Below are 51905 nucleotides of genomic sequence, written 5' to 3'. Positions count from 1 at the left end.
GTGCTGCGAGTAGCCATCGCGCTGGGCCATTCGTTCGCTGCGGTGTCCGAGGTCGTCACCTCGGGTCGCGCTGGAATGTCCGTTCGCTGCGGTGTGGCTGGCAGTGTGCTGCGTTGGTGGCACGTGGGGGGTTCCTATCTCTCAGCCCAATGAATCAATCGGTTCTCAACGCCATACGGCGCTGCTCTCTACTGCGTGACGGGTGGGGCCTCCTTCGTCTGGATCTGCTGCAACTGGCCACGGAAGCCCACGACCACGTGCACGGGGGTGCGCGGGTCGATGTCGCGCCCGAGGGCGTCATGCACCCACTGGTGCAGGTCCGCGAGAGTCATGCCGGTCTTCTTGTCGGAGGCCTTGGCGATTACCTGTGTCTTCACGCTGCTTCCTTCTTCCTGTGCACAAGCACGTAAGTGTCCTTCGGGACCGTGATCGAGCTGGTGCGCCCATCACGACGTCGCACGGTCAGCACCTGCCAGCCCTTCGGGTCCGGTGCCCTCTCGACCAAGCGGCCACGCACAGCCCAGGGCTGCCCGCCCACGGTCACGTCCCTGCCAATGTGCTGCTCAGTGAGCTCATCGACGCGGTGCAACTTCTTCTCCGGCCTCGGCTCCATCAATCGGCGCATCACAGTGACCTCTTCTCCGCCAGACGCTTCATCAGGGCCGGGGCGTACTCCCACGCCGCGGGCCGCTCGATCAGCGTGTTGAGGATCTGGTAGAAGCGGATATCCGGCGAGTGGTCCCGGTAACCGTGCTCCACCATCAACTTGGTGATCGCGTCACGCTTGATACCCGCGTACTTGAACCGCTGCCCCTCAAGATCGAGCATCGCCCGCTCGAACTCATCCAGAACGTCCGGAGCGTCCCCGGCGAGCGCGGTGGGGTGTTCTTCGGTGGTGGTGGTCATTGGTCGTCCTCGTCGTCGTTGGGGACGACCGTGGTGAAGATCCCGTCCGTGGGGAGGTCGTCACGGTCGAGGCCGTACGTGTCACAAGGACAGGTGTCGCCGTCCCACATTGGGCACATCTCCTGATCGCAGTCACGCATCAGTTACCGTCCTTGAGTTCGCCGGTGTCGGGGTCGATGACGTCGGAGAGCAGCTGCTTGAGCTCGTCCTCGGTTTCGATCGGGAGCTCGACCATGCCGGTGCGGCGTTCGATCGCTCGGCGCACGAGTTGGTCCGCGGTGGTGAGGTCCTGACCGGTGACGACCTCGAGGCGGTGGAAGGACGCTGTCGCTTCCGCGTCACCGGTTTCCAGGTTCGTGGTGATCTTCGTGGGCTTGAGGATCCCCACCACCAGGTAGGTCTTCTCCGTGTTGTTGATCATCAGCGCGTTCAAGTCGCTGAGACCGTTGTCCTTCGGCAGAGCATTGCTGAGCTTCGTCATAGCTGGTCCTCCGAGTACGTCTTGTGTGGGTCGGTCTTGGCTTGGCCAATGACCCTGATGGTGATGACCCCTCCGGGATCCGTGGGGTGGCCGGTAAACGGGTCCTTCTGGATCGAGACGACGCCGCCCGCGAGCGCGTCCGCCGCGTCCGTGATGAACGCATTCAACTCACTCAGTGGGATCTCGCCTCGGAATCTGGTCTCAAACGTGATCGTCTGCCCCAACATCGTCATGACTGGTCCTCCTGGTGGTGAGTGCCTCACGTAGTCGGCTGGCTGCGTCTTCTGGGGTGTGTCCGTCCCACGCTGGGGGTAGGTCCACATCAGGGATGTCGAACATGTCCCAGTGCTTTGCCTCGTAGTGGTTGGACACCTGCCCAGTGGGGAGCTGGGCGGTGACTACGAACCAGCTACCGCCGAAGCAGGGCACGCCGTCAGCGTGGTTCCAGGACTTCACCACCTCGATGCCCGCCTCGTACCAGCCACGGGCTGCGTGGGCGTTGTAAAGCATTCGGTACTCATACAGCTCATCGAACGTGTGGTAACCGTCAGAGATCTGGCCCGTGGCGCTCATGACTGGTCCTCCTGGTCGTAGGTGGAGACGGCTTCTGTGAGCTGGATACCCAGTTGCTGTGCTTGCTCCCATGTGAGCTGGGTGCCGTAGTACTGGTCCGATCCGTGGCCGAACTCTGCTGGTACTGCGGTGATGAACAGGCCGTGCTCGTTGGCGTAGATGTGGAACTTCGCGGGTTCCACGGTGGAGTCGAACGTTCCGAGATCCAGCTCTTCGGGGGTTTGCTTCTGGTCAGACATGGGATTAGTTCCTTTCGGTTATTTCGGATAGATCAAACCTGTGCGCCGTGGCCGGCTCCCTGGGGAGCACAGCGAGCGCGATGGTGGTGAGTAGGACCAGGACCGCGGTGTCTGTCGTGAGGGCGAGCATTGCGGTGGCGAGGTAGGTGATGATGATGAGGGTCATTGGGTGGTGTCTGGGGTCGTCTGTAGTTCTTCGTCGACGCTGTCCCAAATGAGGCTCCACGCTCGGTGCTGTGGTGGAGTGCCCAGCATGGTCAGTGCCTTTTCTGTGGCTTCATCCTTTGTCCTGGCCAGCACCGAGAGCTTTCTAGCTTTATCCCAGCGCGGGTAGTAATAGCCGGATGGGTCGGCGTCGATGCTTCTGCCTTTGAATCGGTAGGTCGGCTCAGTCATTGGATTCATCCAGTTCAGCGAGAGTCATCCCGTGACGGCTGGCGTCCAGCTCGTCAAGGGTGATGACCCGTTCGTAGGTGGACTCGAAGATCTCCGGCTTACACGGGTAGAACTCGCCAGCCACGCCACGAATCACGTAGTCACCGACGTTCACCCAGTGCAGCCCCTCCAACGTGGAGATGACCATGCGCCCGTCAGATGGGTCGATGCTTACCCCGCTGGCTGGGCGTGGTTTCCCTTCTTCGGTCACCGCGAGGAAATCAAACGAGCCGAGTGTGTTCTTCTCGATCCACTGGTAGACGGCGTGTGTCTCAGCGTTCGTTCCCGCGAATTGCATCGCTTCGATCACGACGAGCTTCTTGCGGTACATCAACGGTTCCAGCATCAGTCAGTTCCTTTCGGTTATTTCGGATAGATCAAACCTGTGCGCCGTGGCTGGCTCCCTGGGGAGCACAGCGAGCGCGATGGTGGTGAGTAGGACCAGGACCGCGGTGCCTGCCTTGAGGGCGATGGGGGCGGTGGCGAGGTAGGCGAGGACGATGAGGGTCATGTCTTCGCTGGTTCTTTGATGGGCTCGGGGGCGCTGAGCGCTTCGTGGAGCTGTTGCTCGTCTCCTTCTTGGAAGCACCAGCTCTTGCCTTGGATCTCGCGGAACATCCATTTGGCTCCGGGTTCGCCGCAGCACTCACCGATCTGGTGGTAGTCCAACGCATCATTGATCGCGAGGGGCGCGTGAGTGTCGCACGCGATGTACTGCTCAAAGTTGTCCAGGTCGCCGTGTATTACGTGCCATGCCGCCGGGAGATTACACAGTGGCGCGGTGTGGTCACCGCCGTCGTAGGTGCAACCTCGATAACCCGTTGTTGGCCGCGGCTCTCCGTTTGGCATTACCGTGGTTTTCACTTGGAACCACCGCCAAAGGCGGCGGTGAGGGCCGCGCGCATGCCGCACCGGTATACCTCAGCAACGGGATGGTCCATTTCGGCGAGTCGATCCCATGAGAGATGCAGTGACTCGTCGATGTGCGGATTCTGGGCTTCGTAGAATCCCTTGCACGCGGCTTCGACCGCGGCATCAGTAACCGGGGTCCCGTCGATCACCTGCTGTTCAAGAGTCCTCGCAGCATTAGCGAACGGGCCCCACACCTGGGCGGACCCAGGCACCGCGCCTAACGCCTCCGACACCCCACGGGCTGCCCGCGTGAGTAGCTGCCGCTCCTGGCCAGACAGAAGGACGTACCGGCTGGCATCGTTGGTGGTCATGTGGTCATCTCCTCAATCCAGGGGCGAAGGTGGCGCGCGGCGCGGTCCTCGTCCTCCCGTTTCTGCTGTGCTGCGAGCTCCTCGGCGGGAACCGGTTCCCACTGGCCAACGGGGCGGCGTTCGATGCGCACGTTCCCCCGGCCCTCGTAGTGGCACTTGTCGTGGTAGCGGTACGACCGGTATTCGGAGTAGGCCGAGGCCAGTGTGTTCTGCGCGGGGTAGAACACCTCCGTGTCGCCCTTGGCCAGGTCACGGACGATGCCGTACTGGTACCCGTCGTTGATGTAGTTCTCAGTGCGAACGCTCATCGGGTTACCTCCTGCCCGTTGGCCGGAGCTGTGGCGCATGCTTCGGGGACTTCTCGCCAGGTGCCGTTACCTCCGTTGTTGAAGCCCACGGACACCTGGAACGTGCCGCTAGTCCTGTCGTCAGCGGTCGCCGTGACATTCACGCTGACGTCGTTTGACAGCAGATGCCGGCGAGCGCGTTTGCAGATCTCTTCTGCCAGAAGGTTCAAGCGGTTCAGTGGGTGGCAGGGGCCGACCTCGATCGTCCAGGTTTCGTCCTTCACGGAACGGCCCACGCGCTCCACATGAACCTCGTGCATGTACAGGTGCTCGGTCATGACACCCTCCGCAACGGGTTACGCACACTCCGGACCCCGTTGGCCGGCACACCGCGAGCGCGTCGGGCGGCGATGTGGGGGTCTATTTCGGCGAGGTCGGGTTCTGGCCAGCGTGCGTAAATGTCGGTGAGGCCGTCATCGCGTTTGCGTGAGGTTGCTTCGCAGCCGCGGTTCTTCCAGTTCGATATCGCTGAGCTGTTCTTCGCTGCTTCTTGGACGAGTGCCCACTTGCCGGGGTTGTCTTTGAGTTGGGCGACGATCTCGGCGCGTTCACGTGAGGCGGCGCGTCCGGTGCCGGCCTTGTTCTCTGGTGGTTCCTTCCACTTGATGCTCATGGTTGTTCTCCTGCTCGGGATGGGTGATGGGTGTTCGGGTGGTGCTTGTCTTAGAACGGGGGTTCCTCGTCGTCGGGGTTATCGGGCATGCCCGCGAACGAGTCCTGCGCGCCGCCTCCGGCCTGGTTCCAGGGGTCGTTGCCCTGCTGGGGTTGCTGCTGGCCGTGGCCACCCTGGCCGCCGAAGCCACCCGTGTTGCCGTAGGACTGGCCTCCGCCGAAACCTTGCTGGCTGTTGCCCTGCCCGCGTGAGTTCCGGGTGACTCGTGCGGTCGCGTACCGCAGCGACGGGCCGATCTCGTCTACGTCCAGCTCGTGGACGGTGCGGCGGTCGCCTTCCTTCGTCTCGTACGAACGGGCCTTCAACCGGCCCTGCACGATCACGCGGGTTCCTTTGCTGATGGACTCCGCCATGTTCTCTGCCATCTCCCGCCAGGCAGTGCAACGCAGGAACAGCGTCTCGCCGTCCTTCCACTCGTTCGACTGCTTGTCGAAGAACCGCGGGGTGGACGCGACCGTCACGTTGCCGACCGCGGCACCCGAGGGCGTGAATCTGAGTTCCGCATCGGCGGTAGCGTTACCGCATATCGTGATTACTGTCTCGCCGGCCATCAGGCGACCTCGATTCCTTTGCTCGTGATGTACACATCGGGTTCGTCGTACTGGGCGCAACCAGGGCACAACCACTCGCCGTTGGTCCGCTGCTTCCAGCCCTCACGCTCCGCGAGGTTTCTCAGGCCGGCGGCGCCGGCTTCCTCTCCGTACTGGCCATAGGTTTGGGTGTCCACGCACATGGCGCACACAATCGTGATGGTCACTTACGCCACCTCGCTCTCGGGCTGCTCGAAGTCGATACCCCACAGGCGCGCGAGGCGCTGCGCCTCAAAGACTTGGAGCTGCTTCCGCGTCAACAACGCGTGAGCCTCATCCAGCAGGGAGTACGCGCCGATAGCCTCACCACGTGCCATGTCCCGCTCACGCGTACGATCCGCGGTGATCTGCTGCTGATCCGCTAACGCACCCTGAAGCTGGGCGACACGGTTCTCGGTCACGACCTCGTGACGCTGCGCCAGGCGGGCGCGCAGCTCCCCGATCGTTTCCTCAAGACCAGCCACGGTCTCCTGCAAGCCCACGACGGTCTGACGGTGCGTTGTCCGCTCTCGATCCAATTCCGTTCGGACCTTGTCCGTGCGCTGCTCCGACCGAGACAACGCCTGCTCCGCGTGCTGACGACGCGACCGCTCCCCCGCCAACACCTGACGCTCACTACGCAGCGTGGCCAGCAGGTTCAGCACGCGGCCGTGGTTCACGCCCACACGGCCGGCGACCTTCTTCACCGCCTGCACACGCTCCTGGCCCAGCTCCCGGCCGCGCTTCTTGTAGTAGTCCAGTTCTTGCGCCAGCTTCTCCACCTGACGGCGAGCCTGGAACCGCTGCTGCCTTAGCTGCGCGTTCTCCTGCTCCAACTCGTGCATCCGCTTATCCGTCTCGGTGAACAACGGCTGCCCGATACGGTTTGGGTCGCGGTACTTGTACCCCATCACCGATCACCGTCCCGTGACTGCACAGACGCCGCGTACTCATCCAGCGGCACAGCCTGGAAGAACGAACGATTCAACAAGGCACGCTGATGACGGGCCCGCTGCGCCGATGAGATGCGGATACCGATCACACCGCCAGCCACCACAGCCACACCCAGCAGCAACACCAGGTGCAGAGCTTCGATAAGAGTCAGCATGGGACCTCACCCACCGACGCGTACTCGTCCTCGATATCGGCGCCCTCGTCACCGATGGTCCGCAGCACATGGGCTACGTAAGCCACGGCCTCGTCGTACTCATCAAAGGACTCAAGCAAGAACGGACGGTCATCCTCGATCAGCTGCACATGCCAATCACCGAAATGACGGTGAGCCTGACGGCCCAGCAGGTTCTCCGGCGCAGACGCCGGCAACCTCAGCAAAAACGACTCGTCAGCCTTGGCGATCTGCAGGAACCTCCGACGCCCTTGAGCAGACCGAGGCGGAGTGCCCGTCACGAACGTCGCAGCGGGCTTGAACACACGCGGGTCCAGCGGGTGATACGCCGCAGCAGCCTTCATGTCCGCCGAAACCTGCGGCGGCATCAGCAAAAACTCGTCCTGCGTTGCATTGGTCGCACGGTTGAGGGTCTCGCCGATCCCCGCCAACGCGGCCATGAACTTTGCCATGTCAGCCATGACTGACTCCTTCTGTCTTGAACAGCTGCCACACGCCGAGCACGATCAGCAGCACGAAAATGAATGTGATGTTTCCGCCGCCGGCCAACCAGGCCTCGAGCGGATCCGGGATCACCGCGCACACCCCGGCGAACAACCAAGCCAGGACATCGAGAACAGCGCTCATCGCTGACCACCCCCGTAAAAGGCCGGCATCGCCTCACCGAAGGGCACGCCCTCGGCCACGAGCTCCGGCTCCGGGGCTTCGTCGGGTTCATCCGCCGGCTGTCGCTCTCCCGCCAGGACACGGCCTAGCTGGCCGAAGTCCTCTGCCGAGACCTCGCGGATCTCAAGATCAGCGGCGAACTGGCCCCCGATGAAGATCTGCGCGGGCGCCCACTCCGAATCGCCCCAATGGACCTCGAACGCCGGGCCCGCTGACATCTGCGTACGGAACGCACCCGACGCCGCACCAGCGATACCGCAACGACGCTCACGCGCATCACGCCACCGGGCCAACCCCTGGAACTCCTTCGGCGGGTCCGTACGATGATCCGTCACCGTCACCACCGCATACATGCGCTCACTCATGCCGCCCTCCGATCTGATTCCTTATGAGCCGCCTTCGACCGCGGCGTAGTACGAAATGGGCTAGGAGTCTCAGGCGTGAGAACTTCCGTGGCCGTGGGCTGGGGCTTCTTCACCGGGGTCCGGCGGAACTGCTTGAGCAGCGCGTCGATGTCTTCCTGGAAGAAGAGGATCTTCCGCCGCCCACCGCGGTGATGCTGGATCTCGTTGCGAGCGCACATGCGTTTGAGTTCGGACTCGGAGAACAGGCCAGTGATCTGGGCTGCTTCGGCTGCCGTGTACCTGGGTATCTTCTCGACCGTGCTCATCAGGCTGCCTCGCCTTCGGTGATGAGTTGGGTCTGTTCGGCGACCTGAGCAAGTCCGAGCTTGCGGCGGAGGAAATCCACTCCGGATGGCTGGACCCTGGTGGTGTAGGAGATGCCGCTGGTGCCGTCGTGGCGTTCGAACTCGTATGCCTTCACCGCGAAGTGGTGCATGTACTTCTGATACGGGGTGTTGCGCATCGCGCCCTTGGCGATCATCACGCCGTTGTTGCGCATCATCGTGAAGATCTTGTTCTGGCTGATGCCGTGCATCTTCGCGACATTGCCGATTGAGTAGGTGCCGTCGGCGGAGATGAACGCGTCGTAAGCCTCAGACTTCGGTTCGAGTTCCTGGGCGTAGCTGGCCATCGCTTCCCTGTCCTTCTCCGCACGGACCCGTGCAGCGCGCTCTTCCTTGAGGTCCGTGGCCAACCGGATCAAAGTGTCCGGGTCCGTGAGGACTTCCTCGAGCTTCGAATCAGTGAGGTAGCCGCCGTGCTTACGCACCGATGGCAATACCTCGTTAGTGACCCAACGGCGAAACGGTTTGGCACCTTCGGCGTTTGAACGGAAGATCGCGTCGTAGAGGCCGGACTCGTTCAGAACGGAAACTTCTTGATCTCCCCCAGGGGTACGCACTTTTGCGTACCCTTTGTCTTCCTCTTCGATGCGGCGGGTCAGGTCTGGCGCGTTGCGGTAGTTGAGCACCTTGGACACATCGGAGGCCACGAACCATGGTTCGCCATTGACCTCCACTACGCGGAGGTCATCTCCGTGCCACATGAATGTCGCGAGTTGCTGGTTCATGCCGCTGTCCTTCCTCTGTGACGTGGTTGCTCTTGCGTTTGCGTCTTGGGTTTCCGGTCGTCGTGACCGGGAATATCGGACACTTTGGTCAAAAAAAGATCTTCTACGCCGACGCCCAGTGCGTGGGCGATGCGTAGTGCTGGGTCGGTGCTCAAGGTCTTCACCTTGCCCGCCATCAGGCGGCCTAGGTAGCTGTGCGATTTCCATCCCGCGATCTTGGCGAGTTCTCGCTGCGAGACGTCCTGCACGATCATGAGGCGCTTGAGCTTCTTCGGGTCCCGTAGTTCCATCCAGATCGCTCCGATGCCGTAGTTGTCGCTGACGAGTTTCACTGTACGGTATTCCCTTCCAGGTGTCCACTAATTACAGACAACTTTATGCCCTAGGTGTCCACTGCGCAACAACTAATTTCCGCGTGGCGCTTGGCACTGGGGGTTTTGCATGGTTCAACTGGTAAATTTCTGGTGTCCACCATTTCGGTACGGTGTCCGTTTTTCCGGTCACCAGCCCGTTAGCCTTCCCCGATCGGTTCCACCAGGATGAACTCTGTGAACACGTCCAAGACCCTCGGAACGCTGATCCAGGAGCGCAAGAACAGCAACGGCTGGTCCTTCCGCGACCTGGAAAACCGCTCCCCCAAAGGCGCCGGCCTCAACAAGTCCCGCTGGGGCGAGCTACTGCGCGACGAGGTCAAAACGTTCAACGGGGAACAGCTCCGCGGAATCGCAGAAGCACTGTCCGTGCCGGCGCACGTCGTCGGCCGAGCAGCCCTCGCATCCATGGGACTCCCCGAAGGCGGCACCACCGCCCGAACTGTCGAGGACGTCGTTCGCACCGACTACAACCTGAGCGAGCACGACCGCCGCATCCTGCTGGCAGTGCTCACCGCAATGCGAACGGAGAGTGGACCTGATGGACGCACCGAAGAAGAAGTCACGGAACCGGGGACGCAAGAGTCGTATCCGCCGGCCATGTCCCGCGCCGGGGTGAGCCCGGCATACGACCCCGACCAGCACCGCCTCTACGGCACCAAGACGGAAGCCACCGAGACCGCGCGCGAAATAGTTCAGGCCGAACAACCGGGAGTCACTGCGGTGCCGGCGGCGCCACGGCCTGACGAGTACGCACTGGCGGCCAGCGATGAACCCTCCGAGGGACGGGCGCGTCGTAGTATTCAAGACACTGAGGCGGAAGCCTCGCAGGACGACGGGGATTGGGACCCCGCGTAGCCCCCACTGCATCAGGAGCGAGCATGCACACGATTACCCAGGAGCAACGCGACCAACTACTGACCGACGAGATCGCCCGGCGGAGCGGGCGGGTGAAGGATCCGCTCGAGACGACAGTGGTCTACCGAGATGACTACGCCGTTTGCCTCAAGTACTCACGGCCCAAAGCCGGATTCATCCAAGGCCTAGTCAACCTCTCAGTCGGAACCATCGGCGGGGTCGTGGCGCTGACCTTCCATATCCTGCTGATCTGCATCTCTTTCGGGCTATGGCTGATAGTCCTCCTGCTCATGGCTCTCTCCCAGTCCAAGAAAAACGGGATCACCACACCTGGCCTGGAGATCATCACCGTCGACGACACTGGCGCCGTTAACACGCGCAAGGACAACGTCTACAACGAGAAGACGGCCATCAAGAAGCTCCAAAAAGCAGCCAAGAAGCGGGAGAAGACGACCATTGCATGATCCGCACAAACAGCAGGACCGGGCCGCTGAAGTGTCACGGGATTCTTACGGATTGGGCGGGTCATGACCGGGCTGTGTTTTTCAAGAATCGCACTAGACTCAGTGGAACAGGGTGGAACCGCGTGGATTCAAGGAGGTGGACGCGTTTATGGATCTCATAATGGAGGCCCCGATCATGACTCGATCGGATGCCGCGCACCTTCTCGGCATTTCGCGTGGACGCCTAAGTTCGTGGACATCAGGTACAGCACCGTTGGTTCAGACGAGCACGGTCCCAGGGTTCCGAGTAACTTTCCCGCTCATTGGCTTAGCAGAGGCGCACATCTTGGATGCTCTTCGCCAGCAGTTCAGCATGCAGCGGATCCGTTCGTTCGTCGATCGTGCTGCAGACAGGTTAGACGATCCCCATCCACTGTTGAATCCTGCCCTGGTTACCGATGGAGTGGACGCGTTCCTAGACTTCCTGAAGGTCGACGGATCGCTATTGCGCACGAAAGATCAGCAGCTGGCGCTCCGCCCAGTACTAGCCGATCATCTGAAGCCACTCGGTTTAGATGCCGACGGCCGCTTATCGAGCTACCGAGTACATCGCTTCGAAAACCCCGTGACAGTCGACCCCCGATTCAACGGTGGAGCGCCATCGTTCACTCGGAATCGCGTGCCCTTGTACGGCCCGGCGGGATATTTGGCGGGCGGGGATCTCGCGGCCAGCGTGCAAGCCGACTTCGAGCTGAGGGACGGCGAGCTTCGTGACATCCAGAACCACCAAGAATGGATCCTTGCGTTCAGCTAAACCGCACTTTTTGCTCGATCGCGGCCTTACTCCGAGACTTGCCACTGCCCTGCAACGCGCTGGCTTCTCCGCAAGCCACTTGAATGACATTAACGGGCAACACCCCGCAGAAGACATGAGCGATCACGAGGTGTTTGCATATGCCCAAGAACATGGCCATGTACTGCTGACCAAGGACAAGAAGATGGCCCGCCGGCCTACGGAAGCCGCAGACATCATGGAACGGGGCTTACAGGTGTTCTGCCTTGCCAACCAGCAATACACCAAAGAGGAACAGGCATACGCGCTGGGCCGTCATATCCTGCAGATCCTACGACGATGCCGCGGTAGTGGCCCGTTCTTCTGGCGCATCTACATTGACGATAAAGTATTGCGGGACCTGCCGCGCATCTAACGCTTTATGCGTGTCCCACACCACGTCTACAGTCGAATGCATGTTCGATCCCTGGGCTACGGTGATCGAGCTTGGTATCGACGTGCACCTGATCCCCCTCGAGCGGCTGTCTGGCTGCACCGACGGCACGACGATCTGGCTCGACACACGACTGACGACCACTGAACGCCGCTGCACGCTCACCCACGAGCTCGTGCACCTATCCCGTGGCCACGAAGGCCATCAACCACCCACCGTGGAAGAGTCCGTGCGAGCCGAAGCCGCGCGCCTACTCATCCCCTGGGACACCCTGGCCGCGCACGCACAGTCACAGGCCAGCGTCTACGACCTCGCCCACGAACTCGGCGTCACACCACGCACCTTGGCCGACCGTATCCGGTACGCGAGCGCGGAGGAACGGTGTCTGTTGCAGGGGCACGTGTGAGTTAGTCCAGCGCGGCTGCGGCGGCCACGTCAGCATCAGCGGCGAGGTGGCCGTAGGTGTCCGAGGTGGTCTTGATGGACTCATGGCCCAGGCGGCGCTGAATCACGGTCAGGGGCACGCCCTTGGCGATGAGCTGAGAGGCGTGGGTGTGGCGTAGGTCGTGGATCGTGGGACGTTCGTGAAGGTGATCGTCCACGGCGTTGATGGTGGGTTTCCACACGTCTTTGTGGAAGCGGGAGTTGTCCAGGCGGTTTCCGGTTTTGCTCACGAAGATGAGGGACCTCTGCGGGATGCCCTTCACGTGATCGCGTAGCTGCGCGGTGACGGCCTTGGGGAGTACGACGGTTCGGCGGCCGCGCTTGGTTTTGGGGCCTGCGATATTCCAGCCGTCGGCAGTCTGTTTCCAGGCGCGGGTTACATGCACAACGCCGTGGTCCTGGGTGAGATCCAGGTCCGCCGGCCGTAGCGCTGTAGCCTCGCCCCAGCGCATCCCGGAATCGAGCAGCAGCCGAACCAGCATGCGCGCGGGACCATCGACGGCATCGAGGATTAGGGCGATCTCATCCTGGGTGAGGTACACCGGATCCCGCGGGGCCCGCGCGCCGGAGCGGATCTTGATCCCCTTGGCGACATTGCCCGGCACCAGCTCGTCCCGTACGGCGCCCTCGAGGGCTGCGGAGAGCACCGAATGGACGTTGCGTTTGGTCTTGTCCGCTATTTCCATGCCGTTGACCCAGGAGGCCACATCGGCGCGGGTGAGGGCATCAACAGGTATGGCGCCCAGGGCCGGGAGAATATGCCGCTTGGTGTTGCGCCTGTACTTGGCGCGCGTGTCCGCAGCGACACCGGTCAGCGACTCGATATGACGAGAGATAACCTCGCCCACCCTCGGAGCGGTCGACCGCTTCTGGGAGGCGGCACGGGCCGCGAGCGCGAAGCTGTTGTTGTTGGCGTTGAGGAAGTCCGCGAGCTCCTGGGCGTCCTGCAGGGTGAGCATCGTGCGGGAGGTTTGTTTACCGGTATCAGCGTCGCGCCAGAGCACGGCCCAGACAATCGAGCCGTCTTTGCGTGGGCGTTCTCTGATGCTGGCCATGCGAGTAATCGTAGGGTGCCAGTCAACAAGAACGCCGCCCCTGTCAACAGGGGCGGCGTTCGTCCTAGTCAAACTGGCGGAGACGGGGGGATTTGAACCCCCGGTCCGGTTTAATCCGGACCCTTCATTAGCAGTGAAGTCCATTCGGCCGCTCTGGCACGTCTCCACGTCGCATTTCCGTTCGGGACGGGCCCGGCAAGAAAACAACGAAGGTTAGCTTATCGGTCACCTGAGCCGCGGGTCAAAGCCAACGCAGCTCGAGCGTCTGTTCACACCAGTCAACGACGGCGCTCGCCGCCTTGCGCGCGGCGGTACAGCTCGGTCAGTTGGTCACTGACGGCATCCGATCCGTAGCGGGCTCGGATCTCCCGTGCCATCTCCTCCGGTGATGCCGCTGCGGGGTCGTGGGTCAGATCGAGGACCGCTCGGCCGAAGGCCTCCGGGGTTCGCTCGGACACCATGCGGCCGTTGCGCTCCGTGATGAAATCGCCCTGACCGCCCTGGTCACCCATGATCACGGGTCGGCCGGCGGCAAGCGCTTCGGCTGCTGCCACACAGAACGTCTCGGACTTGGAAGGAAGCACAAAGACGGTGGATTCAGCGAGGTCATCCCACAATTGCTCGGTGCCGCGGAAACCTTGGAAATCCACGTGATCCGCTATCCCCCGTTCCCGAGCGCGCTGCCGCGCTCGCTCCCTCATTGGCCCGTCCCCGTCCCACACGAGCGAGGCGTCGTGGCCTTGTGCGCGCAACCAGGCGACCGTATCCACCGCGACCAGTGCACCCTTGTGCTCTGTAGCGTTACCCACGGCGATGAGGCGCAGCGCGGCGTCGTCGAGAAGGGGCGCGACCTGCGGCGCGTGGTCGATCACGTTGCCGATCAACGCCGTGGCTCCGGGGCGAGCGAACTCCTCGAGTTTGCGGGTCATCAAGGTGCTCACGCCCGTGACAACCCTGGGCAGGCGCAGTACATGACGCAGCCACGCCGTGCGTTCCCACAGCGAGTTCACGTGGTCGGGGAACAGGACACCGTTCCAGTGCTCGGTGTGCACCCACGGTGTGCGGCCCACGACCGGCGCGGCGATGAGTGCCGTCGAGAAGGCCATGGTGTGCACGACATCCGAGAACCGCGCCCACTTCCGGATCTCGACCAGCGCTTTGACCGTGGTGAGCGGTTTGCGAGGATCGAAGCCCACCCGGGTGACCGCAACGCCGTCGTAATTCTCCTGGGTGACGGGCGAATCCTCGAGGAGCTGGACGTGGATCACGTGGACGTCGTGGTCGCGCGCGATGGCACGCACGTGTCGCGTGATGAACGGCGTGCGGAAGGGCGCGTCGTGCGTTGGGTACCACGTGGAGACCACCAGAATTCGCATGGCCCCACTCTACCGAGCGAGACTTTTGCGCTGGCCCGAAACCGGGCTGCGCGTGGCCATCAGACCCTTGACGGCGCGGTGTCCTAGACTCCCAATAATGACCACGCCCGCTGCAGCTCCCCGCGTTCCAGGCCGGTGGCGGCGAATTCTCTTCCCGCCGCCCAATCACGAAAACAAGGACAACCCCATCGGGTCCGCCTTCGCGCTGACCGTGATTGCCGTGTTCGTCCAGGGCCTCTCGCGATTCGGTTACAGCTTGCTCATTGGCAACATCCTGGGCACCGAGAAGCTGGGCCAGGTCAACCAGGTGATCGCGCTGGGACTGTTCCTGGTGCTCCTGTGGCCCCAGGCCTCGGGCACCGCGGCGTCCAAATACATTGCGATGGCGCGGGGCAAGTCCGACGCCGATCAGCAGGCGTCCGTGGCGTTGTACACCTCCCGCAGCGCGTTCGTTGGCATGACAATCCTGTCTGTCGCAGCGGTGTTCATTGCCATTTACGCGCAGGAACTCCCGCTCAGCTATGCACTGTCCGCAGGGTTGCTCGTGATTGCCCTGTCCGCTTACAACTTTGTGCGCGGCGTGCGCACGGGCAACAACCAGTTCGTGACCACCACGTTCTGGGACTGCATCAGCTCGTTCATCACGCTCACACTGCTGCTCGTGGTCCTCCTGGCCGAGCTGAACCCGCTGCTCTTGCTCCCCCTGTGCTTGGGCTACCTGATCTACGCCATTCCCGCGTGGCCCAGGCGAGGTGGCAGTAAACTCTCGAAGCCGCTCAAGCGTGAGCTCCTCAAGTTCACGGCGTGGGGATCCATCAACATCCTCACGGCCGCGGGTTTGCTGCAGTTGTCACTGATCATCGGTGGCAATTACGACAGCCAGGAAGCCATCGGCCACTACGCCGCCGCACTGACCATCGCGACACCCGCCAGCATGCTCTCGTCAGCCATGATCGTGGCCCTCTCCCCCTCGGTGGCGCGCATGTTCAGCGCCGGGGACATGGCCGGCATGAAGACCCAGTTGGACGCGATCATGCGCACGATGGTCCTGGTCTTCCTGCCGATCTTTGGTGTCGGAATCCTGTGGGCCGAGCCGCTCGTCATGGTGCTCTACGGCGCTCGCTACGAAGAGTTCGAAGGCGCGATTCCGCTGCTAATCGTGCTGTTCTTCGCCGTCTCCACCACCAGTTTCAACGCCGCCAATTCACGCCTCAACGGAGGCGAGCACTGGGGCGTACGCACCCTGGCATTATGCAACGCAACCGGCATGGCCCTGGGCATCATCACCATGGTGTGGTGGGGCCCCGAACTGGGCATGATGGCCGCCGCCATCGGTTACTTGATCGGCTGCATTATCAGTTCCATGGTTCCGCTGATCATCGTGTGGGTTCACGACCGGATGCCATGGACCGGCGTGATGCTCCGGATCCTGACCGGTTATGCCCTCGCGCTGCTGTGCCTGTGGCTCACGTACCGCTACGACTCACTGCTGGTGACAATCGGGGCGTCGGTGGCCTTCCTCCTGGTCTGGTGTGCCATGTCTTGGCGCGACCTGGCTCCGCGTCTGCGCATGGTCACGGGCCGTTTCAGCAAGAAGTAGTCAGGAAGAATCCCGGTTAGTTGCCCCCGTGCCGCTTGGCAATGCGATCCCGCGCGGTTTGGACGGCAGCGGCAGCCATGAAACGCAACGGTGCGTCGCGCCCCAATGCGTGGGCGGGTTTGGCGGTGAGGAGCGCGGCGGGGTTGGCAAAACGACGTCGTGCGGCAAGCCCCGCTTTCAACTGGCCCTCCTCCTGTGTTTCCGAAAGCAGCAGGTCAATGACGTGCAGATCCGCCTTGGAAAAGTCACCCCGCGCACCGGGCACCGAATCGAGCAGGCGAGAAAGCGCTTCGCGTGTCCCCTGCGCTTCGTCCTGGGACCAGGTTCCGGCCTTCAGATGAGCCGACACTGCTTCGAACACATTGATGCGAACCACTTTGACGACGAATGCCCGGCGCAGCTCAAGCGCGGCTCCCTCGAACCACGGTTTGTCCAGGATTCGTACTGACGGTTCGAGCTGCGCGCGAACCGGGGACGGGGTTTGCGAAACCCGATCCGTGGCGTCCGCGTGCATCACGTACGTGGGTTCCCCGGGGGCATAGTCGATCCTGGCCGCTCCCGCGTACAAGCGCATGACAAACGCTTGATCCTCACCGGTGCTCGTCCCGAAGTCGAATTCGGCCCCGAGCCTGCGAACGGTCTCCACCCGTTGCAACCCGAACACGGAGGCCCGGTAGACCAGGCGGTCGGCAATAGGATCCAAGTTGGAGGTGCGCCCGGGGCGGATCACGGGCGTGATGTCCGTTCGGCCGTTGCTGTGCTTCAGCCACGGAATCACCATGTCGCTGTGGCGCTTCTCGGCGATCTTGACCCAACGGCCAACCGCTCCGGGCTGATAACTGTCGTCGCTGTCCAAGAAGCAGATGTACTTGGCATTGGTGTGCTCCAACCCCGCGGTCCTGGGGGCTGCAGCAGTCGCCCCTTCGGCTGGAGCCTCAATGATTCTGACGTGATCCAGTTGCTCTTGGGTCAGCATGCCCCGAACCTGTTCCGTGGAGAGGTGATGTGCCACCACGGTAATGACGTACTCCCCCACGGACAGCGGTTGGACGCCAAGCCGCGCGGAATCCACTGCCCGGCCGAGCGGCCGTGAGAGTGAATGAACGGGGATCACGACATCCACGAGAGAACGAACCGATGATTGCTGCATGATCAGCAGAATAAAACAGATTTCCGCAAATCAACCCTGTGAGGCCAGAGCGAATGGCAGAACATTCGTGGCGCCCGCTAACCGCAGTTCACGTGCGGCAACGGTGAGGGTCCATCGGCTGTCCACGAGGTCGTCCACCAACAGGATGGACGGCTGCGGTTGTTCCCGTAGGGCCTGCGCAATCTCGGGCGGAACGGAGAACCGGCCCCACACTTCCGCCAAACGGTAGGCGCTGTTGCCGCCGTGACTGCCGCGCGGAACTTCCTGGTCGAGTTGTAGTGCACCCAGGAACGGCAAATGTCCTGCCGTCGCCAGCCCTTGAGCGAGAGACGAGACCAATTCCGGGCGCGACAGGGACGGCATGGCGACCACTGCGGTGGGGCGGACGGACCAGTCCCACTGGGCTAGCACTCCGATGCACGCACGCCCCAGGGCAGCATCGACAGTGGTGTCCATGGGCTGCCCGTTGTCATCGTTGCGGAAAATCTCCCGCAGCCGCTGACCCCAACCCAGGTCCGTAAGCCGGGCTAGTGACCTGCCTCGGTCCGCACGTTCTTCTTCCGGGATCTTGCCCTTGATCTGGATGCCCAACCGGTCCATGCCGCTGGGCCATTGGGCACGCGGTTCCAGGGGAGCACCCGCTCGGTGGAGTGCGCTGTCTGCGGCCGCGGAGGCCTCCTTGTGCACGGTGGTGGCATACCAGGCACCGGCGCACACATCGCAACGACCACATGGCTGAGCCGTTCGGTCATCGAGTTGCTGGGCCAAGAACTGCATGCGGCACTCGGTGGTGAATTGGTAATCCATCATGGCCTGCTGCTCAGCTATACGAGCGCGCCGCACCCGGTCGTAGCGAGGGGCGTCGTACTCCCACGGCCTGCCCGTGGATTGCCACCCTCCAGAGACACGTTCCACGGCACCGTCCACGGCGAGCACCTTGAGCAGCAACTCCAGCGGCGTGCGCTTGATGTTGACCCGAGTTTCCAAGGCGGCGACCGACAGCGGCCCTCCGTGTTCGGCCAGCGCTGTGAGCACGGCCCCGGATTTCTCCTCCGTGGGCATGGACGCGGTGGCGAAATACTCCCAGATCTCCCGGTCCTCGGCACCCGGCAGGAGCAGAACGTCTGCGGTGTCGGTCGCACGACCGGCGCGGCCCACTTGTTGGTAGTAGGCCACCGGCGAGGAGGGCGCACCCAGATGCACCACGAACCCCAGGTCCGGTTTGTCGAAGCCCATGCCCAGCGCGGACGTGGCCACCAGGGCCTTGACCTGGTTCTCCTTGAGCGCTGTTTCCAGTTCTTCACGTTCGGCCGCGTCCGTGCGTCCGGTGTAGGCCACGGCAGTGTGGCCGGCCTCGGTCAGGGCTCGCGCGGTGTCCTCCGCCGCTCCAATGGTCAGTGCGTAAATGATGCCGCTGCCCGGCAGCTCGTTGAGGTGTTCGATCAGCCACGCCAACCGGGTAGCCGTGGAGGGTAACCGCAGCACACCCAGCCGAAGCGATGCCCGCGACAGTGGCCCCCGGAGTGTGAACACTTCTTGCTGATCTCCAGCTCCCACGCCCAGTTGTTCTCGGACATCCTGAATAACTCGCTCATTGGCCGTGGCTGTGGTGGCCAAGACGGCCACCGACTCGGGAAGCCGTCCCAGCAGGTCCTTGATCCGGCGATAATCCGGACGGAAATCATGTCCCCAGTCAGAAATGCAGTGGGCCTCGTCCACGACCAGAAGACCGAGCTGATCCACCAACTGCGGGAGCTGCCCGTCCCGGAACCTGGGGTTGTTCAAGCGCTCGGGCGAGACCAGCAGAACATCGAGTTCCCCTCGTTCCAAGGCAGCGGTGATCTCTCCCCATTCCGTGGGGTTGGCGGAGGAAATGGCCGCCGCCCGGACTCCTGCTCGGGCCGCCGCCGCCACTTGGTCACGCATGAGCGCCAGCAGCGGGGAAATGATGAGTGTGGGCCCGTGCCCCTGCGCTCGCAGTAACAGCGCGGAGATGAAGTACACCGCGGACTTGCCCCAGCCGGTGCGCTGGACCACCAGGGCGCGACGGCGATCCCGAACCAGTGCGGAAATGGCATCGAACTGGCCGGAATGGAATGCCGCCTCAGGAGTGTTCGTGAGCGCGCGCAGGTAATTCACGGCCTGCTCATACAGCTGACGGTCGATTGTCTCCGATGCCTGGTTCATGCCAAAAGTCTCTCAGCGCGATCAGACACGCATAAGCAAGGGGGTGTGAGTGGCCGGAGGCGGCTGGAGACAAGACATGGGCCATTAAATTGGAAGGCGCCCGCCGCGCTCATGTTTTTTCCCCCGAAGAAACACGAGCCCGGCGAGCGCGTCCACCGGCAGAGCCGGTGCGGATCAATCCGCTGGTGAAGCCAAAGCCCCCGCAATGACTTCTATGCGTTACTCCCGGGTGAATAATTGCGCTTTCACGCCCCCCAGCGTTTCGACGCGTTCACCGTACTTGGAAGGACAGGTTCGGGCCCCCCTGGCCAGAACCATTGATTGCTTCCCGGTACTTGAAGTAACAACAGTATGTAAGCATGATTTCCGCTCGGTTGCCAGCACGATTTCAACCGCATCACACGTGCTGTCCTCAACCCTGGGGTGCCCGTTTGCACTCGCCAACCAGGGTTTCGAGGTCTGTAGGGGACGTGTCACCTACTAACCCCCTGTGCGCCGTGGCGCAAAGAGGGGACACGTCAACTTCACCTACGTCCCCCCAAAGACCCACAGAAAAAGTCACTCCTGCGCGCCGCCCAGGGAATCTTACGCAAGCGTGAGCGCCCCGTGGGGAGGGGCCCGGGATGCGCGGCTTGGGCGCATGCGTGTTTACCATGGTCTTCTGTCCTCAACATGTCGCGGAGATGAAGATGAGCCGAACAGGCGCCCCTCGAAAGACAGCGAGTTACGCAAAAATCGGAGCGCTGGCGCTGGCCGCCGGAATGGCACTGACCGGCTGCGGTTCCGACTACCCCTTGGGTGAGGAACAACGCAGGGCCGCCGAACAGGGTGACACCTCACTGTCGGGCATCCTCACGGGCATTGGTTCATCGGCTCAGAACGCGGCCATGCAAACGTGGCGGACCGGGTTCGAATCCAAGTACCCCAACGCCAACGTGCAGTACCTGTCAGCCGGTTCAGGCGCGGGTCGCTCCGCGCTCGCGGGCGGTGGCACGGACTTCGCGGGGTCGGACGCGTACTTGGATGAGGAAGAGCAGACCGAGGTCACGGACACCTGCGGTCCGGGCGGGGCCATCAACATTCCCGTCTACATCTCCCCCATCAGCGTGGCCTTCAACCTCCCGGGTATTCGGGAATTGAACTTGGACGCGCCCACGATCGCCAAGATTTTCCGACACGAGATCACGCGGTGGAACGATCCTGCCATCGCGAATCAGAACCCGGATGTGAGCCTGCCTGACGGCGTGATCACCCCGGTCGCCCGCGCCGATGATTCCGGGACCACGGAGAATTTCACCGACTACCTTGAGGCCGCCGCGCCCGAGGTGTGGACCGATGAGCATGACGGCGGCTGGCCCAATTCGCTTCCCAGCGAGCGCGCCCAGGGCAATAACGGTGTGGTCACCGTGACGAACCAGACCGAGGGCGCCATCACGTACGCGGACGACTCCCTCGTGGGGGAATCCCTGGGCAAAGCAAGGGTGAAGGTAGGCGATGAGTACGTGCCCGTGACCGCCGAAACCGCAGCCACGGCCGTGGGAGTCTCTTCCCGAGTGGAAGGTACCGGCGAACACGACATCGCTCTGGAAATCGACCGCACCCCCGACGTGCCGGGCGCTTACCCCGTGGTCCTGGCCTCATACCACGTGTTCTGCACGAGCTACAGTGACCCCCAAACTCTGGAGCTGATCAAGACCTTCGGGCATTACGTGGTCAGCCCCGAGGGTCAACAGCTGGCGGGGGACTCGGTCAAGAGCGCGCCCCTTCCCGAAAACCTCACCAGGGAGGCTCAGGAGGCTCTGGACTCCATCACGCTGCGGTAGTGCACGCCATGCCGCGTTCCCGGAATGAGTGGCCACGCGGCCGTGTTCTGTGAGTGATGGGTATTCCACTTTCGCTCCTCGACCGGTCCCGCACCCGCCAGGGACACACCGATTCCGCCGCTTTGCACCAAACGGTGGAACGAGCCCGGCGCGCAGAGGCGGCCGGGTATCGGCGGTTCTGGGTGTCCGAGCATCACGGAGTTCCCGGGGTCGCCTCGGGGACCCCGGCCTTACTTGCCCAGGCGGTTGCCGCCGCCACCAGCACAATTCGTGTGGGGTCCGGCGGAGTAATGCTGCCCAACCACCGCCCGATCCTGGTCGCCGAGGAATTCGCGGTACTCACAGCCCTGCACGGCGAGCGCTTCGATCTGGGGCTCGGTCGCTCCCTGGGCCTCACCAAACCCGTGCGCGAAGCACTCGGCGCGTTGCAGGCTCGGCCGCGAGAATTCGCGGCGGCCATCGAGGAGGTCCGTGAGTACTTGACGGGTGCGGGCAACATCACGATTCGCCCGGCCGACACCGGCCATATCCCAATCTTCGTGCTGGGCACCGGCACCGGGCTGCAGATCGCAGCGGAGCTGGGTCTGCCCGCAGTGGTCGGTGGGCCATTGCTCAGGTCAGGCCCGGAGGCCTTCGACGCGTACCGCTCCGAGTTCCGCCCCAGCTCCCAACAGGCCGAGCCGTATTTAATTGTCTCCGCCGAAATCTTCGTGGCCGAGTCGTCCTCGGAAGCTCGCGCACTCGCTGTGCCGGAAGCCTGGGCCATGGCCCAATCTCGCCTCACCGGGTCCTTCCCGCCGCTCCTGCCGACGACGTCGCTCCCCACCCAGCGCACGGGTCGGCAAGATCGCTACGTGGCCGAATCTCTAGCGACCGTCATCGCGGGGACGGAGGACCGGGTCGTGAGGGAGATCAGCGACCTGTTGGAGCGCACCGGTGCGGACGAGATCATGAGCACGGCGTCCACCTTTGACGTTGCCGCGCTGTACGACTCGGACGCCCGTTTGGCTCGTGCCGTGGCTGCCCTATAGTCCGCGTTCCTTGCCCGGCGCGGGGCTGCTGCCATCAACCAACCCGCTGGGCTCCCCCGCCCCGGTTGATACCACATGAACGAGCTGCTCCATCGGACCCTTCCCCCAGATCAAAGTCCAGGCAATACAGCCCGCCGTGACTCCCAGGGTGATCGGCCAGAACGGATCGAGCGCCAGGAATCCATGCAACCGGTGGATGTCGGAACCCACTCCCGGTGTGACCATGATCCAGATGCCCCAGACGAGCAGGTGCGCCGTGTATGCCGTCAAAGGCATGGACCCGATGACCCGTACCGGCCACAGAAGCCAGCGCAGCGACGTCGTCGCGGCGAGAACGGACACCGCGAGGACCGCAAGAGCGAAACCTCCCGAGCCGAACGCCTCCCCCACCCCGTTCGAGTGGGGGTCGTCGCGAAAAACCGACAGTGCCCAGAAGGTCGAGCCGGCCGGGAGATCCGCCCCATAGCGAGCAATCACCTGGTTGCCTACCGGGCCGAGCACCGCGTAACCGAGCACCGAGAGTGCCACCCCGGACACGAGCAACAACACCGTGGGGCCGATTCCGCGGCGGATCACCCGCCCCGCGATGATCCCCGCGGCCACGAACGCCAGCCACACCACAAAGGGGTAATTCCACCCGAGCACGTCGGAGACGAGTTCCGCAGCACTTCCCCGTTCGGGTTGGCCCCCGCTGTCGATCAACGCGACGACAAATGGCGCGACAGCCGCCGTGAGCGCCGCCGTGATGGCGAGTGCCCGCCCGGACCATGTGACCAGGAACGCGCCGATCATCAAGAGGAGACCGTAGGCCGGAAGCACCACGAACACAGGGATGTCAAGGCTGAGCAGAAGCAGCCCGAGGGTCCAGATGAGTACCGCGCGGATCATGATGGGCTTGCGTTGGGCGCGCGCCGCATCGTGTTCGCCGGCTTGCGCCCGCATCCTGGAGCCCATGAGCCCCAAGGACACACCGGCGAGGGTTGCGAACAGAATGGCGGACCTGCCCTCGACCACCCCGAGCCAGGTCTGCGGTCGGGACCATTCCAGGGATGTAACCACAGTGAGGTGAGCCACGTACATGCCCAGGATCGCCAAGCCACGGGCCAGATCGATGCCGGGGATCCGACCCGGAGATTCCAACCGGGCCACGTTCTGCTTCACGCGCTGTGACATGCTGCGTGGCGGCGATGCTGCGGACGGTGGCATACATCCATCATGGCGCACCGGGAGGATCACATACTGCTGCATGGGTCGCAATGAGGTCATGATCTAGCCTGAGGAGCATGCCTTCCTCCGATCGGGTACCCCCAGAAATCCTCGACCTCGCCCGCTCGGCACGGCGGGTGACGGTTCTGACCGGAGCAGGGATGTCCGTCGAGTCCGGTGTTCCGACCTTCCGCGATGCCCAGACCGGACTGTGGGAGCGTTTTGACCCGGTGGAACTCGCCACCCCGGAGGCCTGGGAGGAAGACCCCGCCCAGTGTTGGGCCTGGTACGCGTGGCGCGCGTCCCTCGTGCGCGGCACCGAGCCGCACCCCGGTCACCTGGCACTTGCGCAATGGCAGGCTCGCCCCGGTATCGATCTGCGAATTTCCACCCAGAATGTGGACGCCCTGCATGAACGGGCGGGCGCTACGGTTCTCGCCCACGTCCACGGCGACCTCTTCGCCCTGCGCTGCGCCGGTTGCGGTGCCCCCGCCGACACCGGTTATCCGCCCATTACGGAACCCGTGGCTCAGCTCGACCCACCCGCATGCCATCAGTGTGGTGGACTGGTCCGCCCCGGTGTCGTGTGGTTTGGCGAGGCCCTGCCGGAGAGGGCGTTCCAGGACTCTGTCGAGGCCGCGCAAGAAGCGGATCTCGTGCTGGTCGTGGGCACCTCGGGCCTGGTGTACCCCGCCGCGAGCATCCCGGACTTCGCCGGTGCACGCGGTGTGCCCGTTGTTGAAATCAACCCCCGGGTCTCGGAGGTGTCGGCCAGCGCGGACCACACCTGGCGTGCCACGGCCGGTCAGGCGCTACCCGCGCTGGTGAGTGCCCTAGGGTAAAGAATGGGTCTGGTTATCGCGACATTGGCGCAAGATCCACGGCTCGGCGCATCAAAATTACACTTGCCCAGTCCCGCATCGCACCGCGTCAAACCATCAGCGCTCCAACCGCTCATTGCAGTGCGGCGGGGGCTTGGTCACCCCCAACAATTCCGAGGACGTTGCGGGTTACTCTTGGGACATGCAGAACCAGCTACCCACGCGCAAGCAAGTGAAGAAAGCTGGTTCCAGGATTCGCGCCTATCATCGTGGAGATTTGCCCCACCACGATTACGAGCTTGCTCTTCGAGTAGTGGAGCAGTACCGCGCATGTTTCAGCTCTCCGACTGTGAACGTCAACAACTGGTTGCGGCGCTATGCCCGGGATGTTGGCCTGCCCGTGAAGGTGTCTCAGAGACTCAAGAAGGTTCCCACAATCATTGAGAAACTCACTGCGCGGGAGACGACGCTTAATCTCCTCACGATGCACGACATCGGTGGCTGCCGCGTAGTCCTTGATGACCTAGAATCTCCTAGGCTGTTCGAGGCTTCGATCAAGGATCGCCGCCAGAGTCAAATACTCCGTGTACTTGACTACGTGGAAATCCCCCGCATCTCGGGGTACAGGGCAGTACATATAGTCCTTAAGACGCAACCCAGTGGGCTGCCCGTTGAGGTGCAGTTAAGGACTCAATCCATGCATGAGTGGGCCGAGACTTCAGAGGGGTTCTCCAAAGATTTGGGACGCAACTTCAAGCAGGATGGTGATCATCCAGTCCAGGAGTTCCTCGCCGTAGTGGCAGATATCTACTTCTTGACCGATATGAAGAAGCCCATACCACATGATCTTCAAAAAAGGTACAGTGAGACTCTAAGTGAGGCACGGAGGTCTATGCATGTTCTTCGTGCCGCCCAGGGGGTGCAGCAGGAGTTGCCCCTCGATGAAAGGATCTAGCTATGGCTAAGGCGCAGCCCATTCGCCACTTCTTGCTGGTGTTTGACCATGCCCACGGCAAGTTGGTGCACCAAGAAGACTTTGGTTCTGACGTGGCGAGAGCAACCACTGCGTACTCCGCGATGGAGCAACAGCACCAGGACGAGACGCAGATTGATGTGGTTTTGGTGGGCTCTGACTCGTTGGAGACCATCAAATTTACTCATGCCAACTATTTTGAAGGCGCCTCTCAATCTCTCATGAAAAAAAGCTATGGCCCTGAGCTTCTAGCTACGTTTCCAAGTCTTCTTCGAAGATCAGGAAGTCCCCATCCGCACCTGTGGATGGGGATTTCTTATTGACGCTCTGATCCGAGTGTAATAGGCATGTCGTTCGTGCAAGGTTCCACCCATAAACATGGGCTGAAAATTCGCGCGAGCACCCTGGTCGCGCATGAGAAAGGCCCGAACCTCAAGCAATGAAAACAGTGCGATAAAGGTTCGGGCCTTGCGCCTGAGGTGCGCCCTGTGGGGCTCGAACTCTCGCACAACAGCTAGTCCGGGCCTCAAACCCCGGAAACACAGGGTTTTCAGTGAGCCAACATCACGAAAAATCAGGGTGTCTCGTGGGCAAGTGTGGGCAAAATGTGGGCACCGAGATCACTCCTCGGTGCCCACAACATCACACTCTTAGTTCTCGCCCTTGTCGTCGCGGGATAGGTCAGCCAACGCGTCAGCAATCGCGTCCAAACTGTGCCCGAAACGCTGGTAAAACTGCGTTGCGCTCGGCACAGGGCTGTTACCCGTGAGGTTCTTATACTCGCCCGCGATCTCGCGGAGATAGTCAATCTGTCCGGAAATATCTTTCGCCATGATTCGGCCTCTTTTCGTGGGGGGGATGGGTATGTTCAAACTACCGTGGCACGACAATTACCACTAGGCCCATGGGTTGGCGCGGACTGCTCAGCTTTTTCCGCTGCGGCTCGAGCGAGTACGCCGTTCCTCAGCCTTAGCTTCCAACTCGCTCATGGTCTGTTCCACCGGATCGACCACCACCCCCGAGCCCTTACCGAACTCACCACGAGCGGCCGGGGTGCCGCCCAACTGCTCGAGCAGCTTCGACAAGTGCGGGCCCGCGTACAACGCCTTGATAGCGGTCTGCGGGTCCGTGGCCATGGCATCGGGTGAGTTCAACGCCGCGTCCAACGTCCGCGCGTACGTCCGGGCCATTTCCACAGTCCCAGCATCGGCCGGCGAAAGCCACGGCATCGCCGCAAGCGCGATTTCCAACGCCTCAGACAATGATGCCGCCTCAGGCAGCACCGGTAACTGGTTATACGGTTTCTTCTCATCCATCACAATCAACCTCACTTCTGCCCCGCGCGGGGGTGTCCAACACGATCATTCGATTCATCACAAAATTCATGGGAGCTCTCAGCACCCCCGAGGGGAGGGGGGTTCGCGCGAGGCTGCCTCACGGAGCCCCTAGTCAGCCACGGAATCGACGCTGAACATTTTGAGGGGCATAGGGGTCAGCAAGTACCCCTCACCTACCCTCACCCGGCTACCGGCTGCACGCTCCCGGCCTACCGCACCCCGGACCACCACCAACACCACCGGGTTACCCCGATGCGGGAGAACGGCGCACAGCGGCTCACCCGTGGCTCGGGTACGCGTGAGGCCAGCACCCTGGGTTATCGGGTACTGGCCTCACACGGGTTGCGGCTGGTTAGGCTGCGGGTGCGGCGTCGCCGAGGGTGACTCGCACGACCGCGGCGGGCTGCTTGAGCATCGTCTCGAACCGGCCCTCGCAACGGAACACCACCTGGTTGCGGCTGAACGTGTCACCGGGCTGACCAACGTGGAGGTTGATGCCGCCGGTGGACGCAATGCCTAACTGCGACGGGTCCAACACGACAGCCTCACCAACGTTGATGGAGGTGGTGAGCACAACCTGGGTGCCCCACAGTTTCTGTGCTGCGGAGTCCACGGGACCACCGAGCACGTACTCGCCGCTGCCGTTGCTGGTCGATACCTCGATCGCTTCCCAATCGGCCGGGTTCAGGGCGACGATGCCGCCGGTGTATCCCTGCATCTGCAGCCGGGTGAGGGCTGCGCGGATACGGTCTACCGGGCGTGCGCCGGTGGTGATGAGCTGTACGCCTTCCTGGGTGAGCACACCGTGGAGTTCGCCGGTGCCGGTGCCGTAGAGCACCTGACGTTCCAGTGCGGAGTACAGCCCGTAGAGCAGCTCGTAACCGATCACGGTCGATACAGAACTCACGTCGCCGAGCAGCTGTTCAGGTACAGGGTCGGAGATGTGTGCGAGCACCTGGGTTTCGCCCTGCACGCGGGTCAGGCCGATCTTCGAGGTGGGCTTGAGCTGGCCCTCGGGGACCACACCGGCGTTGAGTTCGCGGGTGGTCTGTCGCAGGAATGAGAAGAACTTATCGTCGAACACGGTGGTTCCGAGTGCTTCGATGAATCCCTGCGGGGGTGCGCCCATGGTGGCGGGTTCGGTGAGCTGGATGGGTGCCGTGTACTGGCCCATCGACACGGCTGCCTTTTGTTCCTGGGCGCCGTGCTTGAGGTTCTCGGCCAGGGTGCGGGCGGTGCGTGTCAGCCCGACACGGGTGAGCCGTTTCGCTTCGGGCTGGTAGGCGCTTTGGTGGTCACTGGCGTCGAAACCGGGTGCGGCGCCCTTGGCGAGCGCGGCGAGCATACGGTCACCCTCGGTCGCTTCGGCTGCTTTCGCGGCCTGAGCTTCGGTGGTGAGTTCGCGGAGCTTGTTCACCTGCGCCTCGGTCGCGTTACCGGCCTTGACGACGGCGTAGAGCGAGCGGAGTTCGGGGAGGATTTGCTGCGTTGTGCGCATTGTTTCTGATCCAATCTTGAGCGTGGCCATGAGCGTGGCCACGGGGTTTCTGTGATTGGACTAGCGGGGGCTTGTGCTCGCGGGCCCTGCTCGACGCAACTTGACCGTGTGTGGCCCTCGTTGCGGAGCGTGCCGGCGGCGCCCTGGCTGCCTTGTCGAGTGAGCGCGAGCCCCGAACTTAACTCTCAGTGATTCAGGCTGAGTGTTCTCGTTCGGAGCTCGCACACGTTTCTCGACGCACCTAAAAGGTGTGGTTCCAGTATACGGGTTTCAGCCGTCCTCACCGGGTGCGTCGAGGTCGGTGCGGAACGGGACCATATCAATCTCGGTCAGGGCGAGATCCAGCAGGTTCACCGGGTCCGCGGCGTTGTCCATGCCGAGGCTGGTGAGCGCGTCGGCCAGGTGCCGGGTCAGTGCGAGGATGAGCCGCGCGGTGGCGTCGGGGTCGTTCGTGTAGGTCGGGTGAGACAGGATTGCCGTAATTGCTTCCTGATCTCGGGTCAGGTGTGCCCGCGCGAGCTTGTACGCGTCACGGTGGGCGACCAACGTCGGGTGGTACGGCGGGTACTTCGGATCTTCGTTCGGTCCGGTGTGGATAGTCATGATTAGGGTTCCTAACTTTCTGGTTGGGTTGTTGGGCGGGTCAGGCTGCGTCGAGCTTGGCGACAATCGGCCGGCGAACGTGGGCAGGGACTCCACCCCACACACCGGCCGGTTCGAGGGATGCTTTCGCGTACTGTCGGCACTCGGTCAGCAGCGGGCAGGTGCGGCACCCGGCCACGGCTCGGGCGATCGCGTGCTGGTCCTGGTCGTTGGTCCAGTCGCCGCGGTTCCGGCCTAGGCAGGGGATCTGCTCGGGACGGTCCAGGTAACCGGCGAGGTGGCGCATGAACTGCTCGTAGGCCAGCCGTGCACGCTTAGATGAAACGGGCCGAACCATCGCTCAACACCTGCCCCTCGTCGTCGTCGTTCATCTGATGCTGGGCCACGAGCGAGGTTTGCATGTTCGGGATCATTGGTTGTTCCTTTCGTTGTGCCACCGGGGTGGTGGCGTTTTTTGTTTCTGAGTCAACGGCACGTTTCCCCCTCTTTAGGGAGGGGGGAAATCGTGCTCTTAGCGTGCTCGTCCGCGGGCATGGTCCGTGCCCTTGATTCGTGCCCTTGATTCCGCGTGTTTCCGGGGTTTTTTGGGGGAAGGGCACGCGGCTGGCCTGGTCCGTGCCCTTGATTCGTGCCCTTGGCGTTTTTGGCCGCGTGCCCTTGATTCGTGCCCTTGATTCCGGCCTACTCATGGGTCACCGCGAACAGTCCTTGTCGGACGTGCCCCTTGCCCGGTCGGTAGGTGGATACGTCCTGCCCGCGGTTGTTCTTCATGGCAGCGGCGACGACCAGGTGCCCGGACTCCACGAGTTTTTCGATCTCGCGGCGTGCTTTCTGCCGCTGATTTTTCGTTGGCTTGTCGGCCTCGAATAGTCTCTCGGCAGCCATGCCCACCGTCATTCCCTGCGGTGTTTCGCTGGCCAGGGCGACAAGGTCAACCACGCCGTCTACGGTGGACCGTCCTGCCGTGTGGTCGTGGATGATGTCGAACGGGCCCACGGGTTCCATGACGGGCATGAGGTGGGATAGGCGCACCACGGGGTCACCTGCGTCTCCCCAGAGCAGCACGACGGAACCTGCACCGGAGGTGAGCCAGGTTGAGCCGTACACGTCGGCCAGGGTGTTGGGTTTCCCGCCGTTGGACCCTGCTTTTTTCTGGTGGTGGAGTTCAACGATGTCGATTCCGGCGGCGAGCACTTTCTGTCGTGCCCGGTTGTACCCGGCACCTACAGCGTCTTCGGACAGTCCTATCGCGGCGTCCTTGAGGGAGTCCACGACCACAACATCGGCGTGGTGTTCTCTTGCCATGTTGAGTAGCGCGTCAGTGTTCGCGGCGAGATCCTCGGGCGGTGGCCCTTGATGGAACACCACGTGTTCGGCGAGCGCGGCACGGTCGTGTTCTTTGAAATTTCGGGATAGCGCACGACCGATCTGCTTCGGGCGGTCCATTGCCAGGTAGAGCACTCGTTGGACGGGTTCGACGTGGTAGCCGAGCACGGCGCGGTCGAGGCCGATGAGAGCCCGTAGGAGCTGCCCCATGACGGTGGTTTTACCGACGCCGGGCGGGCCAACGATCATCAGCGCTTCGCCCTTACCCCATAGCACCTCGTCATAGTTGCCCCACCTGGCGGGCACCTTGTCGGGTTGGTCGAGGATGAATGCGGCACCGTCGGCGATGCTGCCTGCTGTGTCTTGGGTATCTGCGGCTGCGAGCAGGGCTTTAGCGTCCCGGCGGGCTCGGTATTCGTTGGCGAGCTGGGCGACGTACTTCGTGTACGCTTCGGGGTCGTTCAGGCTCTTACTGTCCGCCTCGTTGTTGGTCGGCAGGTAAGTGAGTTCCGGGTGGATGCTCATGATGCGGCCAGCTCCTTACCCGCCGAGCGGATCGTTGCGATCGCTTCGGCTTCGGCCAGTCCTGCGGCTTTGGCGGCGTCGAACAGCACTTGGGCGTGCTCTTGGGTGAGTGCCCGGTCTTTCGCGAGCTGGTACGCGGCCCAATTGAGCATGTCGTTGCGTTGGCCCACTGCTGCGGTTGCTACCTGGTGGGCGAGGGCGTTGACGCGTTTCCCGGCCCGTGACGGAAGCGCGAGCACACGTCGGGCGGGCCGCTGTGGTGCGGCCTTGGGCGCGGTGAGTGTGTTGGTGATCCATTCGGGCAGCACGGGCAGCGTTGCCGGTTCCCACAGCGGCGTGTAGGTGCCAGCGGGGAGGGTGGTGCCGGGTGCGACGACGTACCCGCCTTGGGCGCGTACGTCCACTTGCCAGCCGAGGCGCCCGCTGGCGCTGTTGCGGATCTGCTGGGCCGGTGCACGGTAGTACAGGTGCCCGCCACCGGAGGGCGTGAGCACCACGTAGGTGTGTGCCCAGCTTGAACCGTCGATGGTGTGTTCGTGCCATTGCCAGGTGAACACGTCGGCGCCGTCGAGGCAGCCGCGTTCGGTCCAGATCTGGTGCTCGGGTTTGGTCGGCTCGGCCGTGTGGCAGTCGAGGTCGATCACGACGAGGTTGGACGCGCCGGTTGCGATGCCCACCCCGGCGCCCTCGGGCCAGTTGAGCAGTTTGGCGGGCTCGGTGGTGGCGTCCTTGTATCCGCGCGAGCCGGGATAGGGGGTTTTCTTGCCCGGTTCCAACGGGAACAGGTGCCAGCCTCGTGCGGCCATAAGTAGGCGCTGCTGGGCCGGGTTGTGGCCCATGAAACCGGCCCCACCCCGGTCGTTTTGGGCGGTAGACTGTTGATACATCACTGGTCTGCTTTCACTGGTGTTTTGTCCGCGTGTGGGGCGCGGGCTGGTTGGTTGATAGAGCGGCGCAGGTTCCTACGGGTTTCCTGCGCCGCTCTTTCTGTTTGCGGTGCGGCGGGTCCGGGTCACGCGGCCGAGCCGGTCTGAGTGCGTGTGTTCTCGTCGAGCCACGCTTGAACGTCGGACTCGCGGTAGAGGACACGGCGACCGGCCTTGGTGAACGCCGGTCCCCTGCCTTGGAATCGGAGTTGCGCGAGGTTGCCTACCGTGGTGTGGAGGTACTCGGCCAGTTCCGTGGGGGTCAGGAGCTTGTCGGTCATTGGTTTCAACCTTTCAGGGTTATAAATTTCTGTGTGCTTCAAGCATGGACTGCAATTCTGTCTAATGTCAAGCGACTAGATTTCCTGTACCCTGAGGTCATGGATCAACCCGAACCGATGCGTGCCGTGATTGGCCGGAACGTTCAACAACTGCGCAAGGCGCAGGGCATGACGGCGGAGGAACTCGGCCGGCGAGCTCGTAAACGCGGCCTGAATTGGGCCACCTCGCGGGTGTCGGACCTTGAGAACGGGCGCAAACCCGTCAGCCTCGCCGAGATGCTGGTACTGGCCCAGGTGCTCAATGACGGGCCAGGGGTGGCACTGGCGGATCTGCTCGCCGGCGCAGATTCCGTGGAGGTCACAGACACGTTCCATATCCCTGGGGAGGATCTTCACCGTGCGCTGTCTGGTGGGCAGGTGAACATCTACCCGAACGGCAAGAACCGCCACGATGCACGGGAACGCCATTTCGCGCGACTGGACCACGTCAATCAGGCGTTCGATTACCTCGGGCTCGATGATTGGGAGCTACTAGAGCGCGGTAGCGAGGCAACCACCGGAGCAGCCGAGGACAAGGCCGCGAAATCACTCGACGTCCCCCGGCTGGTGGTCGACCTCGCAGCGCAATCATTGTGGGGCCAATCGCTGACGGAACGGCGTGACTCACTCGTGAGCGCGGATAGCACACCTCAAGCTCGAGGCCACGTCACCCGCTCGCTTATTGCCGAACTCGGCAAATACATCAAGGATCGTCATGGCGACGATTGAGGCGTACGAAACGAGATCCGGCCGGCGATACCGGGTGCGCTACCGGACACCGGACCGCCGGCAAACAGACAAACGCGGGTTCACCACGAAACGTGACGCCGAACGGTTCGCTCGCACCGTGGAAGTCTCGAAAGACCGCGGCGAGTACATCGACCCGGCAGACTCACGGGTGACCGTCGGCGAGCTCGGCACGGTCTGGATAAACAACCGGACCAACCTCAAGCCGTCCACGTTCCGCACCACCGAGTCAGCGTGGAGGATTCACGTTGAACCGCGCTGGGGTCAAACCCTGGTGTCCGCGGTGCGGTTCTCCGACGTCGAGACGTGGGTGAGTGAGCTATCTGCGGGCAAATCGGCCACAACGGTGCTGCGTGCCCACGGTGTGCTGTTGTCGATCCTCGCCGGTGCTGTGCGTGACCGGCGGATCTTGTCGAACCCGGCCGAGGGCGTCCCACTGCCACGAAAACGCCGCAAGGAACACATCTACCTCTCGCACGAGCAGCTCCACTCTCTCGCGGACGCTGCAGGGGTCCACCGGACGTTGATTCTCGTGCTCGGGTACACCGGGCTGCGGTGGGGCGAAATGGCCGGCCTACGAGTGAAGGACGCGGACCTTACCCGGCGCCGGCTGCACGTGGAACGTAACGCCGTCGAGGTCGGTTCACGTGTGGAGGTCGGCACCCCGAAAAGTCACAAACGCCGCTCGGTGCCGCTGCCCGCGTTCATGGTCCCGTTGGTGGCCCAACAAGCAGCAGGGAAAGGCCCGGATGAGATCCTGTTTCCGAGCAGCACGGGCGGGTTCATCAAACGGCCCAGCTTGAAAGGCCCAGCAGCGACCGCGCTCACGAGCAACAAACACTCATGGTTCACGTCCGCGCTCAAACGCGCCGAGCTGGACTACATGACGTTGCACGATCTGCGGCACACCGCGGCGTCTCTCGCGGTCTCGGCCGGGGCGAACGTGAAAGCGGTTCAACGCATGTTGGGCCACGCTTCTGCGGCCATGACGTTGGACGTGTACGCGGACCTATTCGACGACGATTTGGACGCCGTGGGTGCGGCTCTCGATCAGGCTGTTTCAGCCTCAGGTGTGGGCAAAATGTGGGCAGACGCAGCCTAGGTGGGCATGAAAAAGGCCCGTAAACCCCGGTATTCCGGCGATCTACGGGCCTTTCAGTGCGTGCGCCCTGTGGGGCTCGAACCCACGACCCATGGATTAAAAGTCCACTGCTCTACCAACTGAGCTAAAGGCGCGTGCCCCGCAACGGCGAACCGGAAACGGAGCACCGCTACTCTACCGCAGGCTCAGCACTTTTCCACTTTCGGCACCCACCGCACGAAGCACTGCTTGGCACCTCTGCTCGGTTCGATCGTCATCCGCGACGGCGCGGTTCGCGGCGTGGCTAACCTGGGCACGTGGAGAACATGTGGTGGTTCGCGGCGGGCCTGCTGGCCATGACTCTGTTGGCGATTCTGATACAACGGCAGGCCGGTGTCAGGCTCGGGGTCCAGCCACTCGTGGCGGTGATCCGGGCCGCCGTGCAACTGGCGGTAATCGCCCTGATCCTGCGCGGAGTACTGGCCCTGCCGTGGCTGGTTCTGGCGTTCGTCCTACTAATGCTCTCCACCGCCTCGTGGACCTCGTTCACCAGGTTGAAGGGGATCCCGGACGCAAGGAAAGCCGTGGTCACCGGCATCTTCGTGGGAGCGCTGATCACGATCGGTTTGATCTTCGGTATGCGCCTGGTCGAGTGGGAAGTGGCCAACGTGGTGGCGGTGGCCGGCATCGTGATCGGCAATACGATGAGCGCGGCAACCCTGACCGGACGGAACTTCGAACGCTCCACGGTGGCTCGTCGCGGGGAGATCGAGGCCTGGTTGTCATTGGGTGCCACCTCTCGAATCGCTTACCAGGCCGTAGCTCAGGAATCGATGAAGGAATCCCTGATCCCCAACATCGACCAGACCCGCGCGACCGGTTTGGTCACTCTTCCCGGCGCATTTGTGGGAGCCTTGTTGGGAGGCGCATCCCCCACTCAAGCGGCCATGCTGCAACTGGTGGTGCTCGTGGGGATTCTGCTGACCCAATCCATCTGTTCGTCCGTGGTGATCCGTGTGCTGTCCGGTTCGCCCGTGGTCCCGCAAGAGGTACGTACTTCATGAGCACCGTTCCCAAAACCAAGTTGGGCCCTTCCGTCATCACCGAGTACCTGCAACGGGTGGTGGAGGACCTTCGAGAGGTTGAGGGCGGGGCCGTCAAGGACTCCATTCCCGCGCTGGCCAATGCCGATCCCCATCCGATCGGGATCGCAGTGGCCACCGTGGACGGCGCCATTTATCAGGCCGGTGACTCCAAGCAGGAATTCTGCATTCAGTCGATCTCCAAGGCCTTCACCTATGCACAGGCACTCACGGACCGCGGCATGGACGGGGTGTTCGAGAAGATCGATGTGGAGCCCAGCGGTGACGCGTTCAATGAGATCTCCCTCCAGCCTGAAACGGGCCGTCCGGCGAACCCCATGATCAACGCCGGCGCGATCGCGGCAACGTCCCTGGTCAAGAACACCGCCCACGGCACCCGGCGTGAGCGCATCCTGCGTCTGTATTCCCGGTTGGCCGGTCGCCAACTGCGCATCAACAAGACCATCCACGCTCAGGAACACCGCTCCGGGGATCGCAACCGCGCGCTCGGCTGGTTGTTGTCCTCCCGCGACATCATCGAGGGGGACCCCACCGATGCGCTGGAGGACTACTTCGCGCAGTGTTCGGTCATGCTCAACTGTGTCGACCTCGCACGGATGGGTGCCACGCTCGCGGCAGGCGGCGTCAATCCCCTGTCGGGTGAACGCGTGCTCGACACCCAGGTGGTCTCCGACGTGTTGTCCGTGATGTACACGTGCGGCATGTACGACGACGCCGGCCGCTGGGCCTTGAAGGTCGGGTTGCCCGCCAAATCCGGCGTGGCCGGCGGGATCATCGCGGTACTGCCCGGGCAGTTGGCCGTAGCCGTGTTCTCACCCCCACTGGATCAGCACGGCAACTCCGTGCGTGGCGTTGCAGCGTGCGAACGCCTGACCCAGGACCTGGACCTGCACTTCGCCCGCACCGAACGCAACGGGCACTCCACGGTGCGTTCGGAGTACTACCTCTCCGAGGCGCCGTCGTTGATGCGCCGCAACGATGCGGCCAACGAGGTCCTCGAGGAACACGGCGAGGACGTGCGGATCGTCGAGCTCCAGGGTGACTTGCGCTTCGCCGGTGCCGAAACTGCGATTCGGACCATCCGCGAGGCCGCACGGGAGTGCACCTACGTCCTAGTTGACATCAGGCAGGTCGATGACCTGGCCCGATACGTCATGCCACTTCTGGGACGCACCTCCGAACAGCTGGAGAACGCGCAACGCCACCTGGCGATCATTGCCGAAAAGGGATCTGAGCACACCCAGGACCTGGATCACCCGGTCACGGTGTTTCCCACCCGTGCCGAGGCCCTGACCTGGGCCGAGGACCGGATTCTCGAGAAGTTCGGCGGCCCGGAGTGCATGCCGGACAAGGTCCATTCCACGGATTCGGACCTGCTCAGCTCGCTCTCCGACGACGACGTCGCAGAAATCCGCTCCAAGACCACTCGCGTGGAATGGCCGGCCGGCACCACGGTGCTCCGGGCCGGCCAGCGTTTCGAGGGCGTGTACATGGTGGTCTCCGGCAACGTGGAGATCACCCGCCGCTCCCCCACGGGTGAACGGGTCGAGTTGGAGGTCCTCGGTCCGGGTAAGAGTTTCGGTGAGGTGGCCCTGGGCACGGATTCCCGTCACATGGTCAGCTTCACGACCCTCACGGACGTGATCGCCCGCAAGCTGCCCCCGGAGGCCGTGGACGAGATCGAAAAAACACACCCCGAACTCGCGCTGCGTTGGTGGCGCGCCGTCTCCACTCACGCGATGCGCCGCATCGAGGAACGCTGGCGGCAACAGGCCGGGGAAACCCACACCGCCGACTGATCACGGGCGTAGGCTGGAGCGCATGAATGAACCGCGCCAGCACCATTCACCCGTGAAGTTCTCGCCAGAGCAGTTCGACGCCCACGAGGGCGGAACGGATCCTGCGCGGGTCTCGGAGGCCGCGCACCTCGCCGCTCACGCGTTGGTGTCCCGGGGCCGTGAGGCGGATGATCCAGAGGTTCATCAGCGCTTGGTTCAGCTCACCGACGAGCAGGGACTGGAAGGCATCGCCGAGCTCTGGGCGCAGGCACCGGCGGTCTCGCTTCCCGGGGCCCTGTGGCGGTTGTACGCACTGCGCGCGGCCGCCCGCACGGACCCGCACCGCATGGGCCGCTGGTTCGCGGCGGGCAAGGGCACGGCGCAAGTCTCGGATGTGGTGGCCGGGGTGGCGGGCCTTCCCGGGGCCGAGGAAATTTGCCAGGTCGCGGACACCATTTTGTCCGGTGCGTTCAACGGCGATTTCGACGTCGCTCTGGAGCGGTTCGCTGCCTTCTGTCGCGTCATTGCGCTGGGCCAGGAACGCACCCAGGACATCCCGAGCCTTGCCGTCCGACACGCGGACCAGCGGATTCCGAGGCTGTCCCGCACGGCCAACGAACTGGACGCCGCCGCGAAGGCCTGGCGAATCGGGGCATTGGATTAGCCCCCCGCGCAGGGTTTAGCATGGATGACAGGTGTCGGGCCGTGGCAGCCCCGGGCTCCATCATTTAGCCGCTACGAGCGGCCTTCCGCCGAGAGGCGCTCCCGGTCCGGCACCCCTTCTTCCCGGCTCGTTCTGACCGGCGATCCTTGGGCCCGACAACGTGCCAGCCATGTCTCCGTGCGTCCGTTCTGTTCACCTACTACGGGTACAGTGAGGGCGAAAATTCACTTGGATGACACATAAAGGATGGGCGCACGCATGGCCTTTCGGATCTTCCCCGAAGACGAACGGGTGATTGAACTTCTGGTTCACATGTCCCAGTGCGTCACCACATGCGTAGACCTGTTGGCCGAACACATCAGCGCCACCGACGAGCGCCGCCAAGAAACGTTGCAAGCTCTCCTGGACGCCGAGGACGAGTGCTCCAACCTGTACTTCTCCCTGATGACCACGACCCGCTCTTCGTACGTGGTGCCCATCCCCCGCCAGGACCTGTACATCCTGGGCCAGTGGATCTTGAAGTCCGTTGAAGCCTTGGTGGCGTGCGCCGAGACCCAGGAGCTTTATCAGATCGGGCGCCCCACCTCCTACGCCACGGAACAGCTGAACATCATCCGGCTGATGGCCGAGATGACCACGAAAGCCATGGGCCGGCTGGCCACCCTGGACGAACTCGACGATTACTGGTTCGAGATGATCCGCCTGTCGCGCCAGTCCGAACGGACCCACCGCACCTACCGTGCGGCGCTGCTGGACAAGCACAAGGCACCCCATGCGCTACGCCGCATGGACGCCGCCGGAAGTATCCTGGACGCGGCCCGCGCGCTGTCACACGTGTCCGCCGAGGTCGGCCGAGTACTCGTCGCGGAATCCTGATAGCCCATGGCAGAAATCCTCTTGGTCGTCGGCCTTGTGCTGGCCGTCGCATTCACGGTGGTCAACGGCTTTCACGACGCCTCCAACGCGAACGCCCTACCCGTCCGATTCAATGCCCTCACCCCGCGGGTAGCCGTATGCATGGGCGCCGTGTTCAACCTGGCCGGCGCGCTGACCGTTGGTCTGGTCCTCACGCAGTTGATCCCGTTCGACATTCCCATCCCCATCAGCATGGTGGGAACGGTCGTCATTATTTGCACCCTGATCACCGCGGTGGCCTGGGACCTGCTCACCTGGTGGTGGGCCATGCCGTCCTCGTCCACCGCAGCCATGAGCGGTGGCGTGATCGGCGCACTGGTGGGTGCCCACGCCGTCGGATTGGTTCAGGACCTGGCCGTCGACAGTTTCACGATCTGGCGGCTTGCTCTGCCGATCGTTGTGGCGCCTGCCATCGCCTTCGTTCTGGCGCAGCTGCTGGTCTTCCTGGCCGTATACCTGGTTCGACATGAAGCACCCGGGGTGGTGAAGAGCCGTTCCGCCGTGGTCCAGGCAACCGGGGCGGCCGCCATCCACTTCGGCCACGGTATCCAGCACGGCCGCCGGGCCATCTGGATTTTCGTGGTCCTGCTCATGTGCTACGGAACGTTCATCCCCATCTCTCACATCCCGTGGTGGATCCCGCTGCTCGTGGGAGTGTGCCTCGGTGCGGGCACCTTGCTGGGCGGTTGGCGGATTGCCTACACCCTCTCCTCCCGTGTCGTGAACCTGGACCCCCTCCGCGGTGCCGTGGCCCAAACGGTTGCGGGCACGCTGCTCTTCGTCGGTGGTTTCCTGGTCCCGCTACCCATGTCCACGTCCCAGACCAGCACTGCCGCAATCCTCGGCGCGGGTTCCGGTCAGCGCTTCCGAACCGTCTACCACCGCACCCTGGTCCAGGTGCTCCTGACCTGGGCCGGTACGGTCCCGGCCTGCGCCTTGGTGTCCATCATCTTGTTCCTGGCCGCCTCGCCGCTTCTGCAGCTGGCTTCTTAGCCAACGACGCCGCCGCGTTCGCCGGACCCAGCGTGGGGAACCGGCGCGCGCGGCGGCGTCGTCGTGAGTCAGGAGGCGCGAGAAACGCTACCGATCAGCCGAAGCGGCCGGAGACGTAGTCCTCGGTCTCCTTCTTCTGCGGGTTGTTGAAGATCTCCGTGGTGGGGGCGTACTCGATGAGCTTGCCGGGCTTGCCGGTGCCCTCGATGTTGAAGAACGCGGTGCGGTCTGACACGCGCGATGCCTGCTGCATGTTGTGCGTCACGATCACCACGGTGTAATCCGTCTTGAGCTCGTTGATGAGGTCCTCGATGGCCAGAGTGGAGATGGGGTCCAGCGCGGAGCAGGGCTCATCCATGAGGATCACGTCCGGCTTCACGGCAATGGCGCGCGCAATGCACAGACGCTGCTGCTGCCCACCGGACAGACCCGAGCCCGGCTTGTTCAGACGGTCCTTGACCTCGTTCCAGAGGTTGGCACCGCGCAGCGAGGATTCGACCAGCTCATCCGCGGCCTTGGAAGAGATGCGCTTGTTGTTGAGCTTCACACCCGCCAGCACGTTGTCGCGAATGGACATGGTGGGGAACGGGTTGGGGCGCTGGAAGACCATACCGATCATGGAACGCACCGTGACCGGGTCCACGCCCTTGCCGTACAGGTCGTCACCGTCAAGCAGCACCTTCCCCTTGGCGTACGCGCCGGGGATGACCTCGTGCATGCGGTTGAGCGTGCGCAGGAAGGTGGACTTACCGCAGCCGGAGGGGCCGATGAATGCGGTCACGGACCGCGCTTCAATGTTGATGTTGACGTCCTCGACGGCCAGGAAGTCGCCGTAGTAAACGTTCAGGTCTTCAACGTCGATTCGTTTCGACATGGTGTGGATTCCTTAGGACTCGTGACTCGATGGATGCTTAGCGGCCGGCCGTCTTAGGCGCGAAGGCCTTGGCGATCAGTCGGGCAAGAAGGTTGAGCAGCATCACGATCGCGATCAGGATCAGTGCCGCGGCCCAGGCCCGCTGCAGTGAGGGGTCGGGGTTGGTGGGCGAGGTGGGTGTCATGATCTGGTAGTAAATGTACGTGGGCAGCGTGGTCATCCAGCCGGAGAACGAGTTCCAGTTGATGGCCGTTGCAAAGCCCGCGGTTACCAGCAGCGGAGCGGTCTCACCGATCACGCGGGCAATAGCCAGCGTAACGCCGGAGGCGATACCGGAGATCGCGGTGGGGATGACCACCTTGAGGATGGTGCGCCACTTCCGCACGCCCAGCGCGTAGGAGGCCTCGCGCAGTTCGTTGGGAACGATGCGCAGCATTTCCTCGGTGTTCTTCACGACCGTGGGGATCATGAGCACGGTCAAGGCGACCGCGGCCACGAAACCGGTACGGGTGGACGGACCGAAGATCATGCCGAACAACGCCGCGGCGAACAGACCGGCCACGATGGACGGGATACCGGTCATGACGTCCACGAAGAACGTAATGGCCTTACCCAACCAACCGTTGTTGGAGTACTCCACCAGGTAGATCGCGGTCAGCAGGCCAATGGGCACGGACATCAGCGTGGCCCAGAAGGTGATGGACACCGTACCCACGATCGCGTGGTAGGCACCGCCCACGACATCTCCGGGAGCTTCCGCGAAGTTGTCCTGCGCGCCGGTCACACCGTTCATGGACGTGAGCAGAAGGTTGGACGTCAGGCCGGGGATACCGTTGGCCAGCACCGTGTAGATCACCGAGATCAGCGGGATCACGGCCAGGATGAACGCGGTGTAGACCAGGAAGGTCATGAGTGAGTCGGAACCGGCGCGCGAACCCTCGATCGCGCCGATCAACAGCGGGCCCACAACCAGGAACACGAGGGCGGCGAAGATCGCCCAGGTGGCAATGTTGAAGCCGATGAGCGCGGAAATCGCGGCACCCACCACAATGGCACCCACACCGATCACGGGGATGAGCCACTTGGGGCGCTGACCGCGAGTCAGTCGAGACTCGCGCACGGGAGAAGTACCGGGCTTAGTCGTAGTCGTTGACATCAGTTAGCTCCCGAGAATTCCTTGTAGCGGGCAATGATGGCGCGAGCGATCATGTTCACCACCAGGGTGATCAGGAACAGCACCAGACCAGCGGCAATCAGCTCGGACAACCGCAGACCGTAAGCCTCCGGGAAGTTCAGGGCGATTTCGGCGGCGATCGTCTGGTTACCGGACTTGATCAGCGAAGCGATCATGGGGCCCGAGGACAAAACCAGGGCCACGGCCATGGTCTCGCCCAGTGCTCGACCCAGGGCCAACATCACGGAAGAGATGATGCCCGGTCGTGCGAAGGGCAGCACCGACATCCGGATCATTTCCCAGCGAGTGGCACCCAACGCCAGGGCTGCTTCTTCGTGCAGCTTGGGCGTCTGGGTGAAGATCTCCCGGGACATGGACGTGATGATGGGGAGGATCATGATGGCCAGCACCACGCCGGCGGTCATCATGGTCTTACCGGTTTGGGACGCGGGGCCGGCGAAGATCGGGATGAAGCCGAGGTTCTCGGCCAGCCAGTTGTAGAACGGCACCAGCGCCGGAGCCAGCACCGTGGCACCCCATGCGCCGTAGATCACGGAGGGAATGGCCGCCAGCAGGTCGATCACGTATCCGACCGACTTGGAGATTCGGGCGGGTGCGTAGTGGGAGATGTAGAGGGCCACCAGGATGCCGATGGGCGTGGCGATCAGCAGCGCAATGATGGCTGCGATCAACGTGCCGAGCACGAGGGGCCAAATGTATGAGAAGAATCCTTCTCCGCCGGTGATCTCGTCGGCCGGAGCCGCGAACGTGGGCAGCGCCTGCAACAGCAGGAACAGTGCCACGGCCGCGAGCACGGCGAAGATCAAGATGCCCGCTGCGAGACTCAATCCTGAGAAAATTGAGTCACCCGCGCGACCGGCCGCGGAGTTCTTGGTCCCCGGCTTCTGTGCGCTCGCTGTGGTGGACATGTACAGAGTCCCTTCAGATCATGGTCAGTTCGCGTGCCTGGGCAACCTACCATCCATTGTCAGGACGGAAGAGACCCGGGCGTTCGGCGCACAGACGGCGTCGACGCGATACCCGCGCCGACGCCGTTTGTGCGCGTTAGGTCGTCAGGTCAGCCCTGGACCTTGATGGACTCCACAGCTGCCGTGGCCTGCTCGCGCAAGGTCTCGGACAACGGAGCGGAACCGGCGGAATCAGCCGCGGTCTTCTGGCCGTCCTCGGAAATCACGTAGGACTCGAAGGCCTTGACGAGGTCAGCGGTCTCCTGGGAGTCGTACTGGGAGCAGACCACGTGGTAGGAGATCAGCACGAGCGGGTAAGCACCGGCTTCGGTGGTGTCGCGCTCGAGCTCGATGGCCATGTCGTGCTCGCTGCGGCCTTCGACCTGCTTGGAGACCTCAACGGCCTTTGCTGCAGCTTCAGGGGAGTGCGGCACGTACTCTTCGCCGACCTTGATGTCCACGGTGCCGAGGTCACCCACTGCGGAGGCATCCGCGTAGGTGATGGTTCCCTCGGTGCCCTGGGTGGTGTTCACAACACCGGAGGTGCCCTTGTCGTTCTCAGCGGCGTACTTGGAGGGCCATGCCTGATCCGGCTCGTCGGTCCAGTCCTGGGGAGCGGCCGAGTGCAGGTATTCGGTGAAGTTCTCGGTGGTGCCGGAGTCATCGTTACGGTGCACCACGGTGATGCGAGTGTCCGGCAGGTCTGCATCCGGGTTCTGCTCGGCGATCTCGGGAGCGTTCCAGGTCTCGATCTCGCCCTTGAAGATCTTGGCGATGGTGGGGGCATCCAGCTTGAGGCTGTCCACGCCGGGCAGGTTGAAGGCCACGGCAATCGGGGAGATGTAGACGGGGAGGTTCAGCGAACCGTCGGTGCCGCACTGTTCCTTGGACTCCTCGTTCTCCTCGTCGCTCATGAAGGCGTCGGAACCGGCGAACTGGGCGCCGCCGGCCAGAAAGGCGGTGCGGCCCGCACCGGAGCCGTCCGGGGAATACTGAACGGTCGCGCCGCTGTTGGCGGACTGGAAACCGTTCTGCCAAGCGGTCATGGCGGCCTGCTGCGACGATGCGCCGATACCGGTCAGGGTGCCGGAGACGCTGGACTCGCCGCCGCCACCGTTGGAGTCGCCGCCTTCGTTGCCGGTCGGGTTGTCCGAGCCGCAAGCGGTCAGGGCGAGGGCGCCAATGGCGAGAACGGCGGCTGAACGGCCGTAGTAGGAAGCCTTCACAGTGTTACCCCTTCATGGAATATTTCCGGCGGTGCCGGTGGATCGCAAAACGGCCGGACTCGGCCATCAACCCGCCTACGGAAAGCGCATATCCGTAGTGGTTCACCAGTGACGGTAGGCAGTGGATATGGACAGAGATCTCCAGGAAGGTAAACGTGGGGTTAACAGATGACGCGTCAGTGCCCGTGTTCACGTAGCCACTTGCATCAATACCCGTAGATGTGAGTTATTGCATACCCGCGGAATCGTGACGAGGCTCGGCACCGAATGCACGGTCGGTTTCGGGCGACCGCTGCCTAAGATGGGGTCATGTCATCGAGCGAGGCGAAACATCACAGGTCGAGGCTTGCTCATGTTCCCTCTGTGGTGAGCAAACGGTCCAAAACCGGCTGGAACCGCATGATGCGCGGACTGTTCCAGGCCGTGCAGATGACCGTGGCTGCGGTGGGCGCCTATGTAATCGCGGAGCGACTGCTCGGCCACCAGGGGCCCATTTTCGCAGCTACCGCTGCCCTCGTTTCGCTGGGTTATGCCAAGGGTGGCCTGCGTTATCGCCGCGTTCTCGAAGTCGCGATCGGCTGCACCCTGGGCATCGTGGTGGGCGACCTGCTGATGCACGTGTTGGGCCACGGCGAGTGGCAGGCGGCCATTGTTCTGCTCATTTCGCTCATGCTCGCGCGGTTCTTGGACAACGGTGCCATCTTCACCACGCAGATGGGACTGCAATCCGTCCTGGTGGTGCTGCTACCCCCATCCCAGGACGGCGTGTTCGCCCGTTCTCTCGACGCGGTAGTGGGTTGCCTGTGCGCACTGCTGCTGGCCTATTTCATCCCGGAAGATCCCCGCCGCGAGCCACGAGGTGACGTCCGAAAGCTCATCACGGAATACTCCGAGTTGTTGGCCGAATCCTCCCGAGCCGTCTCTGATTACGATTCCCGGTTGGCGTGGCACGCACTGGTTCGCGGCCGCCAGACTCAACCTCTCGTTGATTCGGTTCGCACGGGGTTGGAGGCGTCCAAGGAAATTTCCTATGCCTCGCCCCTGCATCGAAGACACCGGCAAGAAATCGACAGTCTGGACCATTGCATTCACTACCTGGACCTCGCCGTGCGAAACTCCCGGGTCCTCGCGCGCAGGCTCGCTTCAGTGCTGGACCACGTCTCCCTCGCCGACGACGCCGTCACGTCCCTTTCCGAGGTGCTCGCCGATCTTTCCGACGCCGTATTGAGCCTGGGCAATGCTTTGGCCGTGAGCCACCCACAGTCACGCGAAAGCTACTTGCGCCAGGCCCGCAACGAATTGTTCTCGGTCGCGGCGCGCCTGGAACCTCATGACATGGGTGTGCGCACCATGGAGGGCGAGGCGCTCGTGCTGATGATCCGCCCCATGGTGGTGGATCTGCTCGAAGCCACGGGCATCAGTCACCAGGTGGCCATCGGGCACCTGCCGCCGCTGCAATCGGACTGACTCCGTGCCGGCTATGCGTGTCTGACGCGCTGGATACTGTGAGTTCATGAGCACCAAGACCCGGAAACCCTCAGTGTCGTACCGCTGTACCGAATGCGGCTGGACCACGGCCAAGTGGGTGGGTCGCTGCGGTGAATGCCAGTCCTGGGGCACCGTCGAAGAAACCGGTGCCGCTCAGGAACACGGTCGTACCCAGGCCGCGCGAACCGTGGCTCAACCGGCCAAGCCCATCGGCCAGGTGGACTCTTCGGTCGCCCAATTTACCCCCACGCACGTACCCGAGCTGGACCGTGTGCTCGGTGGCGGGCTGGTGCCCGGCGCGGTGATCCTCCTCGCGGGCGAACCTGGTGTGGGTAAGTCCACGCTGCTCCTGGACGCCGCCGCCAAGGTCGCCGCGGGTCAGACACCCCGCGATGTGCTCTACGTGACCGGCGAGGAATCGGCAGCGCAGGTCAAGCTGCGCGCAGAACGTATCGGGGCGGTCGCGGACAAGCTCTACCTCACCGCTGAAACCGATCTGTCCACCGCCCTGGCTCATGTGGAAGCTGTGAAGCCCCAGCTGCTCATCGTGGACTCGGTTCAAACGCTGGCCAGTTCCGAAGTTGACGGTTCCGCCGGAGGGGTCAGTCAGGTGCGAGAAGTCGCGGCCAGCTTGATCCACGCCGCCAAGACCAAGAACATGACCACGTTGCTGGTCGGCCACGTCACCAAGGAGGGCTCCATTGCAGGCCCCCGGTTGCTCGAACACCTCGTGGACGTGGTCTGCCAGTTCGAGGGTGACAAACACTCCAGGATCAGACTGCTACGCGCCATCAAGAACCGATTCGGCCCCACGGACGAGGTCGGTTGTTTCGACCTCGGTGAGGCCGGGATCGAATCGGTCGCGGACCCCTCGGGTCTGTTCGTCTCGCGCACTCCCCTACCGGTGGCCGGCACGTGTCTGAGCGTCACGGTCGAGGGCCGCCGTCCGCTGTTGGCGGAGGTGCAGGCCCTGCTGGACAAATCCAGCACTGCACAACCGCGGCGGGCCACCTCCGGTCTGGATAGTTCTCGCGTAGCCATGCTGCTGGCGGTGCTGCAGCGCCGCGCTGGTGTGGGCCTGGCGAACCTGGACTGCTACGTCTCCACCGTGGGCGGTGTGCGGCTCACCGAACCCGCCACGGACCTGGCGGTGTGCATGGCCTTGGCCTCAGCCGCTCAGGACCGCCCACTCCCCCAGCGCCTGGTCTGTTTCGGGGAGATCGGCCTGGCCGGAGAGGTACGTCCGGTCCCGGACATCAATCGCCGGATCCAGGAGGTCGCCCGGCTGGGATTCACCCACGCGGTGGTGCCCGCTTCGCCGAGCGGACCGGGCAAGATCCCCCAGGGGTTCTCCGTCCGAGAGGTCACCACTGTAAGTCAGGCCATCGAATTGCTCTTCCCTCCGCGGGAGCGCTGAACGACCAGGTACGCGCGGAGATAGCAACAGAGGCTGGGCACGAGGTGCATGCATATAGCACGTAGGATGATCATGTGGTGAAAGCTCAGGAGACGGCCCTTCGTAAGACCCTGGCCCGCTTGGCACCCGGAACCCAGCTGCGCACAGGTCTCGAACGCATCCTGCGGGGACGGACCGGTGGGTTGATCGTGCTGGGCTTCGACAAGTCCGTCGAGGCCCTGTGCTCGGGTGGTTTCGACATCGACACCGAGTTCACTCCCACCAAGATGCGCGAACTGGCCAAGATGGACGGTGCCATCGTGTGCGATCGTGATGCCACCCGCATTCTGAAGGCAGGCGTGCAGCTCATGCCGGAGGCTCACATCGAGACCCAGGAATCAGGCACCCGGCACCGTTCGGCAGAACGCACCGCCAAACAAACCAACGTTCCCGTGGTTTCCGTGAGCCAGTCTATGAGCGTGATCACCATTTACGTGGGCGATCACCGCTACGCCATTGAAGGTTCACAAGCCATCATGGCCCGCGCCAATCAGGCTCTGCAGACCCTGGAGCACTACAGCAATCGCCTGGAACAAGTTCTAGGCAGTCTTTCCGCACTGGAAATCGAGGCGGCTGTCACGGCCCGGGATGTGGCCCTCACTCTGCAGCGCATGGAAATGGTGCGCAGGATCTCCGAGGAAATCAGCTGGTACGTGCTGGAGCTCGGCGAGGACGGGCGCCTCATCTCGCTGCAATTGGAAGAGCTGACGGCCGGTAACGGACCCGGCCCCGACGTGGTGTTGCGGGATTATCTCCCCGAGGAGACTCCGGCGGAGGTCTTGTCCGACGCCATGGCACAACTCGCGGAACTCTCCCCGGCGGATCTGATCGACCTGCAGAAAGTGGCCGTGGCCGCGGCTCTCATCACGTCCCAGGGCAACCTGGAAGCTGACCTGCACCCGCACGGTTACCGCTTGCTCGAAGGCATCAAGTCCATGCCGCGGGTGGTGGCTAAACGCCTGGTGGGTCAGTTCGACGGCTTACAGGCCTTGATGGCCGCGAACCTCGAGGACCTGATGTCCGTGGAGGGCATTGGCGAACAACGCGCCCGCAACGTGCGCGAATCGCTGTCCCGCATGGCTGAAACCAGTTTGCTCGAACGCTTCATGTGAGCGCGGGACCCGCCTCCCGCCCGTGGACATGAGGGCGCTCCTCGGTTCTGCCCAACCCTGAAGGACCAAGGATTTTTCGATCAACCGTGCTGAAGCGGTCTACTCCAGAACAAAGGTTGCAGAGGAACTGCTCTGCTCGCCCAAGCCCACGGTCAAGTTGTAATAACCAGCCATGGCTTTTGCCTGATCCGCGGGGCACCCTTCCGCGGTGCGAATCCGGTTCCACGCCAACCGGGCCTCTTCCGTCTTCCCCGGCTCCAGCGTGACGTTTCGGTCCTCCCCCTCGGCCGCGCAATGCCGGGAATCGAAGATGACATCCGAACCGGACGTGACCACATAATTCATGGCGTTCGTCCCGGCATTGACCCGGCAGGGTTGCTCCCCGGTGTTCTCCATGGTCATGACCAGTACCGGTTCCTGATCGGCCGGGTAGGTCTGCTTGTCCGTGGAGGCGGTGAGCGTCAAGTTGGCACCGCACTCCTCGGCTGCGGCAGGACTGGCCGAGGAACCCTCGCTCTCCTTGTCACCGCTGGGTGTGGGCCGGGGGGTGAAATCCGCGAACTTGTCATTGGGGTCAACCGTGGCTGCCTGAGTGGGCTCGGCCGTGACCTGAGTCTGTGTCGGGGGTTGTTCCGGGTCCTCCGAAGAACCGGTGAGCGCGGAGACCACGGAGGAAATCCCCCAGATCAGGGCCACGACCAACACGAGCAGAACGACCAGGGCGATCACGCGGCGTCGGCGGTAGACCGAGGGAGGCAACCGGTCCCCGGAATCCCCGTGGGATGCGCCGGAGTTGGGGGAATCACGCTGCTCTGAACCGTTGGTTGCCATGAACTCCAGGCTACCGTGGGGATTTATGAACTCGAGCTCCACACCCTGCGCACCGGACCAACTTCACGGCATTCACCAAGCCGTCATCCAGTGGTTTTCACGGGCAGGCAGGGACCTCCCGTGGCGCGAGCCCGCGTGCTCTCCGTGGGGTGTGCTGGTGAGTGAAATCATGCTGCAACAAACGCCCGTGGTACGGGTTCTGCCGATCTGGCGGGAATGGCTGGACCGCTGGCCCACACCGGCAGACCTGGCCGCAGCCAGCCCCGCGGACGTGGTGCGCGCGTGGGGCAGGCTTGGGTATCCCCGCCGGGCGCTCCGATTGCGCGCAGCAGCCACGGAGATCGCTGATCACCATGACAACCAGGTGCCGGAAAACCACTCTGAATTGCTCGCTCTGCCGGGCATCGGTTCCTACACGGCAGCAGCGGTGGCTGTCTTCGCTTTCGGCCAGCGCTACACGGTGGTGGACACGAATATCCGGCGGGTGCATGCTCGACTGTTCAGCGGCAAGGCACTGCCGTCCAAGACGCTCACCGCGGCGGAGACCCGGCTTGCGGATCAGCTCATGCCAGAGGACATCGCCGAATCGGTGAAGTGGAACCAGTCCGTCATGGAGCTGGGTGCTTTGGTGTGCACGGCTCGCTCCCCCAAATGCGATGAATGCCCCGTGTTCGATGAGTGCGCGTGGATCGCCGCGGGTCGACCGGAACCGGACTACGTCCCCAAGGGGCAGTCCTGGCACGGCACCGACCGACAGGTGCGCGGGGCCATCATGGCGGTGCTGCGGCACAGCCCGTCACCGGTTTCGGTAGACCTGTTGCTCACGGATCGCGCCGGGGCGGAGCAGCTGGCCAGCAGGATCGAGAACCCGGGCCAGGAGACGGCCGACATGCTTGAAAAGCTGTGGGCGCTCCCGGCCCCGCTGGAACAGCGCGAGCGGGCCCTCGGCGGGCTGCTCAAAGACGGTCTGGCGACTCGCCACGGAGACGAAGCCAGTCTGCCGAGCTGAATCGGTCTTGTTCAATCGCTCCGGACGGCTCCGGCTTCCTTGGTGACCGGGACGTGCTGACCGGCCGCGACCGCCGATAGCGCCAGGACTTCCGGGGCGTCCAAGAGTCAGAACGACACGTGCAGTTGTCGAATCATGCGCGTGTTGCCCAGGGTGTTGGGTTTCACGCGCGCCAGGTCGAGGAACTCCGCAACGCCTTCATCGTGGGAGCGCAGGAGTTCGGCGAACACATTCGGATCAATGCTTTCCTGGTTCTCCATGACCTCGAACCCGTGGGCGGAGAAGAAATCCACCTCGAACGTCAGGCAGAAGACCCGGCTCACGCCGAGTTCCGCGGCGCGGTCAATCAGGACCTCGAGCATGCGCCGCCCCACGCCCTGCCCCCTCGCCTTGGCCGAGGTGGCGAGCGTACGCACCTCCGCGAGGTCCTCCCACATCACGTGGAGGGCACCACAGCCCACCAGCTCGCCGCTCTCGTCCTGAGCGACCACGAACTCCTGAATGTTCTCGTAGTAGGTCACGGTGTCCTTGGTGATCAGGATGTTCTCCTGCGCCATGGGCGCCACCAAGGCCTTGATGCCCTGGACGTCCGAGGTCTTCGCGGGACGAATACTGATCTTTTCCATGCCAAGACTGTACGCCGCCGTAACCGTGAGACGCGGGTTAAACGCCGCGAGCGGCGTCGTCACCCTTGTCCAGGATGCCGACGCCGCTCGCGGCGTTGTAGCGGTCCGTTCGCCTAGGCCTGGGCCTGGGCGGGGCCGTCACCGAAGCCACCCGTGTTGGGTGAGCGGGGAACGTCCCTGCCGGACTCGCTGTCGTCGTTGTCGGTCAACGACGGCGTGTTGTGGATCTCGTCCAGTTCCTCATCCGAGAGCTCGGACATGGGGGTGGATGAGAACGTGAACGTGCGGTCCTCACCTTCACCCTCGACATCCACTGTGATCTTCTCACCGGAAGAGATCTCGCCGAACAGGATCTTCTCGGACAGCTGGTCCTCGATCTCACGCTGCACCGCACGACGCAACGGACGTGCACCCATTGCGGGATCGTAACCCTTCTCGGACATGAGCACCTTGGCGGCGTCCGTGAGCGAGATGGACATGTCCTGCTCGCGCAGCCGCTGCTGCAAGCGGGCCACGAACAGGTCCACGATCTTGAGGATCTCGTTCTGGCTCAGCTGCGGGAACACAATGGTCTCGTCAACGCGGTTGAGGAACTCGGGACGGAAGTGCTCCTTGAGCTCCTCCTGAACCTTGGCCTGCATCCGGTCGTAGGAGGTCGAAACATCGCCGGTGGCCTGGAAGCCCACGGGAACGGTGCGCGAGATGTCCTTGGTGCCCAAGTTGGTGGTCATGATGATCACCGTGTTCTTGAAGTCCACCACGCGACCCTGCGAGTCGGTCAGACGACCGTCCTCGAGGATCTGCAGCAACGAGTTGAACAGGTCCTGGTGAGCCTTCTCGACCTCGTCGAAAAGCACCACGGAGAACGGCTTGCGGCGCACCTTCTCGGTGAGCTGACCGCCCTCTTCGTAGCCCACGTAACCCGGAGGGGCACCGAACAGTCGCGAGACCGTGTGCTTCTCCTGGTACTCGGACATGTCCAGGGTGATCAGGGCGTCCTCATCACCGAACAGGAACTCCGCGAGAGCCTTGGCCAGCTCGGTCTTACCGACACCGGTGGGACCGGCGAAGATGAACGAGCCACCGGGACGGCGCGGATCCTTCAGACCCGCACGGGTACGGCGGATCGACCGGGACAGAGCCTTGATGGCCTCGTTCTGACCGATGACGCGCTTGTGCAGCTCGTCCTCCATGTGCAGCAAGCGACCGGACTCTTCCTCCGACAACTTGTACACGGGAACACCGGTGGACGCGGACAGGACGTCCGAGATGACCTCGGGGGTGACCTCGGAGATCTGGTCGTCGCCGTCGCGCCAGGCCTTGTCTTTCTCCTCACGCTCGGTGATGAGCTTCTGCTCGTCATCGCGCAGCGAGGCGGCCTTCTCGTACTCCTGGCCGTCGATGGCGGCTTCCTTGGCGCGCTTGATGTCCGCGATCTTCTCATCCAGGGCCTTGATCTCCGGCGGAGCCGTCATGCGCTTGATGCGCAGGCGGGCACCGGCCTCGTCGATCAGGTCGATGGCCTTGTCCGGCAGGAACCGGTCGGACACGTAGCGTGCGGACATGTGCACGGCGGCTTCCAGCGCCTCGTCCGTGATGGACACGCGGTGGTGTGCCTCGTACTTGTCGCGCAGACCCTTGAGGATCTCCACGGCGTGTGCCTCGGAAGGTTCATCCACCTGGATGGGCTGGAAACGACGCTCCAGGGCGGCGTCCTTCTCGATGTGCTTGCGGTACTCGTCCAGCGTGGTGGCACCAATGGTCTGGAGCTCACCGCGAGCCAGCATGGGCTTGAGAATCGAGGCGGCATCGATAGCGCCCTCGGCGGCACCCGCACCCACCAGGGTGTGGATCTCGTCAATGAACAGGATGATGTCGCCGCGCGTGCGGATCTCCTTGAGCACCTTCTTGAGGCGCTCCTCGAAGTCACCGCGGTAGCGCGAACCGGCCACCAGTGAACCGAGGTCCAGGGTGTAGAGGTGTTTGTCCTTGAGCGTCTCGGGCACGTCTCCGCGCACGATTGCCTGGGCCAAGCCCTCGACCACGGCGG

69 protein-coding genes and 2 tRNA genes (1 of these 71 running past the window's edge) are annotated in these 51905 nt (G+C 63.3%); 22 read left to right on the top strand and 49 right to left on the bottom strand.

The features are described from left to right. Positions 1–188: 188 nt before the first annotated feature. The 27 genes from CKW39_RS08875 to CKW39_RS08765 are packed head-to-tail and all read right to left on the bottom strand — an operon-like array spanning position 189 to position 9043. Complete coding sequence (locus CKW39_RS08875) at positions 189–377, bottom strand: hypothetical protein (protein WP_095797767.1); 189 nt, start codon at positions 375–377, stop codon at positions 189–191. Beyond that, positions 374–625 (bottom strand): hypothetical protein, encoded by a 252-nt coding sequence (locus CKW39_RS08870; protein WP_095797766.1) that lies wholly within the window; start codon positions 623–625, stop codon positions 374–376. Before CKW39_RS08870 ends, CKW39_RS08875 begins: the two co-directional genes overlap by 4 nt. Beyond that, positions 625–906, bottom strand: coding sequence for a DUF3263 domain-containing protein (locus CKW39_RS08865; protein WP_095797765.1), 282 nt, complete (start codon positions 904–906; stop codon positions 625–627). The genes CKW39_RS08870 and CKW39_RS08865 overlap by 1 nt, the downstream gene beginning before the upstream one ends. Beyond that, the gene (locus tag CKW39_RS15440; RefSeq protein ID WP_158222930.1) at positions 903–1046 is read right to left on the bottom strand and encodes a hypothetical protein; all 144 of its coding nucleotides are present in this window, start codon (positions 1044–1046) and stop codon (positions 903–905) included. The genes CKW39_RS08865 and CKW39_RS15440 overlap by 4 nt, the downstream gene beginning before the upstream one ends. Beyond that, the gene (locus CKW39_RS08860) at positions 1046–1387 is read right to left on the bottom strand and encodes a hypothetical protein (protein ID WP_095797764.1); all 342 of its coding nucleotides are present in this window, start codon (positions 1385–1387) and stop codon (positions 1046–1048) included. Before CKW39_RS08860 ends, CKW39_RS15440 begins: the two co-directional genes overlap by 1 nt. Next, a complete protein-coding gene (locus CKW39_RS08855) occupies positions 1384–1620 on the bottom strand; it encodes a hypothetical protein (protein WP_095797763.1) in 237 nt (78 codons plus the stop codon). Before CKW39_RS08855 ends, CKW39_RS08860 begins: the two co-directional genes overlap by 4 nt. After that, complete coding sequence (locus tag CKW39_RS08850) at positions 1589–1960, bottom strand: hypothetical protein (RefSeq protein WP_095797762.1); 372 nt, start codon at positions 1958–1960, stop codon at positions 1589–1591. Before CKW39_RS08850 ends, CKW39_RS08855 begins: the two co-directional genes overlap by 32 nt. Next, positions 1957–2199: a hypothetical protein gene (locus CKW39_RS08845; RefSeq protein ID WP_095797761.1), complete on the bottom strand. Its 243-nt coding sequence runs from the start codon at positions 2197–2199 to the stop codon at positions 1957–1959. Before CKW39_RS08845 ends, CKW39_RS08850 begins: the two co-directional genes overlap by 4 nt. A 4-nt stretch (positions 2200–2203) precedes the next feature. Beyond that, on the bottom strand, positions 2204–2365 hold the full coding sequence (locus CKW39_RS15435; protein WP_158222929.1) for a hypothetical protein: 162 nt from the start codon (positions 2363–2365) through the stop codon (positions 2204–2206). Continuing rightward, positions 2362–2595 (bottom strand): hypothetical protein, encoded by a 234-nt coding sequence (locus CKW39_RS08840; RefSeq protein WP_095797760.1) that lies wholly within the window; start codon positions 2593–2595, stop codon positions 2362–2364. The genes CKW39_RS15435 and CKW39_RS08840 overlap by 4 nt, the downstream gene beginning before the upstream one ends. Then, positions 2588–2980, bottom strand: coding sequence for a hypothetical protein (locus CKW39_RS08835; RefSeq protein WP_216823171.1), 393 nt, complete (start codon positions 2978–2980; stop codon positions 2588–2590). The genes CKW39_RS08840 and CKW39_RS08835 overlap by 8 nt, the downstream gene beginning before the upstream one ends. Before the next feature lie 3 nt (positions 2981–2983). Continuing rightward, on the bottom strand, positions 2984–3145 hold the full coding sequence (locus CKW39_RS15430) for a hypothetical protein (protein WP_158222928.1): 162 nt from the start codon (positions 3143–3145) through the stop codon (positions 2984–2986). Continuing rightward, a complete protein-coding gene (locus tag CKW39_RS08830) occupies positions 3142–3483 on the bottom strand; it encodes a hypothetical protein (RefSeq protein WP_095797759.1) in 342 nt (113 codons plus the stop codon). The genes CKW39_RS15430 and CKW39_RS08830 overlap by 4 nt, the downstream gene beginning before the upstream one ends. Before the next feature lie 11 nt (positions 3484–3494). Next, positions 3495–3857, bottom strand: a complete 363-nt coding sequence (locus CKW39_RS08825) for a hypothetical protein (protein ID WP_095797758.1) — start codon at positions 3855–3857, stop codon at positions 3495–3497. Next, a complete protein-coding gene (locus CKW39_RS08820; RefSeq protein WP_095797757.1) occupies positions 3854–4165 on the bottom strand; it encodes a hypothetical protein in 312 nt (103 codons plus the stop codon). The genes CKW39_RS08825 and CKW39_RS08820 overlap by 4 nt, the downstream gene beginning before the upstream one ends. Continuing rightward, positions 4162–4482, bottom strand: a complete 321-nt coding sequence (locus CKW39_RS08815; protein ID WP_095797756.1) for a hypothetical protein — start codon at positions 4480–4482, stop codon at positions 4162–4164. The genes CKW39_RS08820 and CKW39_RS08815 overlap by 4 nt, the downstream gene beginning before the upstream one ends. Beyond that, entirely contained in the window at positions 4479–4817 is a 339-nt protein-coding gene (locus tag CKW39_RS08810) for a hypothetical protein (RefSeq protein WP_095797755.1), read from the bottom strand. Before CKW39_RS08810 ends, CKW39_RS08815 begins: the two co-directional genes overlap by 4 nt. A 50-nt stretch (positions 4818–4867) precedes the next feature. Next, positions 4868–5428: a single-stranded DNA-binding protein gene (locus CKW39_RS08805; RefSeq protein WP_095797754.1), complete on the bottom strand. Its 561-nt coding sequence runs from the start codon at positions 5426–5428 to the stop codon at positions 4868–4870. Next, complete coding sequence (locus CKW39_RS08800) at positions 5428–5634, bottom strand: hypothetical protein (RefSeq protein WP_095797753.1); 207 nt, start codon at positions 5632–5634, stop codon at positions 5428–5430. Before CKW39_RS08800 ends, CKW39_RS08805 begins: the two co-directional genes overlap by 1 nt. After that, positions 5635–6357, bottom strand: coding sequence for a hypothetical protein (locus CKW39_RS08795; protein WP_095797752.1), 723 nt, complete (start codon positions 6355–6357; stop codon positions 5635–5637). Beyond that, a complete protein-coding gene (locus CKW39_RS08790) occupies positions 6357–6554 on the bottom strand; it encodes a hypothetical protein (protein WP_095797751.1) in 198 nt (65 codons plus the stop codon). The genes CKW39_RS08795 and CKW39_RS08790 overlap by 1 nt, the downstream gene beginning before the upstream one ends. Continuing rightward, positions 6548–7033 carry a hypothetical protein gene (locus CKW39_RS08785; RefSeq protein WP_095797750.1) on the bottom strand — a complete coding sequence of 162 codons (486 nt, stop codon included), beginning with the start codon at positions 7031–7033 and terminating at the stop codon, positions 6548–6550. The genes CKW39_RS08790 and CKW39_RS08785 overlap by 7 nt, the downstream gene beginning before the upstream one ends. After that, positions 7026–7199 carry an intracellular growth attenuator family protein gene (locus tag CKW39_RS15295; RefSeq protein ID WP_143469963.1) on the bottom strand — a complete coding sequence of 58 codons (174 nt, stop codon included), beginning with the start codon at positions 7197–7199 and terminating at the stop codon, positions 7026–7028. The genes CKW39_RS08785 and CKW39_RS15295 overlap by 8 nt, the downstream gene beginning before the upstream one ends. Further along, on the bottom strand, positions 7196–7603 hold the full coding sequence (locus CKW39_RS08780; protein WP_095797749.1) for a hypothetical protein: 408 nt from the start codon (positions 7601–7603) through the stop codon (positions 7196–7198). Before CKW39_RS08780 ends, CKW39_RS15295 begins: the two co-directional genes overlap by 4 nt. Next, positions 7600–7908: a helix-turn-helix domain-containing protein gene (locus CKW39_RS08775; RefSeq protein WP_095797748.1), complete on the bottom strand. Its 309-nt coding sequence runs from the start codon at positions 7906–7908 to the stop codon at positions 7600–7602. The genes CKW39_RS08780 and CKW39_RS08775 overlap by 4 nt, the downstream gene beginning before the upstream one ends. After that, positions 7908–8711, bottom strand: coding sequence for a phage antirepressor (locus CKW39_RS08770; protein ID WP_095797747.1), 804 nt, complete (start codon positions 8709–8711; stop codon positions 7908–7910). The genes CKW39_RS08775 and CKW39_RS08770 overlap by 1 nt, the downstream gene beginning before the upstream one ends. Next, entirely contained in the window at positions 8708–9043 is a 336-nt protein-coding gene (locus CKW39_RS08765; protein WP_216823170.1) for a helix-turn-helix domain-containing protein, read from the bottom strand. Before CKW39_RS08765 ends, CKW39_RS08770 begins: the two co-directional genes overlap by 4 nt. Positions 9044–9259: 216 nt before the next feature. On the opposite strand from CKW39_RS08765, the gene CKW39_RS08760 reads away from it, so the two are divergent. The 5 genes from CKW39_RS08760 to CKW39_RS08740 all read left to right on the top strand — a co-directional run bounded on the left by CKW39_RS08760 (position 9260) and on the right by CKW39_RS08740 (position 12015). Next, complete coding sequence (locus tag CKW39_RS08760) at positions 9260–9940, top strand: hypothetical protein (protein ID WP_095797746.1); 681 nt, start codon at positions 9260–9262, stop codon at positions 9938–9940. A 23-nt stretch (positions 9941–9963) separates the two neighbouring features. Then, positions 9964–10404, top strand: a complete 441-nt coding sequence (locus CKW39_RS08755) for a hypothetical protein (RefSeq protein ID WP_095797745.1) — start codon at positions 9964–9966, stop codon at positions 10402–10404. 325 nt (positions 10405–10729) lie between these two features. Further along, entirely contained in the window at positions 10730–11197 is a 468-nt protein-coding gene (locus CKW39_RS08750; protein ID WP_143469962.1) for a hypothetical protein, read from the top strand. Then, positions 11154–11591, top strand: coding sequence for a DUF5615 family PIN-like protein (locus CKW39_RS08745; RefSeq protein WP_095797743.1), 438 nt, complete (start codon positions 11154–11156; stop codon positions 11589–11591). The genes CKW39_RS08750 and CKW39_RS08745 overlap by 44 nt, the downstream gene beginning before the upstream one ends. Before the next feature lie 40 nt (positions 11592–11631). Continuing rightward, the gene (locus CKW39_RS08740; RefSeq protein WP_143469961.1) at positions 11632–12015 is read left to right on the top strand and encodes an ImmA/IrrE family metallo-endopeptidase; all 384 of its coding nucleotides are present in this window, start codon (positions 11632–11634) and stop codon (positions 12013–12015) included. A gap of 1 nt (position 12016) precedes the next feature. On the opposite strand, the gene CKW39_RS08735 is transcribed toward CKW39_RS08740, so the two are convergent. The 3 genes from CKW39_RS08735 to CKW39_RS08725 form a co-directional block, all read right to left on the bottom strand. Further along, the gene (locus CKW39_RS08735; protein ID WP_095797742.1) at positions 12017–13108 is read right to left on the bottom strand and encodes a site-specific integrase; all 1092 of its coding nucleotides are present in this window, start codon (positions 13106–13108) and stop codon (positions 12017–12019) included. 74 nt (positions 13109–13182) lie between these two features. Beyond that, a tRNA-Ser gene (locus tag CKW39_RS08730) sits at positions 13183–13274 on the bottom strand. Between the two features lie 112 nt (positions 13275–13386). Continuing rightward, entirely contained in the window at positions 13387–14484 is a 1098-nt protein-coding gene (locus CKW39_RS08725; RefSeq protein WP_095797741.1) for a glycosyltransferase, read from the bottom strand. Between the two features lie 97 nt (positions 14485–14581). Between CKW39_RS08725 and CKW39_RS08720 the strand changes: the two genes are divergently transcribed. Then, positions 14582–16084 (top strand): lipopolysaccharide biosynthesis protein, encoded by a 1503-nt coding sequence (locus CKW39_RS08720; RefSeq protein WP_095797740.1) that lies wholly within the window; start codon positions 14582–14584, stop codon positions 16082–16084. Between the two features lie 16 nt (positions 16085–16100). Here the strand turns inward: CKW39_RS08720 and CKW39_RS08715 are convergent, their stop codons facing one another. Beyond that, positions 16101–17234, bottom strand: a complete 1134-nt coding sequence (locus tag CKW39_RS08715; protein ID WP_095797739.1) for a glycosyltransferase — start codon at positions 17232–17234, stop codon at positions 16101–16103. 30 nt (positions 17235–17264) lie between these two features. Continuing rightward, entirely contained in the window at positions 17265–19421 is a 2157-nt protein-coding gene (locus CKW39_RS08710; RefSeq protein WP_095797738.1) for a RecQ family ATP-dependent DNA helicase, read from the bottom strand. Between the two features lie 683 nt (positions 19422–20104). On the opposite strand from CKW39_RS08710, the gene pstS (CKW39_RS08705) reads away from it, so the two are divergent. Both pstS (CKW39_RS08705) and CKW39_RS08700 read left to right on the top strand, forming a co-directional pair. Continuing rightward, positions 20105–21244: a phosphate ABC transporter substrate-binding protein PstS gene (pstS, locus tag CKW39_RS08705; protein ID WP_254049344.1), complete on the top strand. Its 1140-nt coding sequence runs from the start codon at positions 20105–20107 to the stop codon at positions 21242–21244. A gap of 56 nt (positions 21245–21300) precedes the next feature. Continuing rightward, a complete protein-coding gene (locus CKW39_RS08700) occupies positions 21301–22275 on the top strand; it encodes an MsnO8 family LLM class oxidoreductase (protein ID WP_095797737.1) in 975 nt (324 codons plus the stop codon). Here the strand turns inward: CKW39_RS08700 and CKW39_RS08695 are convergent. Beyond that, positions 22270–23448 carry a heparan-alpha-glucosaminide N-acetyltransferase domain-containing protein gene (locus CKW39_RS08695; RefSeq protein WP_158222926.1) on the bottom strand — a complete coding sequence of 393 codons (1179 nt, stop codon included), beginning with the start codon at positions 23446–23448 and terminating at the stop codon, positions 22270–22272. The two genes, CKW39_RS08700 and CKW39_RS08695, sit on opposite strands and share 6 nt — an antisense overlap. Before the next feature lie 110 nt (positions 23449–23558). Between CKW39_RS08695 and CKW39_RS08690 the strand changes: the two genes are divergently transcribed. The 3 genes from CKW39_RS08690 (at position 23559) to CKW39_RS08680 (ending at position 25598) form a co-directional block, all read left to right on the top strand. Continuing rightward, positions 23559–24323: an NAD-dependent deacylase gene (locus CKW39_RS08690; protein WP_095797735.1), complete on the top strand. Its 765-nt coding sequence runs from the start codon at positions 23559–23561 to the stop codon at positions 24321–24323. Between the two features lie 181 nt (positions 24324–24504). Next, positions 24505–25257 (top strand): RelA/SpoT domain-containing protein, encoded by a 753-nt coding sequence (locus CKW39_RS08685; protein ID WP_095797734.1) that lies wholly within the window; start codon positions 24505–24507, stop codon positions 25255–25257. A 2-nt stretch (positions 25258–25259) separates the two neighbouring features. Next, on the top strand, positions 25260–25598 hold the full coding sequence (locus CKW39_RS08680; RefSeq protein ID WP_216823169.1) for a hypothetical protein: 339 nt from the start codon (positions 25260–25262) through the stop codon (positions 25596–25598). Positions 25599–25925: 327 nt separating this feature from the next. Here CKW39_RS08680 and CKW39_RS08675 read toward each other — a convergent pair whose 3' ends face one another. The 8 genes from CKW39_RS08675 to CKW39_RS08640 form a co-directional block, all read right to left on the bottom strand. Then, on the bottom strand, positions 25926–26108 hold the full coding sequence (locus CKW39_RS08675) for a hypothetical protein (protein ID WP_095797733.1): 183 nt from the start codon (positions 26106–26108) through the stop codon (positions 25926–25928). A gap of 90 nt (positions 26109–26198) precedes the next feature. Further along, positions 26199–26591 (bottom strand): hypothetical protein, encoded by a 393-nt coding sequence (locus CKW39_RS08670; RefSeq protein WP_143469960.1) that lies wholly within the window; start codon positions 26589–26591, stop codon positions 26199–26201. Between the two features lie 373 nt (positions 26592–26964). Beyond that, positions 26965–28110, bottom strand: coding sequence for a phage major capsid protein (locus tag CKW39_RS08665; protein WP_158222925.1), 1146 nt, complete (start codon positions 28108–28110; stop codon positions 26965–26967). A 270-nt stretch (positions 28111–28380) separates the two neighbouring features. Further along, positions 28381–28713 carry a hypothetical protein gene (locus CKW39_RS08660; protein WP_095797730.1) on the bottom strand — a complete coding sequence of 111 codons (333 nt, stop codon included), beginning with the start codon at positions 28711–28713 and terminating at the stop codon, positions 28381–28383. 40 nt (positions 28714–28753) lie between these two features. Next, positions 28754–29050 (bottom strand): WhiB family transcriptional regulator, encoded by a 297-nt coding sequence (locus CKW39_RS08655; RefSeq protein WP_095797729.1) that lies wholly within the window; start codon positions 29048–29050, stop codon positions 28754–28756. A gap of 344 nt (positions 29051–29394) precedes the next feature. Continuing rightward, complete coding sequence (locus CKW39_RS08650; protein ID WP_095797728.1) at positions 29395–30564, bottom strand: AAA family ATPase; 1170 nt, start codon at positions 30562–30564, stop codon at positions 29395–29397. Then, the gene (locus tag CKW39_RS08645; RefSeq protein ID WP_158222924.1) at positions 30561–31403 is read right to left on the bottom strand and encodes a bifunctional DNA primase/polymerase; all 843 of its coding nucleotides are present in this window, start codon (positions 31401–31403) and stop codon (positions 30561–30563) included. The genes CKW39_RS08650 and CKW39_RS08645 overlap by 4 nt, the downstream gene beginning before the upstream one ends. Positions 31404–31576: 173 nt before the next feature. Next, positions 31577–31771: an AlpA family transcriptional regulator gene (locus CKW39_RS08640; protein ID WP_095797726.1), complete on the bottom strand. Its 195-nt coding sequence runs from the start codon at positions 31769–31771 to the stop codon at positions 31577–31579. Between the two features lie 99 nt (positions 31772–31870). On the opposite strand from CKW39_RS08640, the gene CKW39_RS08635 reads away from it, so the two are divergent. Beyond that, positions 31871–32539 (top strand): helix-turn-helix domain-containing protein, encoded by a 669-nt coding sequence (locus CKW39_RS08635; protein ID WP_095797725.1) that lies wholly within the window; start codon positions 31871–31873, stop codon positions 32537–32539. Beyond that, a complete protein-coding gene (locus tag CKW39_RS08630) occupies positions 32526–33659 on the top strand; it encodes a site-specific integrase (protein WP_095797724.1) in 1134 nt (377 codons plus the stop codon). Before CKW39_RS08635 ends, CKW39_RS08630 begins: the two co-directional genes overlap by 14 nt. Before the next feature lie 61 nt (positions 33660–33720). Here the strand turns inward: CKW39_RS08630 and CKW39_RS08625 are convergent. After that, positions 33721–33793 (bottom strand) — tRNA-Lys (locus tag CKW39_RS08625). Positions 33794–33964: 171 nt separating this feature from the next. On the opposite strand from CKW39_RS08625, the gene CKW39_RS08620 reads away from it, so the two are divergent. The 5 genes from CKW39_RS08620 to CKW39_RS08600 all read left to right on the top strand — a co-directional run bounded on the left by CKW39_RS08620 (position 33965) and on the right by CKW39_RS08600 (position 39091). Beyond that, the gene (locus CKW39_RS08620; RefSeq protein WP_095797723.1) at positions 33965–34702 is read left to right on the top strand and encodes an ABC transporter permease; all 738 of its coding nucleotides are present in this window, start codon (positions 33965–33967) and stop codon (positions 34700–34702) included. Beyond that, positions 34699–36540, top strand: a complete 1842-nt coding sequence (glsA, locus tag CKW39_RS08615) for a glutaminase A (RefSeq protein WP_095797722.1) — start codon at positions 34699–34701, stop codon at positions 36538–36540. The genes CKW39_RS08620 and glsA overlap by 4 nt, the downstream gene beginning before the upstream one ends. A 22-nt stretch (positions 36541–36562) precedes the next feature. Next, on the top strand, positions 36563–37183 hold the full coding sequence (locus CKW39_RS08610; protein ID WP_095797721.1) for a hypothetical protein: 621 nt from the start codon (positions 36563–36565) through the stop codon (positions 37181–37183). A gap of 258 nt (positions 37184–37441) precedes the next feature. Then, entirely contained in the window at positions 37442–38059 is a 618-nt protein-coding gene (locus CKW39_RS08605) for a DUF47 domain-containing protein (RefSeq protein WP_095797720.1), read from the top strand. Positions 38060–38065: 6 nt separating this feature from the next. Further along, complete coding sequence (locus CKW39_RS08600; RefSeq protein WP_095797719.1) at positions 38066–39091, top strand: inorganic phosphate transporter; 1026 nt, start codon at positions 38066–38068, stop codon at positions 39089–39091. A gap of 94 nt (positions 39092–39185) precedes the next feature. Here CKW39_RS08600 and pstB read toward each other — a convergent pair whose 3' ends face one another. The 4 genes from pstB to pstS (CKW39_RS08580) all read right to left on the bottom strand — a co-directional run bounded on the left by pstB (position 39186) and on the right by pstS (CKW39_RS08580) (position 43333). Next, positions 39186–39965: a phosphate ABC transporter ATP-binding protein PstB gene (gene pstB, locus CKW39_RS08595; RefSeq protein ID WP_095797718.1), complete on the bottom strand. Its 780-nt coding sequence runs from the start codon at positions 39963–39965 to the stop codon at positions 39186–39188. A gap of 37 nt (positions 39966–40002) precedes the next feature. Continuing rightward, a complete protein-coding gene (gene pstA, locus CKW39_RS08590) occupies positions 40003–41121 on the bottom strand; it encodes a phosphate ABC transporter permease PstA (RefSeq protein WP_095797717.1) in 1119 nt (372 codons plus the stop codon). Further along, positions 41121–42068, bottom strand: a complete 948-nt coding sequence (gene pstC / locus CKW39_RS08585) for a phosphate ABC transporter permease subunit PstC (protein ID WP_095797716.1) — start codon at positions 42066–42068, stop codon at positions 41121–41123. Before pstC ends, pstA begins: the two co-directional genes overlap by 1 nt. Positions 42069–42217: 149 nt before the next feature. After that, entirely contained in the window at positions 42218–43333 is a 1116-nt protein-coding gene (pstS, locus tag CKW39_RS08580) for a phosphate ABC transporter substrate-binding protein PstS (RefSeq protein WP_095797715.1), read from the bottom strand. A gap of 309 nt (positions 43334–43642) precedes the next feature. On the opposite strand from pstS (CKW39_RS08580), the gene CKW39_RS08575 reads away from it, so the two are divergent. The 3 genes from CKW39_RS08575 to disA all read left to right on the top strand — a co-directional run bounded on the left by CKW39_RS08575 (position 43643) and on the right by disA (position 47389). Next, the gene (locus CKW39_RS08575; protein ID WP_095797714.1) at positions 43643–44800 is read left to right on the top strand and encodes an aromatic acid exporter family protein; all 1158 of its coding nucleotides are present in this window, start codon (positions 43643–43645) and stop codon (positions 44798–44800) included. Between the two features lie 46 nt (positions 44801–44846). Beyond that, a complete protein-coding gene (radA, locus tag CKW39_RS08570; RefSeq protein WP_095797713.1) occupies positions 44847–46238 on the top strand; it encodes a DNA repair protein RadA in 1392 nt (463 codons plus the stop codon). A gap of 74 nt (positions 46239–46312) precedes the next feature. Continuing rightward, positions 46313–47389 carry a DNA integrity scanning diadenylate cyclase DisA gene (gene disA / locus CKW39_RS08565; RefSeq protein ID WP_095797712.1) on the top strand — a complete coding sequence of 359 codons (1077 nt, stop codon included), beginning with the start codon at positions 46313–46315 and terminating at the stop codon, positions 47387–47389. A gap of 99 nt (positions 47390–47488) precedes the next feature. Here the strand turns inward: disA and CKW39_RS08560 are convergent, their stop codons facing one another. Next, complete coding sequence (locus CKW39_RS08560) at positions 47489–48220, bottom strand: hypothetical protein (RefSeq protein ID WP_095797711.1); 732 nt, start codon at positions 48218–48220, stop codon at positions 47489–47491. 25 nt (positions 48221–48245) lie between these two features. On the opposite strand from CKW39_RS08560, the gene CKW39_RS08555 reads away from it, so the two are divergent. After that, on the top strand, positions 48246–49229 hold the full coding sequence (locus tag CKW39_RS08555; RefSeq protein WP_095797710.1) for an A/G-specific adenine glycosylase: 984 nt from the start codon (positions 48246–48248) through the stop codon (positions 49227–49229). Between the two features lie 107 nt (positions 49230–49336). Here CKW39_RS08555 and CKW39_RS08550 read toward each other — a convergent pair whose 3' ends face one another. Both CKW39_RS08550 and CKW39_RS08545 read right to left on the bottom strand, forming a co-directional pair. Then, entirely contained in the window at positions 49337–49855 is a 519-nt protein-coding gene (locus CKW39_RS08550; protein ID WP_095797709.1) for an amino-acid N-acetyltransferase, read from the bottom strand. Between the two features lie 113 nt (positions 49856–49968). Next, on the bottom strand, positions 49969–51905 hold the 3' portion of the coding sequence (locus CKW39_RS08545) for an ATP-dependent Clp protease ATP-binding subunit (RefSeq protein ID WP_095797708.1). 679 nt of this gene lie beyond the right edge of the window; the window shows 1937 of its 2616 coding nt (coding positions 680–2616); its start codon lies beyond the right edge, outside the window; its stop codon occupies positions 49969–49971.

Origin of the sequence: Kocuria sp. WRN011, from assembly GCF_002295155.1 — a bacterium.
GTDB lineage: Bacteria > Actinomycetota > Actinomycetes > Actinomycetales > Micrococcaceae > Kocuria > Kocuria carniphila.
This window is presented reverse-complemented; position numbering and strand designations above follow the sequence as displayed.

Coding starts and splice junctions, on each gene's coding strand:
- CKW39_RS08740 (WP_143469961.1), top strand. CDS start 11,632: ATGTTCGATCCCTGGGCTACGGTGATCGAGCTTGGTATCGACGTGCAC.
- CKW39_RS08840 (WP_095797760.1), bottom strand. CDS start 2,595: ATGACTGAGCCGACCTACCGATTCAAAGGCAGAAGCATCGACGCCGAC.
- CKW39_RS08830 (WP_095797759.1), bottom strand. CDS start 3,483: ATGCCAAACGGAGAGCCGCGGCCAACAACGGGTTATCGAGGTTGCACC.
- CKW39_RS08700 (WP_095797737.1), top strand. CDS start 21,301: ATGGGTATTCCACTTTCGCTCCTCGACCGGTCCCGCACCCGCCAGGGA.
- pstC (WP_095797716.1), bottom strand. CDS start 42,068: ATGTCCACCACAGCGAGCGCACAGAAGCCGGGGACCAAGAACTCCGCG.
- CKW39_RS08600 (WP_095797719.1), top strand. CDS start 38,066: ATGGCAGAAATCCTCTTGGTCGTCGGCCTTGTGCTGGCCGTCGCATTC.
- CKW39_RS08860 (WP_095797764.1), bottom strand. CDS start 1,387: ATGACGAAGCTCAGCAATGCTCTGCCGAAGGACAACGGTCTCAGCGAC.
- CKW39_RS08790 (WP_095797751.1), bottom strand. CDS start 6,554: ATGCTGACTCTTATCGAAGCTCTGCACCTGGTGTTGCTGCTGGGTGTG.
- CKW39_RS08870 (WP_095797766.1), bottom strand. CDS start 625: ATGCGCCGATTGATGGAGCCGAGGCCGGAGAAGAAGTTGCACCGCGTC.
- CKW39_RS08660 (WP_095797730.1), bottom strand. CDS start 28,713: ATGACTATCCACACCGGACCGAACGAAGATCCGAAGTACCCGCCGTAC.
- CKW39_RS08655 (WP_095797729.1), bottom strand. CDS start 29,050: ATGGTTCGGCCCGTTTCATCTAAGCGTGCACGGCTGGCCTACGAGCAG.
- CKW39_RS15430 (WP_158222928.1), bottom strand. CDS start 3,145: ATGACCCTCATCGTCCTCGCCTACCTCGCCACCGCCCCCATCGCCCTC.
- CKW39_RS08695 (WP_158222926.1), bottom strand. CDS start 23,448: ATGTCACAGCGCGTGAAGCAGAACGTGGCCCGGTTGGAATCTCCGGGT.
- CKW39_RS08670 (WP_143469960.1), bottom strand. CDS start 26,591: ATGGATGAGAAGAAACCGTATAACCAGTTACCGGTGCTGCCTGAGGCG.
- CKW39_RS08560 (WP_095797711.1), bottom strand. CDS start 48,220: ATGGCAACCAACGGTTCAGAGCAGCGTGATTCCCCCAACTCCGGCGCA.
- pstB (WP_095797718.1), bottom strand. CDS start 39,965: ATGTCGAAACGAATCGACGTTGAAGACCTGAACGTTTACTACGGCGAC.
- CKW39_RS08855 (WP_095797763.1), bottom strand. CDS start 1,620: ATGACGATGTTGGGGCAGACGATCACGTTTGAGACCAGATTCCGAGGC.
- CKW39_RS08835 (WP_216823171.1), bottom strand. CDS start 2,980: ATGCTGGAACCGTTGATGTACCGCAAGAAGCTCGTCGTGATCGAAGCG.
- CKW39_RS08795 (WP_095797752.1), bottom strand. CDS start 6,357: ATGGGGTACAAGTACCGCGACCCAAACCGTATCGGGCAGCCGTTGTTC.
- CKW39_RS08665 (WP_158222925.1), bottom strand. CDS start 28,110: ATGCGCACAACGCAGCAAATCCTCCCCGAACTCCGCTCGCTCTACGCC.
- CKW39_RS08810 (WP_095797755.1), bottom strand. CDS start 4,817: ATGAGCATCAAGTGGAAGGAACCACCAGAGAACAAGGCCGGCACCGGA.
- CKW39_RS08775 (WP_095797748.1), bottom strand. CDS start 7,908: ATGAGCACGGTCGAGAAGATACCCAGGTACACGGCAGCCGAAGCAGCC.
- CKW39_RS15295 (WP_143469963.1), bottom strand. CDS start 7,199: ATGAGCGCTGTTCTCGATGTCCTGGCTTGGTTGTTCGCCGGGGTGTGC.
- CKW39_RS08820 (WP_095797757.1), bottom strand. CDS start 4,165: ATGAGCGTTCGCACTGAGAACTACATCAACGACGGGTACCAGTACGGC.
- CKW39_RS08845 (WP_095797761.1), bottom strand. CDS start 2,199: ATGTCTGACCAGAAGCAAACCCCCGAAGAGCTGGATCTCGGAACGTTC.
- CKW39_RS08815 (WP_095797756.1), bottom strand. CDS start 4,482: ATGACCGAGCACCTGTACATGCACGAGGTTCATGTGGAGCGCGTGGGC.
- CKW39_RS08785 (WP_095797750.1), bottom strand. CDS start 7,033: ATGGCTGACATGGCAAAGTTCATGGCCGCGTTGGCGGGGATCGGCGAG.
- CKW39_RS08550 (WP_095797709.1), bottom strand. CDS start 49,855: ATGGAAAAGATCAGTATTCGTCCCGCGAAGACCTCGGACGTCCAGGGC.
- CKW39_RS08685 (WP_095797734.1), top strand. CDS start 24,505: ATGCAGAACCAGCTACCCACGCGCAAGCAAGTGAAGAAAGCTGGTTCC.
- CKW39_RS08555 (WP_095797710.1), top strand. CDS start 48,246: ATGAACTCGAGCTCCACACCCTGCGCACCGGACCAACTTCACGGCATT.
- CKW39_RS08780 (WP_095797749.1), bottom strand. CDS start 7,603: ATGAGTGAGCGCATGTATGCGGTGGTGACGGTGACGGATCATCGTACG.
- CKW39_RS08825 (WP_095797758.1), bottom strand. CDS start 3,857: ATGACCACCAACGATGCCAGCCGGTACGTCCTTCTGTCTGGCCAGGAG.
- radA (WP_095797713.1), top strand. CDS start 44,847: ATGAGCACCAAGACCCGGAAACCCTCAGTGTCGTACCGCTGTACCGAA.
- CKW39_RS08650 (WP_095797728.1), bottom strand. CDS start 30,564: ATGAGCATCCACCCGGAACTCACTTACCTGCCGACCAACAACGAGGCG.
- CKW39_RS08605 (WP_095797720.1), top strand. CDS start 37,442: ATGGCCTTTCGGATCTTCCCCGAAGACGAACGGGTGATTGAACTTCTG.
- pstA (WP_095797717.1), bottom strand. CDS start 41,121: ATGTCAACGACTACGACTAAGCCCGGTACTTCTCCCGTGCGCGAGTCT.
- glsA (WP_095797722.1), top strand. CDS start 34,699: ATGAGCACCGTTCCCAAAACCAAGTTGGGCCCTTCCGTCATCACCGAG.
- CKW39_RS08850 (WP_095797762.1), bottom strand. CDS start 1,960: ATGAGCGCCACGGGCCAGATCTCTGACGGTTACCACACGTTCGATGAG.
- CKW39_RS08725 (WP_095797741.1), bottom strand. CDS start 14,484: ATGCGAATTCTGGTGGTCTCCACGTGGTACCCAACGCACGACGCGCCC.
- CKW39_RS08635 (WP_095797725.1), top strand. CDS start 31,871: ATGGATCAACCCGAACCGATGCGTGCCGTGATTGGCCGGAACGTTCAA.
- CKW39_RS15435 (WP_158222929.1), bottom strand. CDS start 2,365: ATGACCCTCATCATCATCACCTACCTCGCCACCGCAATGCTCGCCCTC.
- CKW39_RS08755 (WP_095797745.1), top strand. CDS start 9,964: ATGCACACGATTACCCAGGAGCAACGCGACCAACTACTGACCGACGAG.
- CKW39_RS08735 (WP_095797742.1), bottom strand. CDS start 13,108: ATGGCCAGCATCAGAGAACGCCCACGCAAAGACGGCTCGATTGTCTGG.
- CKW39_RS08620 (WP_095797723.1), top strand. CDS start 33,965: ATGTGGTGGTTCGCGGCGGGCCTGCTGGCCATGACTCTGTTGGCGATT.
- CKW39_RS15440 (WP_158222930.1), bottom strand. CDS start 1,046: ATGCGTGACTGCGATCAGGAGATGTGCCCAATGTGGGACGGCGACACC.
- CKW39_RS08640 (WP_095797726.1), bottom strand. CDS start 31,771: ATGACCGACAAGCTCCTGACCCCCACGGAACTGGCCGAGTACCTCCAC.
- CKW39_RS08690 (WP_095797735.1), top strand. CDS start 23,559: ATGCCTTCCTCCGATCGGGTACCCCCAGAAATCCTCGACCTCGCCCGC.
- CKW39_RS08610 (WP_095797721.1), top strand. CDS start 36,563: ATGAATGAACCGCGCCAGCACCATTCACCCGTGAAGTTCTCGCCAGAG.
- CKW39_RS08805 (WP_095797754.1), bottom strand. CDS start 5,428: ATGGCCGGCGAGACAGTAATCACGATATGCGGTAACGCTACCGCCGAT.
- CKW39_RS08575 (WP_095797714.1), top strand. CDS start 43,643: ATGTCATCGAGCGAGGCGAAACATCACAGGTCGAGGCTTGCTCATGTT.
- CKW39_RS08720 (WP_095797740.1), top strand. CDS start 14,582: ATGACCACGCCCGCTGCAGCTCCCCGCGTTCCAGGCCGGTGGCGGCGA.
- CKW39_RS08770 (WP_095797747.1), bottom strand. CDS start 8,711: ATGAACCAGCAACTCGCGACATTCATGTGGCACGGAGATGACCTCCGC.
- CKW39_RS08630 (WP_095797724.1), top strand. CDS start 32,526: ATGGCGACGATTGAGGCGTACGAAACGAGATCCGGCCGGCGATACCGG.
- CKW39_RS08675 (WP_095797733.1), bottom strand. CDS start 26,108: ATGGCGAAAGATATTTCCGGACAGATTGACTATCTCCGCGAGATCGCG.
- CKW39_RS08645 (WP_158222924.1), bottom strand. CDS start 31,403: ATGGGCCACAACCCGGCCCAGCAGCGCCTACTTATGGCCGCACGAGGC.
- pstS (WP_254049344.1), top strand. CDS start 20,105: ATGAAGATGAGCCGAACAGGCGCCCCTCGAAAGACAGCGAGTTACGCA.
- CKW39_RS08710 (WP_095797738.1), bottom strand. CDS start 19,421: ATGAACCAGGCATCGGAGACAATCGACCGTCAGCTGTATGAGCAGGCC.
- CKW39_RS08680 (WP_216823169.1), top strand. CDS start 25,260: ATGGCTAAGGCGCAGCCCATTCGCCACTTCTTGCTGGTGTTTGACCAT.
- CKW39_RS08715 (WP_095797739.1), bottom strand. CDS start 17,234: ATGCAGCAATCATCGGTTCGTTCTCTCGTGGATGTCGTGATCCCCGTT.
- CKW39_RS08865 (WP_095797765.1), bottom strand. CDS start 906: ATGACCACCACCACCGAAGAACACCCCACCGCGCTCGCCGGGGACGCT.